Genomic DNA, 46871 nt, shown 5'->3' with positions numbered 1-46871 from the left:
AAAGACTTCTATGACCGATATTGCTCATCAGCTGTCTATTTCAACTTCAACTGTCATTCGTAAGCTCAATGACTTCCACTTTAAGCATGATTTTTCTCGCCTTCCTGAGATTATATCCTGGGATGAGTATGCCTTCACTAAGAGAAAGATGAGTTTCATTGCACAAGATTTTGAAAAGATCGATATCATCACTGTTCTTGAGGGAAGAACACAAGCTATCATAAGAAATCATTTTCTGCGCTACAATCGAGCTGTTCGCTGTCAGGTGAAAATCATTACTATGGATATGTTTAGTCCCTACTATGACTCAGCTAAACAGCTTTTTCCGTGTGCTAAAATCGTTCTCGATCGCTTTCACATTGTTCAACACTTAAGCCGTGCTATGAGTCGTTTGCGTGTCCAAATCATGAATCAGTTTGAGCGAAAATCCCATGAATATAAAGCCATCAAACGTTACTGGAAGCTCATTCAACAGGATAGTCGTAAATTGAGTGATAAGCGATTTTATCGCCCTACTTTTCGTATGCACTTAACCAATAAAGAAATTTTAGATAAACTATTGAGCTATTCGCAAGACTTGAAACACCACTATAAGCTCTATCAGCTCTTACTTTTTCACTTTCAGAACAAGGACCCTGACAAATTGTTCGGACTCATTAAGGACAATCTAAAGCAGGTTCATCCTCTTTTTCAGACTGTCTTTAAAACATTCCTCAAGGATAAAGAAAAGATTGTCAACGCCCTTCAACTACCCTATTCCAATGCAAAATTGGAAGCAACTAATAATCTCATCAAACTTATCAAGCGCAATGCTTTTGGTTTTCGGAACTTTGAAAACTTCAAAAAACGGATTTTTATCGCTCTGAATATCAAAAAAGAAAGGACGAATTTTGTCCTTTCCCGAGCTTAGCTTTTCTTCAACCCACTACAGTTGACAAAGAGCCCTTTTTTCTTACTTATTTCTCTCTTTATGTCGCTCATAAGCCTTGAGCTGACGCTGCAGTTCCTTTCTGATAGCAGGTTCTGGAGCATATTTTTCGTCCCAGTCATCCGGTTTTAAGATTTTATGTGTAACTGGATCAAAATGGGCTTTGCCATCAGGAAAAACCTTCCCCATGTTTGCCTCATGCACAATATCAAAGATACGTTCTGGATCCACTCCCATCAGGGCAAAACTGCCGTAAGTAAAATACAGTGTATCGATTAAGGCATCAACCTGCCCGATTAGATCTTTTTGGGCGGGCGTTTTTTGCCTCACCTTTTCGGCCGCCTTATCGAGTGCCGCGTGCATGCTTGCAAGCGACTGCTGGAATTCTTCCTCCGAAGAACTTGCTGCGCGGACAAACTCTACTAATTCTTCAATTTTAAAGTCTGCACGGTGGGTTGCCCCCTCAATATCCCAGGCCCGAGGCTCTTCTTGGGTTCGCTCATCCATCATATGGTGGAAGGTCTTGACCTTATTAAAATGATAATCTCGACTGACAAACACTTTTTCTGAAGCCAAAACACCAAAATGTTCGAGCGCCTTGTGGATGCCATCTTGTTGGTTACTTGCTGTAATATGCTTAGCAACTTCTTTGACGCTACTGCTACCATTTCCCATAGCGACTGACATACCGACACCTGCCAACATTTCCAGGTCATTGTCTGAATCACCAAAGGCCATGACTTGGTTGAGATCAAAGCCATATTCTTTCCCGACTCGGCGAATGCCTTCTAGTTTGGAATTTCCTTGGTTGATGATATCTGCTGCAAAAGGATTGCTTCGAGTCAATTTCAAATCTTCAAAATCACTTGCAGCTTTCTCAGATTCTTCAGGAGTCATCAGCATTAACACTTGATAGATTGGCTCATTGATCAAACGAAGTAGGTCGTCTTCCTTTTGAGGGACTGCCTTGCTGACCATCCGATTAAAGGAACGGCTAACGGTTCTTGTTAAGCCAGTTGGAATAAAACGGCTAACCAACTGTGAAAAGGATCCGAGACCAAAGGACATAATTTTTGAACCAACAACAGCATGCTCGGTTCCAAGAGCAATTTCTTTACGCTCCTTTTTAGCATAGGCAATCAATTGACGCAAGCTTGACTTGGCAATCGGGCTAGCAAATAAGACTTTTTCTTTATTAAAGATATATTGTCCGTTATAAGTTATTGCAAAATCCAGGTCTAAATCTTCCATCAATGCCTTGACAAAAAAAGGTCCCCGTCCTGTCGCCACTCCAACAAGCACCCCTTGCTCTTTGACAATCTTAATCGCGTCCTTAGTGGATTTCAAAACACTCTTACGATCGTTGACTAGCGTTCCATCGATATCAAAAAAAACAGCTTTGACTTCCATCCTATCCCATTCTCCCCTTTTGTGTTACAATGATTATACCACATTTCAGAAAGAGTGAGTAAATCATGCCTAAGAAAATCCTTGTTTTACATACAGGTGGAACTATTTCTATGCAAGCAGATGCCACTGGTGCCGTTGTAACTAGTCAGGACAATCCCATGAACCATGTATCCAATCCACTTGAAGGGATTGAAGTTCATGCCCTAGACTTTTTTAACCTACCGAGCCCCCATATCAAACCCAAGCATATGCTTGCACTCTATCATAAGATTAAAGAGGAAGCAGACAACTACGATGGTGTTGTCATCACACATGGGACAGATACGCTAGAGGAAACTGCCTATTTCCTTGATACCATGGAAATCCCGCACATGCCCATCGTTCTAACAGGAGCTATGCGTAGTTCCAACGAACTCGGTAGTGATGGAGTTTATAACTATCTGAGTGCTTTACGAGTTGCCAGCGATGACAAGTCAGCCGACAAAGGGGTTCTGGTCGTCATGAATGATGAAATCCACGCAGCCAAGTATGTTACCAAAACCCATACCACCAACGTCGGTACCTTTCAAACTCCTACTCATGGGCCACTCGGACTCATCATGAAACAAGAAATCCTCTACTTCAAAACAGCCGAACCGCGAGTCCGCTTTGACCTTGAACGCGTACAAGGTCTGGTTCCCATCATCTCCGCTTATGCAGGTATGACCGATGAGCTGATTGATATGCTTGACCTAGATCACCTAGATGGTTTAGTCATTCAAGCTTTTGGAGCTGGTAACGTTCCCAAAGAAACAGCCCAAAAATTAGAAACTCTCCTCCAAAAAGGGATTCCAGTCGCCTTGGTTTCACGTTGCTTTAACGGAATTGCGGAGCCCGTTTATGCCTACCAAGGGGGAGGAGTTCAATTGCAAGAGTCTGGCGTTCTCTTTGTCAAAGAACTCAATGCTCAAAAAGCTCGCCTCAAATTATTGATCGCCATCAACGCGGGACTAAAAGGACAAGAACTTCGTTATTACATGGAAGGTTGAAATAGAAAATCAGGAAATCTTCTCGATTCCCTGATTTTTTCTATTTACGTTTTCGTGTTGAACGACGTTCTGTCAAACCGTGAGGTAGAAGAACTTCACGTTCTTCCAACTCTTCCTTATGCATAATCTTGGTCAACATACGCATACTGATAGCACCAAGGTCGTATAGAGGTTGAGCAATTGTCGTTAAGTTTGGACGAGTGAATCGTGCAATTTGAGAATCATCTGTCGTAATGATTTCAAACTCTTCCGGTACAGAAATACCGTGATCTGCCAAGCCATTTAACACACCCGCAGCCAATTCATCACCTGTCACAACTGCAGCTGTAGCCTGTGAAGAAACCAAGCGCTCTGCCAAGGCATAGCCATCATTATAGCTGTATTTAGATTCAAATACCAAGCCCTCGCTATAAGGGATTCCTGCCTTTTTCAATGCTTCCTTGTAACCAATCAATCGAATTTTGCCGTTGATATCATCAACAAGTGGTCCACTGATAAAGGCAATCTTTTCATTTTCCTGAAGCAAATGAGTTACTGCATCAATCGTTGCTTGTTTGTAGTCAATATTAACACTTGGCAACTGGTGTTCGATATCCACTGTCCCTGCAAGGACAACTGGTGTCCGAGAACGGGAAAATTCTGAACGAATCTTTTCAGTCAAGTGATAGCCCATAAAAATAATTCCGTCAACCTGTTTTGAAAAGAGAGTATTAACTACTGAAACTTCTTTTTCATCGTCTTCATCACTGTTGGCAAGGACGATATTGTACTTATACATCTCTGCAATATCATCAATCCCCTTGGCTAGGGTTGAAAAATAGCCATTGGTGATATTTGGAATCACAACACCAACTGTAGTGGTTTTCTTGCTGGCCAATCCACGCGCTACCGCATTTGGACGGTAGTCAAGACGATCAATCACCTCTAGAACTTTTTTACGAGTATTCTCTTTGACATTCTTATTTCCGTTCACTACACGGCTAACAGTTGCCATGGAAACACCCGCTTCACGAGCAACGTCATAAATCGTTACTGTATCGTCTGTGTTCATTCCGTTTCCTTTCTGTATTGAAAATTTCGCTTTCACGCATCTATTTACTCCATTTTATCACTTATTGTAAACACTTTCAAGTATTTTTTAGAGAAACTTTAAAAAAATTTCATTTGATACTCACATTTTAAAAAAAGGAAGAAACTTTTCTTGATTTTTAAATCAGTTTGCTGTATGATAAGAAAAAAAAGGAGGGAGAGGCTATGGCTTTTACAAATACCCAGAGACGTTCGGCCAGTTTTGGCGTTGTGACCAGCTTGCCTGATGATGTCATTGACTCTTTATGGTTTATTATCGATTATTTTTTGAAAAACGTCTTTGAATTAGAAGAAGAACTCGAATTTCAACTGCTCAATAATGAGGGAACCATCACCTTCCATTTCTCTAGTCAGCATCTGCCGACTAGTATCGACTTTGATTTTAATCATCCCTTCGACCCTCTTTACCCTCCTCGGGTTCTTATTTTAGACATGGACGGGAAAGAAACCATCCTCCTTCCCGAAGAAAATGACCTATTTTAAAAACTCTAGCTTCTCGGCGCAAATAGCTGAGGAACTAGAGTTTTCTTTTTCTAATAAATGGAGCGACTAACAACCAGACCATTAGGTTTTGTATACTCTAAATCAAGGTAATCCTGGTAAGTCCCCGGTACAATGAAACCTTGGGGACTTAATATATCTGTCCCAGCTTTCCCCACGATAGAGTCTGCTAACAGAACACAATTGGTACTGAGAACAAAGTAGGTCTTAAACTCAGATGAGCTAAATTTATAGAGGGTCGCATCTGCTTCCTGTTTCAGTTGGTAGGAGTAGGTATGCTTGACCTCGCCCTCTCTTCTTTTCATCAACTGTGAGCTTGGCTCCCAAGGAATTAACAGGTCTTCTATCTCTGCCAAACGAGCTTGGATAGCTACTTTCTGTTGGTCTGTCAAACTCAAACCATAAGCAAACAAGGTCTTCTGACTTTCTCTCTTACAGAGCTCGATGTATTTTTCCCGATTGGCCTTAAACAAAACACCATCTCCGACCATGCCGAATAAACGCTCCGATTGGGGATCATACGAACCATAGGAAATAACCTTCCCTTGATAACAAATATCCACATGTCCCATAGCGAGGAAGAATGAGGTTTCTGAAGTATGGACAAAAATTTCCAAATCAACCACCTGATCATTTTTTCTTTCTGAACGAACTTCTCCTTCTTGGTTTTCATGATTTGACAACCACTCATTCAGTTTACGCAAGGTGCTGATAGGGATCAGAGCCGTCACAAAGATCGGTAAGGTCATTCGCATTCGCCGCTTCAGCTGGGGATTGCTTTCTATCCTCTCAAAAAAGAAACCATCCCGAAGACTACTGGCTCCTAGCATGAGCAAGTAAAATCCAAGCAAGAGCAATTCAAAATTCGCCGCATCGTGAAAAGGAGAGATGCTATAAAGACCAAATCCTATCATCCATACAGCATCAAAGAGATGATGAAGCCGAGGATGAATGGCATTTTTTCGATAGAGGGACCAGGTCACAAGACTAATGGCGCCCGTAAACAGCTGGTAACTCGCAATGATAAAGACTAGGAGATAGAGGGCAAGCTCTTGCAAAATGATAGAGTCAAATACGAGAGCCGCAACCATCAGCTTAGCCAAGGTTACAAGGATGTTTTCCCTACGTTTTTTATCCTGAAACCAGCGAGTCAACAAGTGCCAAACCGCTGACAAGGAAAAGTAGCCCATCAACAACTGGTACCCCATCCGTGGAACAACTTGTCCAAAACGAATCAAGAGAATCCCTAAAATAATAGCAAGCAGTCCCTCCCCAATACTCTTCCACTTGCTATAGGTCTCGGTAAGTTTAGGCATCGCCTTGCTCCAACTGATTAAGCAAGTGACGAATTGGTTGCTTTAAGATCGGATGGATAAAATGGGGAGCTATTTCTTGCAGAGACTCAAGGACAAAGAGGCGTTCTGCTATATAAGGATGAGGCAAGATGAGCTCGTCTGTATAAATGACCTGGTCCTCCACAAAGAGCAAGTCCAAATCAATCAAACGAGGCCCCCAATGTAGCTCTCGAACCCGTCCCATCTCTGACTCAATGGCTAACAAGGTCTCTAACAAGACTGAAGCTGGGAGCCAGGTTTCTACTTCAATCACCTGATTGGCAAAGCTATCTTGCTCCACACCACCCCAAGGCTCAGTCGTCAAAACACTGGATTCTTTGAGAATACGGATGCCACGAGTTCGTATTTTTTCACGAGCCTGCTTGAGATTAGCAGTCTTGTCGCCCATATTGCTTCCTAGAGCGATAAAGCCCCGTTGCTTGCGACGGTGGAGGGTTACTGAGCAGGTATCAAGTGGCAAGTGTACTGGTGCCCAAGGTTTTTTGAGTTCCAGTTCAATCTCCTGAACGAGAGGATAGGTCTCAAAGGTACGCTCTACTAGTTTGTAGGCTACTGTTTCAATCAAATCCTCAGTGCTTTCCTGAAACCAAGTCGTCCACTGTTGGCAAAGTTCTCCATAGTGGACAGAAGAAGCCAAATCTAACTCAGTCGCTGCCTTGGTCATATCATAGGATAAGTTTGCGGAAATAACAAACTTCTGCCCCAATTCTTTCTCACTTGGAAAGAGGCCGTGATAAGCAAATATTTCCAAATCTTTGATCTTTAGCTGATCCATAACTAATCCTTTCTAGAAAAATCCGCTCATAGCGGATTCTTTTTTACAGTCCCATTAAACGATAAGCCTGATCTCGGAGATCCTTATCCGTCTCAAATACACCACGAGCTACTGTCGTCAAAGTTGCTGTGCCTGGTTTTCTGACGCCACGCATGCTCATACACATATGTTCCGCCTCAATAACAACAAAGGATCCTTTGGCCCCTAGATACTCCATCAAGGCATCAGCCACTTCAATATTCAAACGTTCTTGAATCTGTGGTTTTTTAGAATAGACTTCAACTGTACGCGCTAGCTTGGACAAGCCTGCCACACGACCATCTGGAATGTAGGCAATGTGCGCTCTCCCATAGAAGGGCAAGAAGTGGTGTTCACACATGGTGTGGAAAAAGATATCCTTTTCCACTACCATATTGTCATCAATAATCTCAAAGGATTTTGACAAATGTTCCTCAGCAGTTTGACCAAGACCTGAAAAAATTTCTTGGTACATGCGGGCTACACGAGCAGGTGTTTCCTGCAAACCTTCACGGTTAACATCTTCGCCAACAGCTTCGATAATCATTTTTACAGCTGCTTCAATCTTTTGTGTATCCATTCTCTAGTTATTCCTCTCCATTAGGTAGGCTCTCACCTGGCTCAAGAAATACAAGGAACCCGTGACAATCCTAACTGTTTTTTTCTCTTCATCTTCTTTCAATTTTTGTTCTAAAAATTCTTGCCAATTTTGGTAGTTGAAATTCCTAGACTTGGCAGTCTCTTTCAGCACGTTCTCATCCGTCGCCCGACTATCGTCAAAACAAGTCAGAGTCAGTTGACTATTTGGCACCGTCTCTAGCAAATCCAACATGTCGTCCAAAGCCTTGGTTTTGATACAAGTAAAGAGGATTTCCTTATGATAATCCGCAAAGCGTTCTTGCAAGGTTGCTACCAAAGCCTTGATAGCATGGGGATTATGAGCCCCATCCAAAATCATCATAGGTTCGCTAGACAGAACCTCCAAACGCCCTGGCCATCTGGTTTCTTCCAAGGCTTTAGCAACCAAGGTATTAGCTGGTAAGGCTCGACCATCTTCTTGACAAAAAGTATCAAGTAAAGCTATGGCCATCCCAGCATTCTCAATCTGATGCAAACCAAGCAGACCCGGCTGGAAGCGACCTTGTCTGACAGGGCTTGTATAGTCAAAGACCTCGCCTGTCACCACACTTTCTTGATGACGAACCTGGTAATCTCTCCCATATCGTATTCTCTGCACATCTTTCCCTTCTGCAATGCAGTCAATAACAGCCAAGGCTTCTGGAACAATGTGACCTGTTACCAAGGGAATAACTTGTTTGATAATACCAGCCTTCTGCTCTGCTATGGCCTCTATGGTATCACCAAGTAGCGCTACATGATCCAAGCCAATGGTCGTGATGCCTGTTAAAATTGGCTGACAGACATTGGTACTATCCAGAAGTCCACCCATGCCAACTTCCATGATGGCCACATCAACTTTTTCAGCGGCAAAATAATCATAGGCTAGGGCTGTGATAATCTCAAACTCGGTCGTTCCTTGTAAAACAGCGCCCTTCTCCCCCTCAAGCAAAGACTCATAGTCTGCCATTAGGGCTTCTAGCCTAGCTTCTGGGATGGATTCCCCGTTGATGCTAATCTGGTCTGTGTAATGAATGAGATAAGGCGAGCTAAAGACTCCAACTTTCAACCCCATCTTTTCCAGCATGTTTTTTAGAAAAGTAATGGTAGAACCCTTGCCGTTGGTTCCACCGATGTGGATGACCTTTAGTTTGAGATGAGGATTGCCTCTTAGTGCCAAGAGTTCCACCATTCGCTCCAAACCAAAATGCGGTTGGTCCGTCCGGTAGTTAGCAATCCACTGATTGTTTTGAATTTCGTTCATCTTATTTATATTGTTTTAAATCTAGATTTTCCGCATCATCTGCCAGACGAATGGCTGACGCAATTTCAACTGCCATCCTGTGACTGGCAACATCATGCACTCGAACCACTTCTATACCTTGTCTTGCAGCGATACTAGTTACATGAGCCGAAGCGGTGTCCCGATTGCGGAAACCGACTTCAATCTCAGGATTAACTTCGAAGCCATTTTCTTCTAGGATATTGATGACAAATCGCTTACGCGAAACACCAAGAAAGATTGGATAGCCTTCCTGATGTAGTTTATCCAGGTCACGTAAAAGGAGTAGATTTTCCTTCTTGGTCAGACCAAAGCCAATTCCCGGATCCAACATGACCTTATCTTTTGCAATCCCAGCTTGATTCGCTCTCGCTAGGGCTCTGTCAAAGAAAGCTATCATCAAATCTTCTACTGGTAGTTGTTCAAAGTCAGCTAACTCTTTCTCTGTAAATGCTTGACCAAATCCAAAATGCGGGAATATGAGCGAGCTAGGGTGTTGAGGACGCGCCATGACTGGATTAAACATGATGACTACTTGCGCTCCCGCTTTGGCAACCACCTGAGCCATTTTTTCATCACCCATGAGGCCGGTGATATCATTGACCAGATTGGCACCAGCAGCCAAAGCCGCCTCTGCCACCTGACTCTTCCAAGTATCGACGGAAATAAGGACATCACTTTCCTTGCGAATAGCTTTGATAACTGGAACAACACGCTGGATTTCCTCTTCTATCTCTACATAGCTGCTTCCAGGGCGAGTCGATTCTCCACCGATATCTAGCATGCTTGCTCCTTCAGCTATCAATTTACGAGCTTGCTGGAGAGCCTGATCAACAGCAAAAAACTGCCCACCATCCGAAAAGGAATCTGGGGTTACATTGATAATTCCACAAATGGCTGTTTTTGCCTGACTAGCTTTATTGGACATACGGTCACTCCTCAAGGTTTTTCACCACATTATTTCTCTATTTTACCATAAAAAGAAAAAGATGGATACGCTAGCATTCATCTTTTCCAAGTAAGGAAATGGTTTAGAAAGGCAAGCCTAAATTTCGACTAATCAAAACCAGTAAAGCCAGCAAACAAAAGGCGATACCATTGACAATCATATGAAGCAAGATTGACATCTCTAAACGTTCTGTTTTGTAGGCTGTCCAAGTTAAAACTGTCGACATTCCTCCATAGATAAGGAGAGAAGGCAGATTGGTCGGTGTGTGGAGCAAGGCAAAGACGACTGCACCTACCAGATATCCCAGCTTCTCCTTCCCGCGGAAGATCTTTTTAGGGATAATTCCACGACACAATATTTCCTCACAAATGGGAGCAATCAGAACCAGTAAGAAAAAACTGGAAATCAGCGAACTATTCTGAACCAGATTATTAATAGTTGTTTGGTTGCTGGTCGTAGATTCATTCATCAGACGAAGCAAGGCAGATCCGAATAAATTACTTGTTAAAATAACCAAATAACTCAAAACCAAGCGAGCCAGATCTTTTGCCTTGAAAAAAGAAAGATTGAAGGTCGCAATCTCTGTTTTTCGCGCACTAAAGATAAAAACAGTTAGAATAGCAACCGACAGCAAAGCTACTAAGAGTCCTGACTGGAGGAGCGGGAATTGTCTAGCGGATAAAAGGGCAGATAAAATTAAGGGAAATTGGGATAATACCAGTCCTATTAAAAAAATCAACACCCATATTCCTCTATCCAGAATTTCTTGCCAGATACTTTTTTTCTTCATGATAAACCTCCTTATAATAAAAAGGGGAAGCCCCCTTTCTACATTATACCATTTATAGCGCCATGCTGATATAATTAAGGATAAACAAGGCATCCAAAATCCAAATCATCACGTGCACATCCTTGGCTTGACCTTTGACAACTTTTGTCAAGGTGTATGTCAAGAAACCAACTGCGATCCCTTGTGTGATAGAGTAGCTGAATCCCATAAAGATAGAGGTGAAGAAGGCAGGAACCGCTTCAGCCATATCATCCCAAGGAATATTTTTCAAGTTAGAAAGCATCATGATTCCGACAATAATTAAAATTGGTGCTGTTGCAGCTGTTGGAACAATCGCTAGAAGTGGGCTAAAGAAGCTAGATAGGGCAAAACAGATCGCAACAACTAGGGCTGTCAAACCAGTACGTCCACCAGCACCGATACCCGCCGCAGACTCAACATAGGTCGTAACGTTTGAAGTACCTGCAATGGCACCTACTGAAGTTGCCACCAAGTCAGAGTATAGAGCCTTGTCCAATTTAGCTGACTCATGGTTTTCCCCACTTGTCGCAACGATACCAACTTTTTCACCAGTACCGATAAGCGTACCTATTGTATCAAAAATATCAGTTAGTGAGAAGGCAAGAATAGCCATCAAGGTTTCTGGTAAACGTGAAGTGTTTGATATCAAAGATCCTAAACCTTCTGAACCCAGAGCAGCACCAAACAAAGTTCCTAAATCATTAACCGCTGATGAAAGGTTGTTGCTAGCAAAGTCAATCCCTGATAAATTCACAACACCAACAGCAATGGCAAGAACAGTCGTTGTAAGGATAGAAAGAATGATTCCACCTTTAATTCCTTTAACAACAAAGAAGATAGTAATAGCCAGACCTGCAAGAGCCACCAATACTGCTGGAGTATTGAAGTCTACCAAGCCTGGAACGGCTGCTGAGTTTGCAGTAATTGCAGCTTGAGCCTTATCTGCTCCTTCACCTGCTACAGTATAAGTACCTGGATCAATCGAGAATTTCAAGAGACCAGCATTCTTAATCCCTACATAGGCAAGGAAAACACCAATACCAGCTGAAATAGCTGAACGGAGCGTTGTAGGAATAGATTCGATGATCATTTTACGAACATTTGTCAAGGTAATGATCAGTGAGATAATTCCACAAATGAAGACCATACCAAGAGCTTCTTTCCAAGTATAGCCCATCCCAAATACAACTGTAAAGGTAAAGAAGGCGTTCAATCCCATACCTGGTGCTTGTGCATACGGCAAATTAGCATAGAAAGCCATCATCAAGGTACCGACTACAGAACCGATAATCGTTGCCAAGAACACACCTTGAACAGGCATACCCGTTTGGGAAAGCATTTGAGGGTTTACAAAGAGAATATAACTCATTGCAAAGAATGTTGTTAAACCAGCAAGCACCTCTGTACGGACATCTGTCCCGTGCTCTTTTAGTTTAAATAGTTTGTCCATTATAAATCTCCTTTTGTTTTTTACGAACAATATGAGTATTATATCATTTATTATTCACCTTTTCAATATGTTTGTTTGATTTATTTAACAAAATGAAATGTTTATTTTTTGTTTTGAGTCTGTTTTTCTTCTTTCTTTTTGATATAATAGTAGACATCTTATCTGGAATGTACTAGGAAGGTTTATATGACTAAAAAAATTATCGCAGTTGATTTGGACGGAACCCTGCTCAACTCAGAGAGTAAGATTTCAGATTTTACTCGAAACACAATTAAACGAATTGCTGAAAAAGGCCACCATGTCATCATCACTACTGGGCGCCCTTACCGTATGGCAAAAGAATTTTATCAGGAACTAGAGTTGCACACACCTATGATCAACTTCAACGGTTCCCTTACCCATCTACCAGGGAAGGCTTGGGCGCATGAAAAGTGCTTGACCTTAGACAAAAAATACCTCTTAGATATGGTCAAACGCAAAGAGGATATCCAAGCCGACTTTATTGCAGGAGAATACCGCAAGAAATTTTATATCACGGCTCCTAATGAAGAAATTGCCAATCCCAAACTATTTGGTGTAGAAAATTTCCAACCAGAAAATCAATTCAAATCCGAATTGGTAACCAAGGACCCTAACTGTATCCTCTTGCAAACAAGAGTTGAGGACAAATACGCTCTCGCAGACGAGATGAATCGTTTTTACCAACACCAACTAGCAATCAATACCTGGGGAGGCCCCCTCAACATTCTCGAATGTACTCCAAAAGGGGTCAACAAGGCCTTTGCTTTAGAGTATTTGCTCAATGTTATGAACCGAGACAGACAAGATTTGATTGCCTTTGGAGATGAACATAATGACACCGAAATGCTGGCTTTTGCAGGCAAGGGTTATGCTATGAAAAATGCCAATCCCGATTTGCTATCATATGCTGATGAGCAACTCTCTCTGACAAATGATGAAGATGGTGTTGCCCATGCCCTACAAGATTTGTTCCTATAATACTCAAAAAGTTAGCTTGTGCTAGCTTTTTTGATTTTCACAATTTTTCAATTAATCGGCCTGTTTTCATTTTTTTATATTAAATTACTCCCTTATCTTTTTATACATTCCTACAAAAGTATTTATATATTAACATTTTGTAAGCGAGTTTTCATCGAAAACCAATACATATTTATAAGAAATGGTTGCTTTTTGTTTGAAAACGGTTTATACTTAATGGTAGCCTTAAAGTTTTCTTAAAAACTAAGAGTCAAACATTTTAAAAGGAGGAATGACAATAATGAGTATCGGAATCATTATTGCAAGCCACGGCGAATTTGCTGCAGGTATTCATCAGTCCGGATCTATGATCTTTGGTGAACAAGAAAAGGTTCAAGTTGTAACCTTTATGCCAAATGAAGGTCCAGATGATCTTTACGCTAAATTCAACAACGCTGTGGCTGCATTTGACGCAGAAGATGAGGTTCTAGTATTGGCTGACCTTTGGAGTGGATCTCCATTCAACCAAGCTAGTCGCGTGATGGGAGAGAATCCAGAACGTAAATTTGCCATCATCACAGGACTGAACTTGCCGATGTTGATCCAAGCCTACACAGAGCGCCTGATGGACGCGAATGCAGGTGTGGATAAAGTCGCTGCGAACATCATTAAAGAAGCCAAAGATGGCATCAAGGCTCTTCCAGAAGAGCTTAACCCAGTTGAGGAAGTTGCAACTGCTGCAACTGCTCCAGTTGCCCAAGCCGCGATCCCAGAAGGAACAGTTATCGGAGACGGTAAATTGAAAATCAACCTTGCTCGTCTAGACACTCGTCTCCTTCACGGTCAGGTTGCAACCGCTTGGACTCCAGATTCAAAAGCAGACCGTATCATCGTTGCTTCAGACAATGTTGCAAATGATGAGTTGCGTAAAGAATTGATCAAACAAGCAGCTCCTAACGGAGTAAAAGCCAACGTTGTACCAATCCAAAAATTGATCGACGTTGCAAAAGACCCACGTTTCGGTGACACTCATGCCCTTATCTTGTTTGAAACTCCACAAGATGCACTTCGTGCAATCGAAGGTGGCGTGCCAATCAAGACTCTTAACGTTGGTTCTATGGCTCACTCAACAGGTAAAACAATGATTAACAACGTTTTGTCTATGGACAAAGATGATGTTGCAACATTTGAAAAAATGCGCGACCTCGGTGTTGAATTTGACGTACGTAAAGTACCAAACGACACGAAAAAAGACTTGTTTGACTTGATTAACAAAGCGAACGTTCAATAATTAGAATCTTCTTCTCTCGAACTCTTGGAAGAAAGATTTTACACTTTATTATAATTAAATAGAAAAGGAATAAAACCATGTCAGATATTTCAATCATTTCTGCTATCTTGGTTGTAGTTGTTGCCTTCCTTGCAGGTCTTGAAGGTATCCTCGACCAATTCCAATTCCATCAACCAATCGTCGCATGTACCCTTATCGGACTTGCAACTGGTAACCTCGAAGCAGGTGTTATGCTTGGTGGATCTCTTCAAATGATCGCCCTTGGTTGGGCAAACATCGGAGCTGCCGTAGCTCCTGACGCTGCTCTTGCATCTGTTGCCGCAGCAATCATCTTGATCAAAGGTGGTAACTTTACTACTGAAGGTATCGCCGTTGCAACAGCAACAGCTATCCCTCTTGCCGTAGCTGGACTTTTCTTGACTATGATTGTTCGTACAATCTCAGTTGGTTTGGTTCACACTGCAGATGCTGCCGCTAAAGACGGAAACATTGCAGCTGTTGAACGTGCTCACTTTATCGCACTTCTTCTTCAAGGTCTTCGTATTGCAATCCCTGCAGCCTTCCTTATCGCTATCCCAGCTTCTGCCGTTCAAGATGCTCTTAAATTGATGCCAGAATGGTTGAATGGTGGTATGGCTGTTGGTGGTGCTATGGTCGTTGCCGTTGGTTACGCTATGGTTATCAACATGATGGCAACTCGTGAAGTATGGCCATTCTTCGCTATCGGTTTCGCTCTTGCAGCAATTTCTCAATTGACTTTGATTGCCCTTGGTGTCATCGGTGTTGCTCTTGCCTTCATCTACCTTAACCTTTCAAAACAAGGTGGAAACGGTGGCGGCGGAGCTGCGACTTCTAACGACCCAATCGGTGATATCCTAGAAGACTACTAGAAAGGGGAACAATCATGGCTGAAAAAATTCAATTATCAAAATCAGATCGTCAAAAAGTTTGGTGGCGTTCACAATTCCTTCAAGGTTCTTGGAACTATGAACGTATGCAAAACTTGGGTTGGGCTTACTCACTAATCCCAGCTATCAAAAAATTGTACACTAAAAAAGAAGACCAAGCGGCTGCTCTTGAGCGTCACCTTGAGTTCTTCAACACTCACCCATACGTCGCTGCTCCAATCATGGGAGTTACTCTTGCACTTGAAGAAGAACGCGCTAACGGTGTTGAAATCGACGACGCGGCTATCCAAGGGGTTAAGATCGGTATGATGGGACCTCTTGCTGGTATCGGTGACCCAGTATTCTGGTTTACAGTTCGTCCTATCCTTGGAGCCCTTGGTGCATCACTCGCTGCATCTGGTAACATTGTTGGTCCCCTTCTCTTCTTCTTTGGCTGGAATGCTATCCGTATGGCCTTCCTATGGTATACACAAGAGTTCGGTTACAAAGCTGGATCTGAAATCACTAAAGACATGTCTGGTGGTATCTTGAAAGACATCACTAAAGGAGCGTCTATCCTTGGTATGTTCATCCTTGCCGTTCTTGTACAACGTTGGGTGTCTATTAACTTTACTGTTAACCTTCCAGGTAAACAATTGGCTGAAGGTGCCTACATCAACTTCCCAGAAGGACCTGTATCAGGTGCTGAATTGAAAGGTATCCTTGGTCAAGCACTTGGTGGATTGAGCTTAGACAAGATTCAACCTCAAACTCTTCAAGGCCAGTTGAACTCATTGATTCCAGGATTGATGGGACTTCTCCTTACTTTCCTCTGCATGTGGTTGCTTAAGAAAAAAGTATCACCAATCACAATCATCCTTGCCCTCTTTGCAGTAGGTATCGCAGCTCGTTACTTCGGTATCATGTAATCCAAGCCATCGAGAATATAAATAAAAAAGAATCAGGATTAAATCCTGATTCTTTTTATGTATCAACTTTTTCTTCTAGTCAAATAATGCAAGCCCCCAATCACCACTGCTAGGATGGCTACATAGACGACTTGAGTAGCTTCTAAAGGCACAAAAGCTCCTCGAATGATAAAGGTATTGGCAAGCACTCCTACAAGGCCTGCAAAGCTCAAAAACGCGAGCAAGACTAGCTTGTATCGATTAAAAGGCAGGCTGACCTTGGTAACTAGACACAGACCATTGACCAAAGCAAGGAGGAAGCAAATAAATTTGACCTGACCTGGGACAGTGATAAAGAAATTGGTCAAAAGAACACTAGCAACCAGAATACCCCCACCAATCGCAGCGTTGGTTAGGATATCTCTCATAAAATGTGTGCTGACCTTTTCTTTATTGGACTCAAAAGTTAGGAAGAAGGATGGAATCCCAATTGTAATGGCTGAAATGATTGTAAACTGAATGGGGATAAAGGCAAACTCCAAACCAAAGATCACACTTAGAATCGCAAATACAATGGAGAAGAAAGTCTTTGTTAGAAAGAGGGAGGCTACTTTTTGGATGTTATTGATAACCCGGCGGCCTTCCATCAAGATATCATAAAATACTGCAAAATCATCAGTGAGAAAGACGATGTTGGAGACACTTTTGGCTGCGCTAGTAGCACCATTCATGGCAAAACTAATATCTGCTTTCTTGAGAGCCAGAACATCATTGACCCCATCACCACTCATAGCCACTGTTTTACCCGCATTTTGCAAAACGGTCACCATCTTTTCTTTCTGTTCAGGTGTTACCCGACCAAAGATGTCGTGTTCCAAGACCACTCTTTCAAAGTCATCATCGCTCACCTTGGTCATATCAATCGCTCGCGCTGATTCTTTAAATCCTGCCTTACGAGCCACCCCATATACAGCCACATGATTATCCCCACTGATAATCTTTACTTCAACACCTTGAGATTCGAAATAGTCAAAGGTTTCCTTGGTATTATCCTTGATCTCATCCGACAAAACGACATGCCCTAGTAATTCCATATCGGCTGGGCTTGTAATCTGGTCCTTGCTATGAGCAAGCGATAAGATTCGAAAACCTTGCTGTTTTAGATGTTCATAGTAAGGATCCATCGCTTGGGTAAAGCCTAGAAACTCATAGGCTCCGAAAAAGTATGTCCCACCGTCTTTTACTTGGACAAAGGAATATTTGTTTTTACTTGAAAAGGCACCCACCTCTTGAACGTCCCACTTTTTCTCACAGGTTAAGTAAGTCTTCAGAGCTCGCGACGTCGCATTTTCATCCTCAAAATAAGCCAGATAAGAAGACAGTTTCTCTGCTAAATTAGCATCTATTTCTTGGACCTTCATATTACCAGTCGTGATGGTTCCTGTCTTATCAAAACAAAGAACATCTACACGCGCCAAGGTCTCCACACAGTATAGCTCCTGCACCAGAACCTTCTTTTTAGCCAGCTTCATGGTTGCTACCGCCAGAGACACACTGACCAGGAGAATCAATCCCTCTGGAATCATGCCGACCAAGGCACCAGAACTTCCCAAGACAATCTCAACATAAGTCCGCCCTAGACTAAAACCTCTGACATAGAGCAGAATGGCAACTGGCACCAGCAAGATAGAGACGATTTTTAAAATCTTATCCATGTAATCGCGCAGTTGAGAAGGGTATTTTTTGAATTCCTTGCTGGATTTTGCAAGTTTATTGATATAGCTGTCAGGACCCACAGCCGTAGCATGGACTAGACAAGTACCGCTGACGACATTGCTTCCGCTCATCAGCTTGTCACCAACTGTTTTAAGGACAGAATCACTCTCACCCGTCAGCAAGGACTCATCCACCTCAACATTCCCTTCAAGTACTTCTGCATCTACGGGGACCTGGTCACCCAGATTGAGATGCAGATACTCGCCTATAACAATGTCCTCTGGATCAATCTCTACCGTTTGACCATCTCGATTGACCCTATACTCACTCTTACCAAGTAAACTTAGCTTTTCCAGAGCATTTTTTGAGCGCACTTCTTGGAAGATCCCGATGGCTGTATTGATAGCAATCACACCTAAAAAGAGCATATTTTCAAATCGCAAGGTTGTGGCTACCAAGACTGCCAGAGCCAAGTTCATGGCATTAAAGAAGGTAAAGATATTTGAAATGACGATTTCCTTGGTTGTTTTATAAGGTTTAATGTCACTGATGTTTCGTTGACGACCCTTGATGTCTTGACTACTTAAATACTTCATTTCTACTCCGATATCCTTTTGTACTACTATAGTAACACATATCCTTTTCTCTGTCACTTAAAGACTCAAAATAAGAAGAACTCCCTTGGGAGGCATCATCTATCGCCACTTTAAGAAGAACTTAAAAAGAGGCTAGGATTTCCCTAACCTCTTTTCTTTATACTTTATTCTGCCAAGGCACCCATTGGATCCCATGGTACTAACACGATTGGTTCTGCTTCATAGGCCGCTTGTTCTTCTGTTGTCAGCAATTCTTTGCGAACAACGATTTGGTAGGTGTATTCGTCCATCCAAGCATCTGAGGCAACAAAGTAACCATCTGCGCCGACCTTGTCTCCCCAAGAGTTCTCAACCTTCCACTTGGTTGACTTGCCATTTTCGTCCAAGTCTACACCTGTCAAGACCATGGCGTGGGTCATCAAGCTTTCGCTGTAGTCCAAGCGTCCAGCCTTGTCTTGAGTGAGTTGAATATCCATGCTTGATTTAAAGTCATAAACATCTGTCGCAAGGATTCCAGCTTTACGGTTGCTGAGCTGGCCGACATCTGAACCAAACCAAACAGTCTCTCCTGTTTGCATTTGGACAATCGCCAATTCTTTCAAGCGTTCCATAGGAACGTTGATATAACGAACTGCACGGCTACCAGCGACATTCCCCAACATCTCAACTGTGTAAGATTTACCGTAAGGCTTGTCTGCAGTTGGGGCGTTGATAACAGAAACATAATCTTCTAAAGGCAGATTGACATATTTCTTGTAAAACTCTTGTGGTGTGATACCTTTTTCGCTTTGGTAGTTATCATCCTTATCACGATAAGCAAAGTCAAACTTACGTGGTGGAAGACCCAAAGACATAGCAAGAAAATTAAAGATTTCTTGCAAGAGGTCTTCTTTCTTAGCTTGAACAGTTGCTTGGTCTGCACCAGAAGCTAATAGGTCGCGCAAGATTTGAGCATCTTGACGAAGCAATTTGTTCAGAATGGCATTGAGCTCACGGCTATTGCTAGATGAAACAGACTCTGGATAAACAGACTTAGGAACGACACCGTATTTCTCAAAGAGAGCTACTACCATATCCCACTGACCCCCATCTTGTTGTGGTGTTTGGAGTAGGAAGCTAACCTTGCGGCTCGTCAATTCTTGATCTGCAGTCGCAATAACTTGCTCCAAGAACCAGTTGGATTTTTCATACTTGTCCCAGAAGAAGGTGTGGGCTTGTGATAATTCAAAGTTTTCGAGCTTGTATTGAGAGATGAGTTTGTGACGGAAGGTGTTGAGAGCTGCAAACATCCAGCAACGACCAGACGCTTTCTGGTTGGTCACCTTGTCCTTGGTCAAATCCAATGAGAAAACAGGTGTATTGTCTACATGGCTTTGACGACGCTCTAAGGCTGCAAAAATTCCGTTGTGACTGGCAGCATTTTCAATCGCTTGGTATTTTACATTTGCTTCATAGTTGGCAAATAGTTTATCAGTAAATGATTCTTGAATCGCGTTCATAGATTCCTCCTTTTATTCTACAGTCTATTATAACTCTTTTCACAAAGGAAGCAACTGAAAAATGAAAAAGCAAGCCAAATAGACTCGCCTTTTTCATGTCATGGACACTATTTCACACTAGCAAAAAGCAATTCGAGCTCTTCTTGACTGACGCGACGCCACTCACCCCGTTTCAAATTCTCATCCAAAACTAGAGTCCCCATAGTCAAACGTTGCAGGTCCACCACTTCCTTACCACAGTAGGCCACCATGCGTTTGACCTGATGAAATTTCCCTTCCGCAATGGTCACCCGAACCTTACTCTCATCCTTACCTGAATCCACTGACAGAATCTCCAGTTTGGCCGGCTGGCAGGTAAAGTCCTTAAGCGGAATGCCCTTAGAAAATGTTTCCACATCTTCTTGGGTCATGATTCCCTTGACCTGAGCTAGATAAGTTTTATCCACATGACGCTTGGGCGAAAGAAGAGCATGGGCAAGCTGACCATCATTAGTCAAGAGCAGAAGACCATGCGTATCAATATCCAAGCGCCCTACTGGGAAAACTTCCTTGGTCCGAGCAATATCATCCAACAAGTCCAACACCGTTCTGTGTATAGAATCCTCAGTCGCTGAAATGACTCCTTGGGGCTTGTTCATCATGTAGTAGACAAACTCCTCGTACTCTAGCACTTGACCATCAAAGTGAATCTCATCTCTTTCCTCATTGATCTGGAGTTTAGCTGATTTTTCTTTTTTACCATTTACCGTCACCCGCCCAGCCTTGAGCAAGTTTTTGACCTCTGTTCGACTCCCTACAGCGCAGGCAACTAAAAATTTATCTAATCTCATAGAACTATTATATCATACTCAAAAGGAGGCTGGCTCAATGACCAACCTCCTTTTCTTTTCAGATTTAAGGAACTAACTTCCTCGTCTCCAGAAAATAGCTAAGACAACCATAGCACCCAAAACAGCTGGAACAATAGCTATCCCCGATAGGTTTGGTCCCCAAGTTCCAAAAAGTAGGTGACCCAAAGAAGCACCAATCCAGCCAAGGAACATCTTCCCAAAGCATCCCATGCTCTCTCCACGATTGGTCAAAGCACCTGCCAAGAGTCCCACTAGGAGACCAACAAACATACTTCCAAGCATAGCTTCTCCTTAAATAGCCCAATCTCCATTGCGGAAGAGAGGTACGCGCGTTCCATCCTCACGGATACCATCGATATCCATTTGATTCGAACCAATCATAAAGTCCACGTGAACATCTGAACGGTTCAGTCCCGCAGCTTCAAGCTCTTCTTCGCTCATCTCTGCCCCACCAACAACGCTGGTCGCATAGGCTGCACCGATAGCCAAGTGATTTGAAGCATTTTCATCAAAAAGGGTGTTGAAGAAGGTAATGCCTGATTGAGAAATTGGACTCGGATCTGGTACCAAGGCACATTCACCCAAGGCACGCGCGCCCGCATTTTCAAAGACAAGGTCTTTCATGACCTGATCACCCTTCTCAGCTGAAATATCCACGATTTGACCATCCTTGAAGGTTACTTTAATCCCTTCGATGATATTGCCATTGTAGCTAAGTGGTTTTGTAGAGGTTACATAGCCATCTGCACGACGGAAGTCAGGAGCCGTAAAGACTTCTTCTGTCGGCATATTTGGCAAGAATCCTTCTCCCTGTGCATTGATAGCACCAGCTGATTCCCAAACGTGATTCTTAGGCAAACCAAGTGTCAAATCTGTTCCTGGCGCCATATAGTGAAGGGCTGAAAATTGTTCTCTATTGAGCATTTCTGCCTTGCTCTTAAGGATAGCAGCATGCTCTTCCCAAGCCTTAACTGGGTCTTCTTCGTAGACACGGCAAGTCTTGAAGATTTGGTCCCAAAGGAGGTCGACTGCTTCTTCGTCGCTCGCAGCATTTGGGAAGACTTTCTTAGCCCACTCAAGTCCAGCAGCGGCTGCCACCGTCCAGCTAACCTTGTTGGATTGAGTTGCGATACGCATTGGCTTCATGGCAAGTCCCATAGCTTTGGCAGAAGCTGAAAGTTTGTCAGCATCAACTCCGTTCAAGGCACCTGGATCAGAGGAACGAACTCCAAGACGGCTAGCCTTGTTCTCCAAAAGATAGTTCATCTCCGCAATCTTGTATTCTGGCACATTGTCCAAACGCTCCATCGGCGCGTGAAGGAATTTCTCGCGATTGATAACATCATCTGTCCACTGAACGATGACTTCATCTGCTCCAAGTGCATAGGCTTCTTTGACGATTAAGTGAGCCAACTCGCGTTGCTCCACATCGATAGAAAGGGCCAAAGTGTGACCAGCTTGCACATTAATTCCGTTCGCAACCAATAATTTCGCATATTTTTCTAGATTTTCTTTAAAATTTGGTAAAACCATTCTTTTCTTCCTTTTCTATTTTTCTTTCAAAGCAGAAAGTAATCCTGCTAAAGCAATGGCGCCCGACAAGAGCGCTGTTGATAGGATAATTGTTTCATCTGCCAGCTCTAACTGATAGTCAAAGACCTTTTCAGCAGGTTTGTCTTCCGCAAAAATTCTGAGTTTCATTTTACTTTTCCTCATCTCCTTTAAAACAACTCATCAAACAAACTCAACTGGTTATCCTCTGGCATATTGCCGAGAATCCCCATTTCATCCATCTTTTCAACCAAGGTTGAGGAAAGTCCGCCACGTTTTCGGAGTTCCGTTTTAGAGAGGAATTCTCCCTCTTGGCGCGCTCGAACTAACTGCTTGGCAACGTTCTCTCCCAGACCATCCATAGCCACAAATGGTGGGATAAGGGTGTCGCCATCGATGAGGAATTCGGTCGCATCACTACGGTAGAGATCGAGTTTGCCAAACTTGAAGCCACGTTCCCACATCTCATTGACGATTTCAAGAGTTGTATAGAGATCAATTTCCACATTAGATGCCTCATTGTTCTTCCGTTTTTCAGCAATTTCTGCCATTCTGCGCTTGATAACATCCAAGCCCGCACCCATGGTCTTGATATCAAAGGCCTTGGCGCGGATTGAGAAGTAAGCACAGTAGTAATAAATCGGATGGTGAACCTTGAAGTAGGCTACGCGAAGTGCCATCATAACGTAGGCTGCCGCATGGGCTTTAGGGAACATGTACTTGATTTTTCCACAGGACTCGATATACCACTCAGGCACCTTATTGGCCTTCATGGCTTCAATGTAACCGTTGCGTTCCTCTTCGGAAATCTTAAGCCACAAGCCCTTACGTACCCGTTCCATGATGGTAAAGGCCATCTTTGGTTCGAGACCCGCGTGCATGAGGTAAACCATGATGTCGTCCCGACAACCGATAACGGTTGATAGGTCCGCAATCCCTTGCTTAATCAAATCCTGGGCATTTCCCAACCAGACATCAGTACCGTGGGACAGACCTGAGAGCTGAAGCAATTCCGCAAAAGTTGTCGGATGGGTTTCATCGACCATCCCACGTACGAAGTTAGTTCCAAACTCTGGAATTCCCAGCATACCTGTCGCCGTTCCGATTTGCTCAGGTGTCACTCCTAGCACATCCGTACCAGAAAAGAGGGCCATCACGCCTTCATCATCCATAGGGATTTCATTGGGGTCAATACCAGACAAGTCCTGAAGTTTCCGAATCATAGTCGGATCATCATGCCCCAGTACATCAAGTTTGAGGACGTTCTCATCGATATCGTGGAAGTTAAAGTGAGTGGTCTGCCATTCAGCCGTCACGTCATCTGCTGGATACTGGACAGGCGTAAAATCATAGACATCCATGTAGTTCGGAATAACAACGATTCCCCCCGGGTGTTGTCCTGTTGTCCGTTTGACACCAGCAGCACCTTGAGCGAGGCGTTCCACCTCTGCATCACGATAAAACTTGCCATAGTCACGCTCGTAACCCTTGACAAAGCCATAGGCCGTCTTAGCAGCCACCGTACCAACCGTTCCTGCACGGAAGGCATATTCCTCACCAAAGATATCACGGACATCCAAGTGGGCGCTAGGTTGGTCTTCTCCCGAGAAGTTCAAGTCAATATCGGGAACCTTGTCTCCATCAAAACCAAGGAAGGTCTCGAAAGGAATATCCTGACCATTTTTGCTGAGTTTGTGACCGCAATTTGGACAGTCTTTATTTGGCATATCAAAACCTGAACCGTAAGATCCATCGGTGATAAACTCACTGTACTGACACTGACCACAGACATAGTGAGGAGAGAGCGGATTGACCTCTGTAATCCCGATCATGGTCGCAACAAAACTGGAGCCAACAGATCCACGAGAACCAACCAAGTAACCCCGTTCATTGGAACGTTGTACCAGCATCTGGGAAGCCAGGTAAATCACGGCAAATCCATTCCCCAGAATGGAAGTTAATTCTTTTTCAATCCGCAAATCAACAATATCTGGCAGCGGATTTCCATAAATCTCAAAGGCCTTCTTATAGGTCAACTCAGCGACCGTTTCTTCAGCCTTATCGATAAAAGGCGTGTACAAGTCACCCTTAACGACCTCAACAGGTTCAAAGATATCTGCCAAGGCATTGGTGTTTTCAATGACTAGTTTGCGTGCTAAATCTTCACCCAAGAAGGCAAATTCATCCAACATCTCATTAGTCGTTCGAAAATGAGCCTTTGGAAGTGGTGCTGGTTGGGCATGTTCACCGTGACCGATGGTTCGGTTAATCATAGCTCCTTGCCCCAAACTACGGACGATAATTTCACGGTAAATCTCTTCTTCCGGTTCGATATAGTGGACATTTCCCGTAGCCAGAACAGGCTTGCCAAGACGGTTTCCGACCTCTATCAAACTCTTGATAATGGTCTGGAGTTCTTCCATATCCTTGACCTGCTCCTTGGCAATCAAGGGAGCATAGATGGCAGGTGGCATGACCTCAATAAAGTCATAATACTTAGCCACCTCAACCGCCGCATCCACACCTTGGGAAACGACCGCATCAAAAACTTCACCCTCTGAACAGGCTGATCCTAAGATCAAGCCCTCCCGATGAGCATCTAGAACCGTTCTCGGGATCCGTGGCACCCCTTCAAAGTACTTGGTATTAGACAAAGAAACCAGCTTAAAGATATTTTTTAGACCAACTTGATTCTTGACATAGATGGTAGCATGCTTGATCCGAGCTTTTTTATAAGAATCTGGACTGATCAGATCAATATTTAACCTAGCCAGATCAGTCACACCATGTTTTTCTGCTACCTCTTTGATAAAGATAAAGAGCAGACGACCAGTAGCTTCCGCATCGTAGTTGGCCATGTGGTGATGTTCCAAAGCCACACCAAAACGCTTGGTTAAAGGCCCCAAACCATGACGCTTATACTCCGGGTAGAGGTTTCTGGCAAACTCTAGCGTATCGATAACTGGCTGGCTAATCTTAGGCAGACCGTGACGCTCATAGTTGGCATTCATAAAGCCAACGTCAAAGGTGGCATTGTGGGCGACTAGGACCGTATCCTTGCAGAATTCTTGGAATTCGATCAGAACTTGTTCCAGTGGTTTGGCATTTTTGACATGGTCATCTGTAATTCCAGTCAACTCAGTAGTAAAAGCTGACAAGGGATGCCCAGGATTGATAAACTCATCAAATTCAGCAATGACATTCCCCTTGTACATCTTAGATGCCGCAACCTGAATCAGGTCATTATAGATAGCTGAAAGCCCCGTCGTTTCCACGTCAAAGACCACGTAGGTCGCTTCAGATAGATCCATCTCAACTTCGTTATAAACAATAGGAACACGATCTTCAACGATATTAGCCTCCATTCCATAGATCAACTGGATTCCCGCTTTTTTGGCTGCCTTATAGCCATGTGGGAAGGACTGGACATTTCCATGGTCCGTGATGGCTACCGCCTTATGTCCCCACTTAGCAGCTGTCGCAACGATCTCTTCGACCTCGGGTAGTGCATCCATGGTCGACATATTAGTATGAGCATGAAACTCAACCCGACGCTCACCTTCTGGCATGAGATCCTTTCTTTCATGATGCACCACTTCCTGCACATCCTGAACGTTCATGGTCAAATCGCGTGTAAAGTTATTCATCTCTACATTCCCACGAACACGGAGCCAAGAATTTTTTTTGATGAGGTCAAATTTCTGAGCCTCTTCTTCATTCTTAACCCATTTTTGCATTGAGAAGCTCGAACTATAGTCCGTCATCTTAAAGTTAATCAAGACACGGCCTGTTCTGGTCACTTTATGCTCGACATCAAAGACCACCCCTTCAAAGACCAAACGATTTTCCTCAGTCGTCACGTCAATCATCTGGGTCACTTCTGCCTTATCTAGTTTTGGTTTGGCCGCAGCCTTTTTAGCCTGAAAATCAAAGGCTGGTTTCTCTTCTACTGGAGGAGGGGCCATTTGTTCCAGTTGCTCCATAGCCCGCAAGGCTTCTTCGTTGGCAGCCTGAACGATCTGCTCATTCTCCGTATGAAAGGCTTCCTCCTGTTCTTGTGTAAGGGCATCGTTCTTTTCAATTTGGCATACAAAAGCTGGGAAACCAAACTTTTCAAGTTGCTTTGCTAGATTCGGAAGATGATTCTTCTTAAAGTGTTCCTTATCAATCGCCTCTGAACCTTCAATAAAGAGCTGATTTCCCTCCGCACGAACTTGTAAATTCTGAAAAAGAGATTTAAATCCTTGGCTCGCACATGGACCTTCAGAAAAAGCCTCCTTGTAGTAGGCCTGTAAGAGTTGATTAGAAAATTCTTGAGAGAGCGCCTTGATTTCAAAAACAGCTTGATTCCCTGTCTTAGAAAATTCTTCACTCAGCCCCTTCTTTAACTCTAGAAAGATTTCAATAGGCAAAATTTTAGAAAATACAAAATGAAATTCCCAAACCTTACTAATTTTATGAACCACGACACGCTCAATGCTTGCATCAATAAGAGCAGGATCCTGTTTCAGTTGTTCAGAGATTCCTAGTTGATTCATTAAAATTTCAAACTTACTTGACATTCATTTCCCTCACATTATTCTCTTACTATTTTACCATAATTAAAGAAAATATATAGCTAGTACCATTTCCCTTGCGATTTAGATGGAAAGGTTTTATCATACCTGTAGTAGATAAAACTATACTGATCCGTAGTCACATATTAAAAAGTGAGATGACATCTCACTTGGCATCTCACTCTTTTTATTCTTAAAATCCATTATTATCGCTGAGTTCTTTGAACCAGTGGCCTGATTTCTTCAGGCGGCGTTCTTGCGTTTCCAAGTCTAATTCGACCAGACCATAGCGGTTTTTATAGCTGTTGAGCCATGACCAGCAGTCGATAAAGGTCCAGATTAAGTAACCTTTACAGTTAGCGCCGTCTGCAATAGCACGATGGAGTTCACGCAGATGCCCTTTGACAAAGTCAATCCGGTAATCATCTTGAATCATGCCATTCTCACGGAATTTATCTTCACCTTCAACCCCCATGCCATTCTCTGTCAGCAGCCACTCGATATTGCCATAGTTTTCCTTGATATTTTGTGCGATGTGGTAAATCCCTTGCTCGTAGATTTCCCAACCACGGTGCGGGTTAATCTTACGACCTGGCATGACGTAAGGCTCATAGAAATGCTCAGGCAAGAGCGGACTGTCTGGATGTTTAGCAAAACGTGGCGCCATGACGCGCAAAGGCTGGTAATAGTTGACTCCAAGGAAGTCAACCGTATGTTGGCGAATGACTTCCAACTCTTCTGCTGTATATTCTGGCAGTAAATCATGCTCTGCTAAAATTTCCACTAACTCTTCTGGATAAGCTCCCAAGACAGATGGATCTAGGAAAGATTGAGCTTGGAAGAGGTCCGCAATGCGCGCCGCTTTGACATCAGCAGGATGTTGGCTACGTGGGTAGGCTGGTGTCAAGTTGAGGACAATCCCAATCTTGGAATCAGGCAAAACCTCATGACAAGCCTTAACCGCAAGACTACTAGCCAGTTGCGTATTATAAGCCACCTGAACCGCCGCTTTGGCATCTACCTTATGAGGATAATGGGCATCATAGAAATACCCGAACTCTACTGGTACGATAGGCTCGTTAAAGGTAATCCACTGATCCACTAAGTCTCCGTAAGTCTCAAAACAGAAACGCGCATAGTCTTCGTAGGCCTTGATAGTTCCCTTATTTTCCCAACCATCGCCATCTTCTTGAAGGGCAAAAGGCAGATCAAAGTGGTAGAGATTGACTAAAAGACGGATCCCCTTAGCCTTAATCGCTTCAAATACCTGACGGTAGAAAGCCACACCTTGAGGATTGACTTCTCCACGACCTTGCGGGAAAAGTCGAGACCACTGAATAGAAGTGCGAAAGGCTGTATGACCTGTTTCTACCAGTAGTTCAATATCCTTTTCCCAGTTTTCGTAAAAAGTCGATGTTTTGTCAGGTCCAATTCCATTGTAGTAGCGATTGGGCTCTACCTGAAACCAATAATCCCATAGATTATCTCCCTTGCCGTCACCAGGAACACGACCTTCTGTCTGTGGTCCAGAAGTCGAGGAACCCCAGACAAAATCCTTTGGAAATTTTAGCATTGTTATACCTCTTAACTTGATGATGTATTTATTCATTCCCATTATATAGAAAAAACAAGGCAAAAACTAGTTACATTTTTGCCTTGTTTTTCTTCTGATTATAGTTTTTATTTCTTGCTGAGGATTTCAAGGGTTTCGAGCAAGTTGTCTGCGTGAACTTCAATTGTGTCACCAGTCGCCTTGATCTTAACTTCTACGATACCATCAGCCGCTTTCTTCCCTACAGTGATACGGATTGGAAGACCAATCAAGTCGCTATCGCTGAATTTAACACCGACACGTTCGTTACGGTCATCCGTCAAGACTTCGTAACCAGCGTCCATCAAGTTGGCTTCCAATTTTTCAGTCAAGGCTTGACCTGCCTCATCTTTGACATTGACAGTAATCAAGTGCACATCAAATGGTGCCAATTCTTTAGGGAAGTTGATTCCCCAAGCGTATCGGTATTCACCTTTTGGCGTTTTGTTAACAAAGAGGCGAGCGTGTTGCTCCATAACCGCTGAAAGGAGACGGCTAACACCGATACCGTAACAACCCATGATGATTGGGATTGCACGTCCATTTTCGTCCAAGACATCCGCACCCATGCTTGCTGAGTAGCGAGTACCGAGTTTGAAGATGTGACCAATCTCGATACCACGCGCAAAGTTAAGAACCCCTTGTCCGTCTGGAGAGATTTCACCTTCACGAACTTCACGGATATCCACATATTCTGCAGTAAAGTCGCGGCCAGGGTTCACACCCGTCAAGTGGTAGCCATCTTCGTTAGCCCCCACAACCGCATTACGAACATCTTGCACCTTACGGTCAGCAATGATTTTCACATTTTCTGGTAAACCAACTGGACCAAGTGAACCAAAACCTGCCTGAACAACACTTGCCACTTCTTCTTCACTAGCAACGTCAAAGAAATCTGCACCCAAGTGATTTTTCAACTTGACTTCATTGAGTTGGTCATTCCCAACTAGAAGGGCTGCAACAAGCTCACCATCTGCCATATAGAAGAGGATTTTGATGGTTTGTTCTTCTGGAACGTTAAGGAAGGCTGCGACTTCATCGATGGATTTAACACCTGGTGTTTCCACGCGAGTCACTTCATCTTCAGCAACAACACGGTTGCTTGGTTTGTACTCGTTTGTTGCCATTTCCAAGTTAGCCGCATAGCTAGACTCACTTGAGTAAGCAATGGTATCTTCACCAGAAACCATCCATTTGAGCAATTCTGCCTTGATTTCTTCTTGCACTTCTGCAGGAATTTCATCAAATGAGGCAACTGACTTATCCAAGACAACCCAGCGGTCAAGGTCTGTACGAGCAGGTGTGATGGCCATAAATTCTTGGCTGTCCTTACCGCCCATAGCTCCACCGTCACCGATGATGGCCTTGAAGTCTAAGCCACTGCGAGTGAAGATGCGTTCATAGGCTGCCTTGTATTCATCATAGGTCACATCCAAACTATCGTAGTTGGCATGGAAGCTATAGCCATCTTTCATGATAAATTCACGCGTACGAAGAAGACCGTTACGTGGACGTTTTTCATCACGGTACTTAGGTTGGATTTGGTAAAGGTTAAGTGGCAATTGTTTATAAGACTTGACAGAGTCACGAACAATGGCTGTAAAAGTCTCTTCGTGTGTCGGACCTAGGATAAAGTCAGACTTTTCACGATTTTTCAGTTTATAAAGGTCTTCACCATAGGTTTCATAACGACCTGATTCACGCCAAAGATCAGCACTAAGAAGGGCAGGCGCCAACATTTCCACCGCACCAATTTTATCAAACTCTTGACGCATGATGTTCTTAGCCTTTTCAATCACACGGTTAGCAAGTGGGAGATAAGAATAAACTCCTGCAGAAACTTGACGAACATAACCAGCACGCAACATAAGGGCGTGGCTGATTACCTGAGCATCGCTTGGCATTTCGCGAAGCGTAGGGATTAGCATTTTACTTTGTTTCATAATATTCCTCGATTATCTAAAAGAAGAGTCGCATAATGTCATTCCAGGTCACAGCTAGCATCAAGACAACCATGATAACTACACCAGCCATGGTGACATAGGTTTCAATTTCTTGTTTAAGGGGTTTACGGCGGACAGCCTCTAGGATATTGAGCACAATCTTTCCACCATCCAAAGCCGGGATAGGAATCAAGTTAAAAATCCCAATATTGATGGAAATCATGGCTAAGAAGTAGAGGACATTCTCAATTCCATTTTTAGCAGCATCGCTACTTGCCTTAAAAATGGCAACAGGACCGCCGAGTTTGTTCAAATCTGGATGGAAAATCAAGTTTTTCAGAGCTGAAAGGATACGGAGCCCCGAGTCAGCAGCTGTCGTAAATCCACCAACAAACATAGATAGAAAGTCTGACTTGATCCCCGGTTGAACTCCGAGAATATAACGTCCTTGATTTTCTTCTGGAGTAACAGTGACTTGTTTCTCGCTACCATTTTCAGAAATAGTCACATCTAAGGTCGGGGCAGTCTTATCCTTGGTATCAGCTTCCACAGCTTGGGTCAAGTCTTGCCAATTCTTAACTTCATGCGAGCCGACCTTAGTGATTTGAGCTGTCTCAGCTACGCCCACCTTAGCCAAAGCTCCCTCTGGCATGACATGAAAGAGATTGGTCTGAGTGTCTCTAACACCACCCTGCAAAAAGATCAGGATCCAAAAAACAACAACACCTAAGATAAAGTTATTCATAGGACCTGCAAAGTTGGTGATGAGCTTACCCCAGATAGAAGCATTTTGGTACTGTACATCCAGAGGGGCAATGCGCACTTCGGTTCCATCTGCCTCAACAACTGTTGCATCGTGATCCACTGCAAAGGTCTTTTCTTCTTCCAAGACCAAGCCTTTAATGAAGAGCTTGTCTTCAAAGTCAAACTGTGTTACCTGCATAGGGAGAGCTGTTTGATCCAGTTTCTTCCCTGATAGATTGATCCGTTTGACCTTACCATCCTCTGCAAGTGTTAAACTGACCGGGGTTCCTGTCTTGATCTCCGTCGCATCATCACCCCAACCAGCCATACGAACATACCCTCCTAAAGGAAGGATCCGAATGGTATAAGCAGTGCCGTCCTTACCAATATGGGCAAAAATCTTGGGGCCCATACCAATAGCAAACTCACGGACTAAAATGCCTGATTTCTTGGCAAAATAAAAATGTCCAAACTCATGCACCACCACGATAATCCCAAAAACTAGGATAAAGGTTAGCAATCCAATCATTCAATATTCCTTTCTTTAGAAGAGGCCAAACAAGTGCATGATAGGAAAGACAACTAGCATACTGTCAAAACGATCCAACACTCCACCATGCCCCGGGATAAATTTCCCAGAATCCTTGACACCGAAATGGCGTTTCATAGCACTCTCAATCAAGTCACCAAACTGACCTGCCACACTGAAGAAGACGGCAAAGAGACTCATTCTATAAATCCCATAAGGGAGAGCAACTGTGCTGTCTACCAGCATGAAGATTGCTGTTACTAGTACCGCACCTAGAATACCACCGATAAAGCCCTCAATACTCTTATTGGGAGAAACTCTTGGTGCCAATTTATGCTTGCCAAAATTCATCCCTATCAGGTAAGCTGCGCTATCTGTCGCCCAGACGATAAAGAGGGCCAGAAGCACCTTGTCAAAACCCGCCACCCGAGCATCCAGTAAGGCGTTAAAGCCAAAACCAACATAAAAGCTCATCGCAATCGGGAAAACTGCATCTTCAATCGTATAGTTTTTACTGAAAACGGTGGTCCCTAGCATAATCGTAATTAAAACGCTGTAGGCAACCACATTCCCATCAACTGGCAAAAAAGTTAGGTAATTTTCTAAGGGGATTGTGAGAGCAAAGGTCGCAAAGAGAGTCAAGGTGCCCTCGATAGTCATGGTCTTTAGCCCCTTCATATGCAAGAGTTCATGGACAGCCAGCATCGCTAACAAACCAATCCCTATCTGCAACAAGAGTCCTCCCACAAATAAGACTGGAAGAAAAATGGCCAGGGCCAATACTGCAAACAATGCTCTCTTTTGTAAATCCTTGGTCATATCTTCTCCTAAACTCCTCCAAATCGGCGATTGCGATGATTAAAGGCAGCAATAGCTTCCTGCAAGGCAGCTTCATCAAAATCAGGCCACAAGGTATCCGTAAAATAAAGCTCGCTATAGGCTGCTTGCCATGGCAAGAAATTACTCAAACGCAACTCACCACTCGTGCGGATAATCAAATCTGGGTCTCGCAAATCCTTTGGTAGGCGTTGCGTGAAAAGGTAATCCCCAATCATATCTTCTGTGATATCGCCAGGATTGATTTTGGCATCTAGAACTTCCTGAGTCAAGCTCTTAAGAGCCTGCGTGATTTCAGCACGACCACCATAATTAAGAGCAAAATTGAGAATCAAGCCTGTATTGTTCTTGGTCAACTCCTCTGCTTTTTTCAAAGCTTCAAACGTCGGCTTAGGCAGACGGTCTGTCTCCCCAATCATCTGAATCTTGACATTATTTGCATGTAATTCAGGAACGTAGTTATCATAAAACTCAACTGGCAAGTTCATGATAAACTTGACCTCTTGATCTGGGCGCGTCCAGTTTTCAGTTGAAAATGCATAAACTGTGATGACCTTGACGCCTAGTTTATTAGCTGCCTTGGTCACCTTTTGGAGGGCTTCCATCCCCGCCTTATGACCAAAAACTCGTGGTTGCATCCGTTTTTTAGCCCAGCGGCCATTCCCGTCCATAATGATGCCAATGTGAGCAGGAACCTGTACAGGAATCTCCACTTCCACAGCTTTATCTTTCTTAAAAAATCTAAACATGATCTTATTCCTATTCAAAAATCTATCGTTTCATTATACCATATTTCCCTCTATTCTTCTATTGCTAAGTTACTGCCCTTGCTTACAGATAGACAAAAAATAAGCCGCCTGATTGGGCGACTTTATTTTATAGGGAGATTATTATGAAAAAGTTTTAGGAGTTTAAGTTAAGTTCTTCTTAACTTATGAGCTTAGTATACACCTCCTAGCTTAAATTTTTCTTAATTTTTTTGAGAAATGAAAAGTATAAAATAATATTGTCCACTTGGGTGTACGAAAAAGCACCTCAAATCATCTTAAGAAGCCAATCTGAGTCTAAAACCTAGCTTTTTCTGAAGGTCATTTCAAGCTGACACCTTTTTTCCATAGTTTATAGATTGGAACTTTGCTTCATAAATTACTTTCATAATGCACTTAACTATCAAATCATGTATTCTACACTATAGCTAGCGTCTGATAAGATACGAGCCAGGAACTGCTTGGTTCGTTCTTCCTGTGGACGACTAAAGAAATCGTGTGGGTTGTTCTCCTCTACGATACGGCCTCCATCCATAAAAATAACGTGGTTGGCGACATCTCTAGCAAATCCCATCTCATGCGTGACGACTACCATGGTCACACCTTCTCCCGCCAACTGTTTCAGAACATCCAAAACATCTCCAACCAACTCAGGATCTAGTGCAGATGTTGGTTCATCTAGCAAAATGACCTCGGGCTTGACGGCGATGGCACGCGCAATCCCTATTCGTTGTTGTTGCCCTCCAGATAGCTGGGAAGGGTAGTAGTCTTTATAGGCTAGTAAACCAACTTTTTCCAAGGCAGATTCTGCACGTTTGACCGCTTCTTCCTTGGAAACTTTTCGAGCTACGATTAGGCCTTCTAGAATATTTTCCAGAGCAGTTTTATTTGCAAAGAGATTGTAGTGTTGGAAAACAAAGGCTGTTTTTTGGCGAATTTCTAGAATATCTTTCTTGCTTAATTTGGCTAAGTCATAAGTCTTTCCTGCCAAAGTCAGACGGCCACTGTCAGCTTTTTCTAAGTGGTTGAGGCAACGGAGAAAGGTCGTTTTCCCCGAACCTGATGGTCCTAAAATAACGACGACATCCCCTTGGTTGACCTGGAGATTGACATCCTCCAGTACCTGCCTCTCACCAAATGTTTTTGCGATATGTTCTACTTGTAACATCCTGTCCTCCTATACAAAATGCGCGCTAGATGCTTTCGCGTTCTTTTCTTTTTTCACATAGCCTTTCTCCAGTAGGGAGAAGCCCCACTGAATCAAACCACAGATCAAAATATACTGCAAAAAGATCACAAAATAAGACTCAAAATACTGGTAACCGTAGGACGCTTCTACACGGGCAATAGCAGTAATATCCTTGATAGTCATGACAAAGACCAGGGAAGTCCCTTTGACGATATTGATCACTAGATTGGCCAAGTTAGGTAAGGCTGAGCGCAGGGCTTGAGGAAAAACGATCCTTAGATAGGCTTGTGTCGTGGTCAAGCCAATCGCATGCGCCGCCTCTAATTGTCCCTTGTCCACCGTCAAGATAGCTGAACGCAAAATCTCCGACAAACTCCCGACCGTCATCAGACTATAAATGATAAAGGCATAGTAGAGAGGATCAAGCTTGAAAATATCAAAGTCACTTCCTATACTTTTGAAAAATTGATTCAGCAGACTTGGAAACAAACTATAAAAGAAGAGAATCAATAAAATCGGAGGGGTCGCTCGGATAAAAGCCAGATAGACTAGAGAAAAACTTCTCACCCCTCGAACCTTGTAAATCTGCCCCAATGCTAAAAATAGAGCAGGTAAAAAGCTTAAGACCATAGCCACAATCATGATGACCAAGGTGATTGGCACACCTTTCAAGGTCTCCAGAAAGGTCTTTACAATATAGTCTATGTCCATTTCTTACCTCCCTTTTGTTTCCAAAGACTTCTCAAGTAAACGACTCAAACTAGAAATAACCAAAGCAATCCCCCAGTAAAGAAGCGCAACTGCCGTATAGGTTTCCAGCGAGTAGTTCCCCAAATTGCGACTGATCAAGAGATTGCCTGCACCCATGACATCAACAAAACCAATCGTATAGGCCAAGGCAGCATCCCGCATAAGATTGAGAATAGCGGTCGTTATATTAGGAAGAGCAACCTGAAAAGCTTGGGGAAAAATGATCCTCCAGAAGGTCTGACTTGGAGTCAAACCAATACTAAGCCCGGCCTCTGTCTGCCCCTTTGGAATAGCTTGATAGGCCGCCTTGAAAACCTCAGCAACAATAGCTGCAAACAAGAGAATCATCGTCAGGAGAACAAAAATAGTTTTAGACCAGTTGTTGATATCCAAACCCAGCCACCATTTCAGAAATTCTGGCAAACCATAAAAAACTAGAAAAAGCAAGACAATCGGCGGTGTACAACGAAGGGTAAAGATATAACCTTTAGAAATTGCTGCAAAACTCTTGTCTTCTCCTACTTGCGCCCAGGCCAAGAGACCTCCAAAAAGGGAACCAAGAAGAGTGGTAAAAAAGAGAATGGACAAGGTCATAGGAAGTGCCTGCAATAAGGTCGGCAAAAACTGAAAGACCTTGGAAAAATCATAAGAAACCATGCAAAACCCTTTCTAGTCTTGGAATTTCTGGTCTAGTCTTTGTCTACGTAACTAAAGACATCTTCTTTGAAATATTGCTGAGATAGCTTAGCAAGCGTGCCATCTTCTTTCAACTCTTTGATTGCTTTTTCATATTCTTTAGCAAATTTCTCACCCTTTTCATCACGGTGAATCAAGGGATAAGTTGGAATGCCTTTATATGGAAACCAGCTGAGTTTATCCGCATATTGGTGGTAAGGGCCATCTTCTGCGGTAACTGCTTTTTCAAAAGACAGTTTGATATCAAAGAAGGCATCATAACGTCCTTCTAAGACCCAGGCATAGGCATCTGACACCTTAAAGGATTCCGCTGCAGTTAGCTCAATCGGTGCATCCTGATGTTTTTCATTGTAGCTGGTGATGACATTCCATTGAGCATTCTGGGGAGAGATGGGAACCAATTTCCCTTTATTCTTGGCAAAGTCATCAATGGTTTTGTATTTCTGTTCATCTTCTTTTCTGACAGTAAATCCGATGATGCTCGCTCCGACTGGTTCAGATGGAATGACAAACTTTTTAGCTCGTTCTTCTGTGTACCAAGCTCCCTTGGTTCCGATGTCGTACTTGCCTGATTCCAGACCAATCAAGAGGTCGTCATCACTGGTACCCGTATATTCAAATTTATAGTTTGCCAACTTCTCATCAACAGCCTTCAAAACAGCTACTTCATAACCATCTGATTCCCCTTTTTCATTGACAAAGTCATAAGGTACGTAGTTTTGTGTATGGGCAACCTTCAAGGTTATGACTTCAGCAGATGAAGCCGTTTCTCCCTCCTTGGCCGGAGCGCCAGCTAAACTTCTCCCGATAATCGTTGCCCCAATTACTGCAACAACTGCTACACCACCGATAATCCATGCTTTTTTACTCATCTTTTTCTCCTTTAGTTTTCAAGCGCTTCTCTCACCCACTGGATACGTTCAACTGCAATATCACTTGGAATGGTACAATCCGCCCCAAGTACCAAGCCCTGTTCCCCAGCTTCTGCAACTAGTTTCTTTGCCTCAGCCTGAATGGCATCCTTGCCACCAGTATACAGCAAGCCTGTCTTGCCATTTTCGAATCCTCCAAGAACCGTACGTCCCTTGAAAATCTCACGACCTTCCTTGAGAGTGATTCCCTCTGGTCCTACAGCCCAGTTAAAGACTTGGGCTGGATAATCTGCAAAAAGATGAATATCATTTCGCGCTCCCTCGTAGCCACAGATATGAAGAACAGTGACACCTCCAACAGCACTAGCCGCTTCCAGAACAGTTATCTCGCTAGGTGCAATGACAGCTTGATAATCTGTTGCCGACACTCGTTGATCTTGGATACTTTGCACGCTGAGGTAGATCCCATCAGCACCAGCCTCTTCGATGACGGCTTGGCTGAGACTCGCAATATCCTCTGCAATCACATCCAACACCTTCTTGAGGGCTTCAGGGTCTTCCACCAAAAAATCAGCAATGAGGTCATCCCCACCAGACACTTCCCCCAGTAGCCACTTGAGATAGGTCACAGGAGCAAAAATATTGTAAATCGCAACGATATCTTCTGTAAATTCTTGCTGGATTTTCTTAACCAAGTCAACCTGCTCTTTTATCCAAGCGTGCTCTGGTCCGAGTGGTTGAATGGTTGCCAATTCTTGAAGTGATTTGCCTTTGGCAATCGCTGGATTTGGATATGCAAAGTAGCCATCACTCATTAACTTGATAAAGTCTGGCTGAACTTCTCGGATAAAGCGCTTATGGCCTTGAATATTCTTTTCGATAATGGCTGGATTTGAGAAACCGTGTAGCCATTCGTCTTCTGATGTAAAATGGTGCCAAAAACCTACTGGCACACGATCAACCTTCTCACCTCTAAATGCTTTTAAAACCCATTCTCTTTTTTCTGACATTCTTATTCTCCATTTCTTACTTTTTCAACTAATAAACTGCTTGCGATATTATTCGAGCGTAGAAAGGGGAGACTGGACTTGGAAAAATCCTGAACTCCACGACATCTCTCTCCATTTTTGCAGTGCTCATTTTTTACGACGCTTATGGCGACCAAGGCCAGCAAACCAACAACGACAATGAAGATGCCCCATCTTTTACTTTTCATAGCTCCTCCTTTTTAGAGAACCGCTGCCTGCCGAATCCAGTCCAACCTCTCTAAGTCAAAGTCATCTGGAACAGTACAGTCAGCTCCCAGAAGAACTCCTTTACTACCAGCTTCAGCCAGTAACCGCCTTGTTTCATTTTGCAATTCCGCTTTAGAACCTCGATAAAGCAAGCTTTTCTTACCATTTTCAAATCCACCTAAAACAGCCTTGCCTTGAAACAACTCCTGACCCCGTGTCAAACTAACATCCTCATGATGAGTCGCCCAATTGACAACTTGAGCTGGATAATCCTTAAATATCGTCACATCATTACTCGCACCTTCAAAACCACAGATATGAAGGATATTAGTCCCACCAACTTGATTAGCCGCCTTTAAAACAGCTATATTGCTCGGTTCGATATAGGTTTGATAGAGTCCTGGTGTGATACGCTCATCTTGAATTTCCTGGGTGCTGAGATAAATACCGTCAACACCACCTTCCTGGATGATTTTCTGAGTTAAGAAAGCAATGTCTTTTGCAATCACATCTAAAACAGCTCTGAATCGCTCAGGATTTTCAAGCAATAGATCAGCCACTTCCTTATCTCCCCGTGAAGTTTCTGTACGGAACCAGCGCTTGAGGTAGGAGATAGGTGAAAAGATATTGTAGAAAGAAGCGATCTCTTCAGTAAAGGTCTCTCGAATCGCTTGTACCACTTCTACCTGTTGCTGAATCCACGGGTGTCCCTCACCAATCGACTCAATAGAAGCCAGCTCCTGAATGCTTGTAACCTTAGAACTGTAGACATTACTTGGATAAAGGAAAAAACCGTCGCTCATGACTTTGACAAAATCAGGGTGAATCCTTTCCACATAGTTGCGATGTCCATCAACACTTTTTTGAAAGATACGTGGATTATTTAATCCCTGTCCCTTTTCTTCCAGTGTTACAAAATGAAACCAAAATCCCACAGGAACTCTTTCCACTTCATCGCCTCGAATCGCTCTAAAGACTAGATCTCTTTTACTTGCCATACCTTTCTCCTTCCATTTGGATTGAAACCATCTTACCACTCCTTTTTCCCTTTTCCCAATATATATTGACTATCAACCCGATTGGAAATTTTTATATCTATAAAGAAAAAATCTCTGAAAAGCTTGATTTTACTAGCCTTTCAGAGATTCTTTTCTGTTTATTACTTTTTTAAAATAGTTGTTATATAGATTTTTTATCAGCTTGATTAGGATTTTTTATTAAGCCTCTTTCATGGCAAAATATGCTCGGACTTTGGGTGCCACTTGTGTGCCGAAGAGTTCAATAGCTCTCAGAACCTGGTTATGTGGCATAGAACCAAGCGATAGATGCAACATAAAACGCTCCAAATCTTTGCTAAGCTTGGATCAGTTTCTTGAAATAACGCGGATTCTCACCCAGTAGACAAGGTAGCACTAAACAGTTTTATTTGCAATACATTCGCTCATTAGAAAAGTATCTGAGACAAAAAGATTTTGATTTTAGGAATTCTTTATTATAAATTTTTAAAATCGATAGATTAGAAAAAAGCGAACAAGACAGAATTCTGAGTGTCAGATAACTCGTTTTGTTCGCTTTTTATATTTAAGGTTAGACTGTTGTCCTAGACTCATTAGAAAAAGCCTAGATCAACTAGACTTTTTTAGTTTATTCTACCTGTAGTTTATTATCTTTCAAAGTCAATTTCGAGTTTTCTGTTAATTCTGTTTGTTCAAAAGTGTAAATCGTCTCGCCCTTTGTATCAATCATGTACCAAGCTTGGTCTTTACGGACAACTAGGGCAAGCTCCGTGCTATTTTCGTCCTCGTTTTTGATCGACAATGGAAAGGCCTTGTCCACACCTTCCAGATCTACTTTCTCACCTGTTTTTAATTCTACTAGGTAGTACACGCCATCCTTTGTACCAAAACTGTAGTCCCCATTAATCGGTGTGTGGCTATCATAGTTTTTCATTAGAATGGAAGTTTTATCTACACTATCAAATGCCTTTTTAAATTGTTCTCTCTGCTCTTCAGCTTTCTTTTGATCTTGAGACTGAACCGTCTCTTGCACAGCAGCAATCCGTTCCATGTTTTGCTTTTTCGCTTGTCTCGCCTGATGGATCAAGACCGTTCGTATCAAGAAAGAACCAGATAAGACGATACCAATCAGCATAGCAATAATATTTTTTTCTTTTTCATTTTCTTCTCCTTAGAGTATACAATATAAGGGTGAGAAAATGCTATTTTATCTGTTTTTTTAAAATAATATAACTTGTAATCAAAATCACAAATAGAACTAATATAAAATTCAAAGTGTGAAATATTCCTATAGGATATGGCGCAACCCACCCCTGTTTGAAAATCAAAAATGAAATAAAACCGGTAGCCATAGAAGTAGGCATAAAAGCAATTCCAATTATATTAAGCCAATTCACATAAAACGGTGCTTTTTCTTCCGATAATATTCTTGCGATAAAATATCCAACAATTCCTACCACTTGAATAATTATTGCCCCCAAAATAGCTTCCATTGTTTGTTTTTCATACCATTCAGCAAATGCACAAAACAATCCAATAGCAATAAAGGCTGTTGATGAGATATAAAGTACCTTGCTCGCAAATTCTCTATTTTTTTGTTCTTTATCTACTACGGGTTCAATTCCTTTTAAAATATAATCTGTAGTAACACCAAAATAATCACTCATTATAATTACTTTTTCTAACTCAGGTGTACTTTGTTCACTTTCCCATTTTGAAACAGCTTGTCTTGAAACACCTACCTTATCAGCAAGTTCTTCTTGTGATATTCCTTTAGTTTTTCTTAAATATTGTATTCTGTCTGCCATGTTCATTTGACAACACTCCTTTCTTTTATGATACAATCATAACAATTTCGTTGGTTGCATAGCCACCATTAAAATATGGAAATATGTCAACTTGCAGTTGCAAATGTGTTTTTCAATACAAATCCCTATAAATTCCGATTTGTTATATATTTACATTATACCCTACTTATGGCAAACTAGACTTTTTTTGCTTATTCTACTGTTACTGACTTGGCAAGGTTACGTGGTTTGTCCACATCGAGGCCACGGTGTAGGGTTGCAAAGTAAGCGACCAGTTGAGTTGGTACGACCATTGAGATTGGTGAGAGGTAAGGATGTACGGTCGTAAGGACGATGTCGTCTGTCTCTTTGGCAACATTTTCTTCTGCGATAGTGAGGACTTTGGCACCACGAGCTGCGACCTCTTGGATATTTCCACGAGTATGGTTGGCAAGGACTGGATCTGACAAGAGGGCCAAAACAGGCGTTCCTTCTTCAATCAAGGCAATGGTTCCGTGCTTGAGTTCTCCTGCCGCAAAACCTTCACACTGAATGTAAGAAATCTCTTTGAGTTTGAGACTGGCCTCCATGGCTACATAGTAGTCTTGACCACGTCCAATGTAAAAGGCATTACGTGTTGTTTCAAGAAGGTCACGAACTTTAGCATCGATTGTTTCTTTTTCTGAAAGGGTTGATTCGATAGACTGAGCCACGATAGACAACTCACGAATCAGATCAAAGGCTTGTGCTTTAGCATTGCCATTTGCTTCTCCGACTGCTTTTGCAAGAAAGGCAAGGGCTGCGATTTGTGCTGTATAGGCCTTGGTTGATGCCACGGCAATTTCAGGACCCGCGTGAAGAAGCATGGTATGGTTGGCTTCACGTGAAAGGGTTGAACCTGGAACGTTTGTCACTGTCAAGCTTGGGATTCCCATTTCGTTAGCCTTAACTAAAACCTGACGGCTATCTGCTGTTTCACCAGACTGACTGATAAAGATGAAAAGTGGCTTTTTGCTAAGAAGTGGCATACCGTAGCCCCACTCAGATGAGATTCCAAGTTCAACTGGCGTATCTGTCAATTCTTCCAGCATTTTCTTAGAAGCAAATCCTGCGTGGTAAGATGTCCCAGCTGCAAGGATGTAGATGCGGTCTGCCTCTTGAACAGCCTTGATGATAGCTGGATCTACCACTACTTGACCAGCCTCATCTGTGTAGGCTTGGATGAGTTTACGCATGACCGTTGGTTGCTCGTCAATTTCCTTGAGCATGTAGTAAGGGTAAGTTCCCTTACCGATATCAGACAAGTCAAGTTCCGCAGTATAGCTAGTACGTTCACGGCGATTGCCATCATAGTCTTGCACTTCGACACTATCTGCCGTCACAATCACCAACTCTTGATCATGAATTTCCATGTATTGGTTGGTCTCACGAATCATAGCCATAGCATCCGAGCAGACCATGTTGTAACCATCTCCAAGACCAATCAAAAGCGGTGATTTGTTCTTAGCGACATAGATGACATCTGGATTTTCAGAGTCAATCAAGGCAAAAGCATAAGAACCACGGATGATGTGAAGAGCTTTTTTGAAGGCTTCAAGAACTGAGAGACCTTCTTCTTCCGCAAATTTTCCAATCAAGTGCACTGCGATTTCCGTATCTGTTTGCCCCTTGAAGTGGTGACCTGCAAGGTATTCTTCCTTGATTTCAAGGTAGTTTTCAATCACCCCATTGTGAACCAAGACAAAACGTCCAGTCTCAGAGCGATGTGGGTGAGCATTGTCCTCAGTTGGTTTACCATGAGTCGCCCAACGCGTATGTCCGATACCAGTTGTTCCGTCTACTCCAGTAGTTTTAGCAGACAATTCTGCGATACGGCCTACAGCCTTAACTAAGTGATTTTCAGCACCACCTAGGACAAAAATCCCCGCAGAATCATAACCACGGTATTCAAGCTTTTCAAGCCCTTGAATCAAAATATCAGTTGCATTTGTGTTTCCAACAACACCGACAATTCCACACATAGTATATACGACACAGACCAGCTGTGCTTTCCCCTTAAATTGGTATAGTCTGATTTTCCTTTTACAGAACCAGCAAAGACAGTATATACTTGTTTTTCTTTCTTGTCAAGCATAAAAATTGGTATAGTTTTTTAAAATACCATTAGAGCACGATTTCACTTGAGAACTGACAAGTAGGATTCGATTGCTTATAATAGAGAAAGGAGGTAGTTACCATGTGGTTTTTCTTCGCACTTTTATCTGCTGTCTTTGCAGCCTTAACTTCTATTTTAGCCAAAATTGGGATTGAGGGAGTTCCGTCCAATCTAGCAACAGCTATTCGTACGGTCGTCGTCATCCTTATGGCTTGGGCTATGGTTTTCCTGACCAATAGTCAGACTGAAATTGTCAACATCAGCAGAAAAAGTTGGCTCTTTCTCATCCTATCTGGTTTGGCAACAGGTGCCTCCTGGCTCTGCTACTACAAGGCCTTGCAGATGGGTAATGCGACTGAGGTATCTGCTGTTGATAAATTCAGTCTCGTCATTACCCTCGTTTTAGCCTTTTTCTTTCTACAGGATGTCCTGACGTTTAAAACAATCATTGGCTGTATCCTGATTACGATTGGGACCTTGGTGATGATTTTGTAATCCTCTCCCCCTCCATATATGACCTCCCCCAAAAAGGTTAGATGGTTTTTGGGGTATTTTGTTACGTCTAAATTTATAAGTACAGGGAATCAGCTTCAAGCGTCTAGCAAAAAGGAGAGAACCAAATTGGTTCCCTCCAAGATGAGTTTTTTTCATCAACCCATTACAGTTAATATAAAAACTAATTATCTCAGCTGGCTAACTTCGACTTGAAATTTTGCCTTTCTAAATCTGAATGTGGTAAACCGATGACTTACTTTTGACTAATCTAAGAGCATCATGGAATCAATAAACAATTTCTTTGTGAAATAACCATTTTTTATTAAGTAAGCTGTATATTTTGCTCTTGTAACCATTTGATCATACTCTTCTGCCGTACATTCCTGAACAACGCGGCTAGCTTCTTCCAAACTAGACACGACAAAGCCCAAACCTTTCTCACGGATATAGTCCGCATTAGAAAGATAGTCTGGCACAACCACCGGAATACCCGCGGCCAGATAAGTTGTCAACTTATAAGAAACATTTTCTTTGTAGTAGTCACGCTCTTCCGCAGGATTTTCGGAATTTCCCCATACTAGGCCAAAGCCTCCTCCTTTAGACAACTCCAACAATAATTCCTGCTGAGTTCGCCAACCTTCAAGGTGGACTTTGGAATAATCTACTCCCTCTGCTCTCGTAGCATAAACATGAAGGGGGGTACTGTGTTTCCAGTCAACAATATGTGGAAAACGAGATGGGTCTCCTGAGAAGATTAATTTTTTATCAAATTTTGGAGTATAGAGTTCCAAACCATGGGGAAGATCCCAAAGTTTTTGAACAACGTAGTTCTTGACGGTTAATCCCTCTGAAACGAGTTTCTGGTACATTTGTTCTGATGGTACTACCACCACATCACACTTGTTGTACATGTCAATGTGGGCCTTCATAAGATAATAATTGCTCTCAAACATTAGTGGCTGAACATCATGGATAAACATCACCATTTTTACATGAGAAAGCTTTAACTTTTCTATCAAGTGATTGTCCCATTCAACACTATTCCATGAAGGAGATTGGAAAAAAACGACATCTCCATAAGATACCCCCGCGACAATCCCATCCATCCGCGAGTTCAGTTCTTCCCACGGTTCATGGCTTGCATCATAAAAATAGATCCCCAGCTCATTAACTCCAAACTCTCGAACAATTTTCATGACATTGTTCTGCGCCATTAAGGCCACACTCGTTGATGCTTGCCCAAATAAATTTGTGAAATGTACTTTCATTGTTTTCTAAATCCTCGTCTCAGTAATTTCTCTAAATATTGTATCATAATTTACGACTTTTCAAAAGCGTTTACATACCAATTTTCAAGCTCAAGTTAGTTACTTGGGATAATTTCCCCAGGAGTCTTATCTTCCAAGAACAATAAGGATAGCCTTAATAGATGTTTTTCTCACTCAATCTCACAAATTCGATATCTTTGTTAGCTATGATAGATTGAATGAATTTTTCCTATTGAGTATATAATTTTTTGTACCTTTAGATTTCTCTGTTTATCTTGTGATGATTATAAACTCACATATAGAATTCTTATGTGATCAAGTCACTAACTTCTTTTCAAAGATTGGAGAAAGTGAGGTTTTTCCATTTTTCTTGCCAATTTTTTTTGGACAAGCGTTCTTGATAGAGCTTCATTCGGTCTTCATTTTCTAGGAAATGAGGAGTCGGGGAAATCTGAAAGTTCAAAATATCCTCTAAACCATAGGGCGCAAAGAGCTCTAAAGTGGAATCTTCATTCAAGCGAAGGCCTACCGCCGTGCAACGTTCCGGATACTTACTCATAGCATCACGAGAACTTGTGTAGGGAGCAGTGTGGGGACTGTGCAGATGCATATAGACCTGATTTTTCAACTCCCACTGATACTGGGGGAAATCCTCTTTCAGCTTACTTTCTATAGCCAGCGTTTCTTCATAACTCACATCCGAATCAAAGAAAATCACATCCACATCTGTTTCACGGTCAAAAGGAGATTTATCTGACAAGAGATTCCAGATAAAATTTCGAACCGAACCTGCCGCCAACCAGGTATCTTTCAACTCTAGGTCACGGATGATAGTCAGAATAGCCATCATATCCGGATTTTTCCCAACACTGTCTAGGATTTCTTGTTTATTTTTCATTGTACTCATAGCCCAAATGCTCGTAGGCCTTAGCTGTCGCGACCCGCCCTGAACGAGTTCGCATGATAAAGCCTTTCTGGATGAGGTAGGGTTCGTACATATCTTCCACCGTCTCACGCTCCTCGGCAATATTAACAGAAAGAGTTCCTAAACCAACTGGACCACCACCGTACATCTCAATCATGGTACGAAGGATTTTCTGGTCCACATAGTCTAACCCTTCATGGTCTACATCCAGCATGGTCAAGGCCTTATCAGTAATGACATCATCGATTAAGCCATCCCCCATAATCTGGGCAAAATCGCGCACGCGCTTGAGGAGACGATTGGCGATACGGGGAGTTCCTCGACTGCGTAAGGCCAGCTCAGCAGCTGCCTCATGGGTAATTTCCATCTCAAAAATATCTGCCGTCCGCTCAACAATCTCTGTCAAATCAGCGTGGGCGTAGTATTCCATATGACCTGTAATCCCAAAACGGGCCCGTAGCGGATTTGAGAGCATTCCTGCCCGTGTCGTCGCACCAATTAAGGTAAAAGGCGGCAAGTTCAGATGGACACTGCGACTGCCTTCCCCAGCCCCAATCATAATATCAATGTAGAAGTCCTCCATGGCACTGTAAAGCACCTCTTCCACCGACATGGGCAAGCGATGAATCTCGTCAATAAAGAGGACATCTCCAGGCTCCAAATCATTCAAAATCGCTACCAGATCACCCGCTTTTTCGATAACAGGACCAGACGTTTGCTTGAGATTGACTCCCAGTTCATTGGCAATGACAAAAGCCATGGTTGTTTTCCCAAGTCCTGGAGGGCCAAACAAAAGAACATGGTCCAGCGCCTCATCCCGCATTTTGGTAGCCTCGATAAATATTTGCAACTGATCCTTGACCTTGTCCTGACCGATATATTCACGTAAATATTGGGGACGGAGGGTACGTTCTACCAACTCCTCATCACCCATGATTTCATTATCTAAAATTCTACTCATGTTCCTATTATAGCAAAAATCCAGCCTACAAACAAAAAAGCCACCTGATTGGGTGGCTTCTTTA

Annotated in this window: 42 protein-coding genes and 1 pseudogene; 8 read left to right on the top strand and 35 right to left on the bottom strand. The window is 42.8% G+C overall.

Annotated features, from left to right (window positions below):
* On the top strand, window positions 1-910 hold a 910-nt coding region (locus tag HMPREF9184_RS09555; protein WP_009444391.1), incomplete at its 5' end, for an ISL3 family transposase.
* 42 nt (window positions 911-952) lie between these two features.
* Here HMPREF9184_RS09555 and HMPREF9184_RS08415 read toward each other — a convergent pair.
* Window positions 953-2338, bottom strand: a complete 1386-nt coding sequence (locus HMPREF9184_RS08415) for a Cof-type HAD-IIB family hydrolase (protein ID WP_000452104.1) — start codon at window positions 2336-2338, stop codon at window positions 953-955.
* Window positions 2339-2403: 65 nt separating this feature from the next.
* On the opposite strand from HMPREF9184_RS08415, the gene HMPREF9184_RS08410 reads away from it, so the two are divergent.
* Window positions 2404-3366 carry an asparaginase gene (locus HMPREF9184_RS08410; protein ID WP_001124796.1) on the top strand — a complete coding sequence of 321 codons (963 nt, stop codon included), beginning with the start codon at window positions 2404-2406 and terminating at the stop codon, window positions 3364-3366.
* Window positions 3367-3406: 40 nt separating this feature from the next.
* Here the strand turns inward: HMPREF9184_RS08410 and ccpA are convergent, their stop codons facing one another.
* Window positions 3407-4417 carry a catabolite control protein A gene (gene ccpA, locus HMPREF9184_RS08405; RefSeq protein WP_001090631.1) on the bottom strand — a complete coding sequence of 337 codons (1011 nt, stop codon included), beginning with the start codon at window positions 4415-4417 and terminating at the stop codon, window positions 3407-3409.
* 203 nt (window positions 4418-4620) lie between these two features.
* Here ccpA and HMPREF9184_RS08400 point away from each other — a divergent pair, with 203 nt between their 5' ends.
* The gene (locus HMPREF9184_RS08400) at window positions 4621-4938 is read left to right on the top strand and encodes a DUF960 domain-containing protein (protein WP_000886040.1); all 318 of its coding nucleotides are present in this window, start codon (window positions 4621-4623) and stop codon (window positions 4936-4938) included.
* 50 nt (window positions 4939-4988) lie between these two features.
* On the opposite strand, the gene HMPREF9184_RS08395 is transcribed toward HMPREF9184_RS08400, so the two are convergent.
* The 7 genes from HMPREF9184_RS08395 to HMPREF9184_RS08365 all read right to left on the bottom strand — a co-directional run bounded on the left by HMPREF9184_RS08395 (window position 4989) and on the right by HMPREF9184_RS08365 (window position 12214).
* Window positions 4989-6272 (bottom strand): hypothetical protein, encoded by a 1284-nt coding sequence (locus tag HMPREF9184_RS08395; protein ID WP_001125367.1) that lies wholly within the window; start codon window positions 6270-6272, stop codon window positions 4989-4991.
* Window positions 6265-7086, bottom strand: a complete 822-nt coding sequence (folK, locus tag HMPREF9184_RS08390; RefSeq protein ID WP_000372475.1) for a 2-amino-4-hydroxy-6-hydroxymethyldihydropteridine diphosphokinase — start codon at window positions 7084-7086, stop codon at window positions 6265-6267. The genes HMPREF9184_RS08395 and folK overlap by 8 nt, the downstream gene beginning before the upstream one ends.
* A 43-nt stretch (window positions 7087-7129) precedes the next feature.
* Window positions 7130-7684 carry a GTP cyclohydrolase I FolE gene (gene folE, locus HMPREF9184_RS08385; protein ID WP_000380922.1) on the bottom strand — a complete coding sequence of 185 codons (555 nt, stop codon included), beginning with the start codon at window positions 7682-7684 and terminating at the stop codon, window positions 7130-7132.
* Between the two features lie 3 nt (window positions 7685-7687).
* A complete protein-coding gene (locus HMPREF9184_RS08380; RefSeq protein WP_009444388.1) occupies window positions 7688-8986 on the bottom strand; it encodes a bifunctional folylpolyglutamate synthase/dihydrofolate synthase in 1299 nt (432 codons plus the stop codon).
* A 1-nt stretch (window position 8987) separates the two neighbouring features.
* On the bottom strand, window positions 8988-9932 hold the full coding sequence (gene folP / locus HMPREF9184_RS08375; protein WP_000066042.1) for a dihydropteroate synthase: 945 nt from the start codon (window positions 9930-9932) through the stop codon (window positions 8988-8990).
* A gap of 103 nt (window positions 9933-10035) precedes the next feature.
* The gene (locus HMPREF9184_RS08370; protein WP_000730338.1) at window positions 10036-10743 is read right to left on the bottom strand and encodes a CPBP family intramembrane glutamic endopeptidase; all 708 of its coding nucleotides are present in this window, start codon (window positions 10741-10743) and stop codon (window positions 10036-10038) included.
* Window positions 10744-10795: 52 nt separating this feature from the next.
* Window positions 10796-12214 (bottom strand): NCS2 family permease, encoded by a 1419-nt coding sequence (locus tag HMPREF9184_RS08365; RefSeq protein ID WP_000359240.1) that lies wholly within the window; start codon window positions 12212-12214, stop codon window positions 10796-10798.
* A gap of 186 nt (window positions 12215-12400) precedes the next feature.
* On the opposite strand from HMPREF9184_RS08365, the gene HMPREF9184_RS08360 reads away from it, so the two are divergent.
* The 4 genes from HMPREF9184_RS08360 to HMPREF9184_RS08345 all read left to right on the top strand — a co-directional run bounded on the left by HMPREF9184_RS08360 (window position 12401) and on the right by HMPREF9184_RS08345 (window position 16299).
* Entirely contained in the window at window positions 12401-13213 is an 813-nt protein-coding gene (locus HMPREF9184_RS08360) for a Cof-type HAD-IIB family hydrolase (RefSeq protein WP_000162366.1), read from the top strand.
* Between the two features lie 280 nt (window positions 13214-13493).
* Complete coding sequence (locus HMPREF9184_RS08355; protein ID WP_000021986.1) at window positions 13494-14483, top strand: PTS sugar transporter subunit IIB; 990 nt, start codon at window positions 13494-13496, stop codon at window positions 14481-14483.
* Window positions 14484-14560: 77 nt separating this feature from the next.
* Window positions 14561-15373 carry a PTS mannose/fructose/sorbose transporter subunit IIC gene (locus HMPREF9184_RS08350; RefSeq protein ID WP_001280322.1) on the top strand — a complete coding sequence of 271 codons (813 nt, stop codon included), beginning with the start codon at window positions 14561-14563 and terminating at the stop codon, window positions 15371-15373.
* A gap of 14 nt (window positions 15374-15387) precedes the next feature.
* Window positions 15388-16299: a PTS system mannose/fructose/sorbose family transporter subunit IID gene (locus HMPREF9184_RS08345; RefSeq protein ID WP_000818318.1), complete on the top strand. Its 912-nt coding sequence runs from the start codon at window positions 15388-15390 to the stop codon at window positions 16297-16299.
* 62 nt (window positions 16300-16361) lie between these two features.
* On the opposite strand, the gene HMPREF9184_RS08340 is transcribed toward HMPREF9184_RS08345, so the two are convergent.
* The 23 genes and pseudogenes from HMPREF9184_RS08340 to glmS all read right to left on the bottom strand — a co-directional run bounded on the left by HMPREF9184_RS08340 (window position 16362) and on the right by glmS (window position 43024).
* Window positions 16362-18590 (bottom strand): HAD-IC family P-type ATPase, encoded by a 2229-nt coding sequence (locus HMPREF9184_RS08340; protein ID WP_000876393.1) that lies wholly within the window; start codon window positions 18588-18590, stop codon window positions 16362-16364.
* A 164-nt stretch (window positions 18591-18754) separates the two neighbouring features.
* Entirely contained in the window at window positions 18755-20089 is a 1335-nt protein-coding gene (gene pepC / locus HMPREF9184_RS08335; RefSeq protein WP_000991660.1) for an aminopeptidase C, read from the bottom strand.
* Window positions 20090-20196: 107 nt separating this feature from the next.
* Window positions 20197-20919 (bottom strand): pseudouridine synthase, encoded by a 723-nt coding sequence (locus HMPREF9184_RS08325; RefSeq protein WP_001234907.1) that lies wholly within the window; start codon window positions 20917-20919, stop codon window positions 20197-20199.
* A 72-nt stretch (window positions 20920-20991) separates the two neighbouring features.
* The gene (locus tag HMPREF9184_RS08320) at window positions 20992-21222 is read right to left on the bottom strand and encodes a GlsB/YeaQ/YmgE family stress response membrane protein (protein ID WP_000901579.1); all 231 of its coding nucleotides are present in this window, start codon (window positions 21220-21222) and stop codon (window positions 20992-20994) included.
* Window positions 21223-21231: 9 nt separating this feature from the next.
* Window positions 21232-22473, bottom strand: coding sequence for an aminopeptidase (locus HMPREF9184_RS08315; RefSeq protein WP_000243902.1), 1242 nt, complete (start codon window positions 22471-22473; stop codon window positions 21232-21234).
* A 15-nt stretch (window positions 22474-22488) separates the two neighbouring features.
* Window positions 22489-22641 (bottom strand): hypothetical protein, encoded by a 153-nt coding sequence (locus tag HMPREF9184_RS09690; RefSeq protein WP_000776619.1) that lies wholly within the window; start codon window positions 22639-22641, stop codon window positions 22489-22491.
* Window positions 22642-22661: 20 nt separating this feature from the next.
* Window positions 22662-27053, bottom strand: coding sequence for a PolC-type DNA polymerase III (locus HMPREF9184_RS08305; protein WP_000095441.1), 4392 nt, complete (start codon window positions 27051-27053; stop codon window positions 22662-22664).
* Window positions 27054-27240: 187 nt separating this feature from the next.
* Entirely contained in the window at window positions 27241-28620 is a 1380-nt protein-coding gene (locus HMPREF9184_RS08300) for a glycoside hydrolase family 1 protein (RefSeq protein ID WP_000911352.1), read from the bottom strand.
* A gap of 107 nt (window positions 28621-28727) precedes the next feature.
* Window positions 28728-30581, bottom strand: a complete 1854-nt coding sequence (locus HMPREF9184_RS08295) for a proline--tRNA ligase (protein ID WP_000814018.1) — start codon at window positions 30579-30581, stop codon at window positions 28728-28730.
* 16 nt (window positions 30582-30597) lie between these two features.
* Window positions 30598-31854 carry an RIP metalloprotease RseP gene (gene rseP, locus HMPREF9184_RS08290; protein WP_000579731.1) on the bottom strand — a complete coding sequence of 419 codons (1257 nt, stop codon included), beginning with the start codon at window positions 31852-31854 and terminating at the stop codon, window positions 30598-30600.
* Window positions 31855-31869: 15 nt separating this feature from the next.
* The gene (locus HMPREF9184_RS08285) at window positions 31870-32673 is read right to left on the bottom strand and encodes a phosphatidate cytidylyltransferase (RefSeq protein ID WP_000159112.1); all 804 of its coding nucleotides are present in this window, start codon (window positions 32671-32673) and stop codon (window positions 31870-31872) included.
* A gap of 8 nt (window positions 32674-32681) precedes the next feature.
* Entirely contained in the window at window positions 32682-33440 is a 759-nt protein-coding gene (locus HMPREF9184_RS08280; protein ID WP_000488185.1) for an isoprenyl transferase, read from the bottom strand.
* A gap of 421 nt (window positions 33441-33861) precedes the next feature.
* A complete protein-coding gene (locus HMPREF9184_RS08275) occupies window positions 33862-34626 on the bottom strand; it encodes an amino acid ABC transporter ATP-binding protein (RefSeq protein WP_000942253.1) in 765 nt (254 codons plus the stop codon).
* 9 nt (window positions 34627-34635) lie between these two features.
* Window positions 34636-35358 (bottom strand): amino acid ABC transporter permease, encoded by a 723-nt coding sequence (locus HMPREF9184_RS08270; RefSeq protein ID WP_000350572.1) that lies wholly within the window; start codon window positions 35356-35358, stop codon window positions 34636-34638.
* Window positions 35359-35361: 3 nt separating this feature from the next.
* Window positions 35362-36054 (bottom strand): amino acid ABC transporter permease, encoded by a 693-nt coding sequence (locus HMPREF9184_RS08265; protein WP_000255452.1) that lies wholly within the window; start codon window positions 36052-36054, stop codon window positions 35362-35364.
* A 32-nt stretch (window positions 36055-36086) separates the two neighbouring features.
* The gene (locus HMPREF9184_RS08260) at window positions 36087-36965 is read right to left on the bottom strand and encodes a transporter substrate-binding domain-containing protein (protein ID WP_000037001.1); all 879 of its coding nucleotides are present in this window, start codon (window positions 36963-36965) and stop codon (window positions 36087-36089) included.
* 11 nt (window positions 36966-36976) lie between these two features.
* Window positions 36977-37975, bottom strand: a complete 999-nt coding sequence (locus HMPREF9184_RS08255; protein WP_001291554.1) for a uroporphyrinogen decarboxylase family protein — start codon at window positions 37973-37975, stop codon at window positions 36977-36979.
* Between the two features lie 2 nt (window positions 37976-37977).
* Complete coding sequence (locus HMPREF9184_RS08250) at window positions 37978-38181, bottom strand: hypothetical protein (protein ID WP_000837744.1); 204 nt, start codon at window positions 38179-38181, stop codon at window positions 37978-37980.
* A 12-nt stretch (window positions 38182-38193) separates the two neighbouring features.
* Window positions 38194-39198, bottom strand: coding sequence for a uroporphyrinogen decarboxylase family protein (locus tag HMPREF9184_RS08245; RefSeq protein WP_000157302.1), 1005 nt, complete (start codon window positions 39196-39198; stop codon window positions 38194-38196).
* 219 nt (window positions 39199-39417) lie between these two features.
* Window positions 39418-39546: pseudogene (locus tag HMPREF9184_RS09550) on the bottom strand (LLM class flavin-dependent oxidoreductase); the annotation flags it as partial.
* 298 nt (window positions 39547-39844) lie between these two features.
* On the bottom strand, window positions 39845-40351 hold the full coding sequence (locus HMPREF9184_RS08240; RefSeq protein WP_000904725.1) for a hypothetical protein: 507 nt from the start codon (window positions 40349-40351) through the stop codon (window positions 39845-39847).
* Window positions 40352-40418: 67 nt separating this feature from the next.
* Window positions 40419-41030 carry a helix-turn-helix domain-containing protein gene (locus HMPREF9184_RS08235; protein ID WP_001055474.1) on the bottom strand — a complete coding sequence of 204 codons (612 nt, stop codon included), beginning with the start codon at window positions 41028-41030 and terminating at the stop codon, window positions 40419-40421.
* Window positions 41031-41215: 185 nt separating this feature from the next.
* Window positions 41216-43024, bottom strand: coding sequence for a glutamine--fructose-6-phosphate transaminase (isomerizing) (glmS, locus tag HMPREF9184_RS08230; RefSeq protein ID WP_000334307.1), 1809 nt, complete (start codon window positions 43022-43024; stop codon window positions 41216-41218).
* Between the two features lie 215 nt (window positions 43025-43239).
* On the opposite strand from glmS, the gene HMPREF9184_RS08225 reads away from it, so the two are divergent.
* Window positions 43240-43653, top strand: a complete 414-nt coding sequence (locus HMPREF9184_RS08225; RefSeq protein ID WP_000264215.1) for an EamA family transporter — start codon at window positions 43240-43242, stop codon at window positions 43651-43653.
* A 263-nt stretch (window positions 43654-43916) separates the two neighbouring features.
* On the opposite strand, the gene HMPREF9184_RS08220 is transcribed toward HMPREF9184_RS08225, so the two are convergent.
* The 3 genes from HMPREF9184_RS08220 to ruvB form a co-directional block, all read right to left on the bottom strand.
* Window positions 43917-44921 carry a sugar transferase gene (locus HMPREF9184_RS08220; RefSeq protein WP_009444382.1) on the bottom strand — a complete coding sequence of 335 codons (1005 nt, stop codon included), beginning with the start codon at window positions 44919-44921 and terminating at the stop codon, window positions 43917-43919.
* A gap of 334 nt (window positions 44922-45255) precedes the next feature.
* Window positions 45256-45828 (bottom strand): nucleotidyltransferase family protein, encoded by a 573-nt coding sequence (locus HMPREF9184_RS08215; RefSeq protein ID WP_033586033.1) that lies wholly within the window; start codon window positions 45826-45828, stop codon window positions 45256-45258.
* Window positions 45809-46807: a Holliday junction branch migration DNA helicase RuvB gene (gene ruvB, locus HMPREF9184_RS08210; protein WP_000086808.1), complete on the bottom strand. Its 999-nt coding sequence runs from the start codon at window positions 46805-46807 to the stop codon at window positions 45809-45811. Before ruvB ends, HMPREF9184_RS08215 begins: the two co-directional genes overlap by 20 nt.
* Window positions 46808-46871 lie beyond the last annotated feature (64 nt).

Origin of the sequence: Streptococcus sp. oral taxon 058 str. F0407 (assembly GCF_000235485.1) — a bacterium.
Taxonomy (GTDB): domain Bacteria; phylum Bacillota; class Bacilli; order Lactobacillales; family Streptococcaceae; genus Streptococcus.
This window is presented reverse-complemented; position numbering and strand designations above follow the sequence as displayed.

Coding starts and splice junctions, on each gene's coding strand:
- HMPREF9184_RS08415 (WP_000452104.1), bottom strand. CDS start 2,338: ATGGAAGTCAAAGCTGTTTTTTTTGATATCGATGGAACGCTAGTCAAC.
- HMPREF9184_RS08410 (WP_001124796.1), top strand. CDS start 2,404: ATGCCTAAGAAAATCCTTGTTTTACATACAGGTGGAACTATTTCTATG.
- ccpA (WP_001090631.1), bottom strand. CDS start 4,417: ATGAACACAGACGATACAGTAACGATTTATGACGTTGCTCGTGAAGCG.
- HMPREF9184_RS08400 (WP_000886040.1), top strand. CDS start 4,621: ATGGCTTTTACAAATACCCAGAGACGTTCGGCCAGTTTTGGCGTTGTG.
- HMPREF9184_RS08395 (WP_001125367.1), bottom strand. CDS start 6,272: ATGCCTAAACTTACCGAGACCTATAGCAAGTGGAAGAGTATTGGGGAG.
- folK (WP_000372475.1), bottom strand. CDS start 7,086: ATGGATCAGCTAAAGATCAAAGATTTGGAAATATTTGCTTATCACGGC.
- folE (WP_000380922.1), bottom strand. CDS start 7,684: ATGGATACACAAAAGATTGAAGCAGCTGTAAAAATGATTATCGAAGCT.
- HMPREF9184_RS08380 (WP_009444388.1), bottom strand. CDS start 8,986: ATGAACGAAATTCAAAACAATCAGTGGATTGCTAACTACCGGACGGAC.
- folP (WP_000066042.1), bottom strand. CDS start 9,932: ATGTCCAATAAAGCTAGTCAGGCAAAAACAGCCATTTGTGGAATTATC.
- HMPREF9184_RS08370 (WP_000730338.1), bottom strand. CDS start 10,743: ATGAAGAAAAAAAGTATCTGGCAAGAAATTCTGGATAGAGGAATATGG.
- HMPREF9184_RS08365 (WP_000359240.1), bottom strand. CDS start 12,214: ATGGACAAACTATTTAAACTAAAAGAGCACGGGACAGATGTCCGTACA.
- HMPREF9184_RS08360 (WP_000162366.1), top strand. CDS start 12,401: ATGACTAAAAAAATTATCGCAGTTGATTTGGACGGAACCCTGCTCAAC.
- HMPREF9184_RS08355 (WP_000021986.1), top strand. CDS start 13,494: ATGAGTATCGGAATCATTATTGCAAGCCACGGCGAATTTGCTGCAGGT.
- HMPREF9184_RS08350 (WP_001280322.1), top strand. CDS start 14,561: ATGTCAGATATTTCAATCATTTCTGCTATCTTGGTTGTAGTTGTTGCC.
- HMPREF9184_RS08345 (WP_000818318.1), top strand. CDS start 15,388: ATGGCTGAAAAAATTCAATTATCAAAATCAGATCGTCAAAAAGTTTGG.
- HMPREF9184_RS08340 (WP_000876393.1), bottom strand. CDS start 18,590: ATGAAGTATTTAAGTAGTCAAGACATCAAGGGTCGTCAACGAAACATC.
- pepC (WP_000991660.1), bottom strand. CDS start 20,089: ATGAACGCGATTCAAGAATCATTTACTGATAAACTATTTGCCAACTAT.
- HMPREF9184_RS08325 (WP_001234907.1), bottom strand. CDS start 20,919: ATGAGATTAGATAAATTTTTAGTTGCCTGCGCTGTAGGGAGTCGAACA.
- HMPREF9184_RS08320 (WP_000901579.1), bottom strand. CDS start 21,222: ATGCTTGGAAGTATGTTTGTTGGTCTCCTAGTGGGACTCTTGGCAGGT.
- HMPREF9184_RS08315 (WP_000243902.1), bottom strand. CDS start 22,473: ATGGTTTTACCAAATTTTAAAGAAAATCTAGAAAAATATGCGAAATTA.
- HMPREF9184_RS09690 (WP_000776619.1), bottom strand. CDS start 22,641: ATGAAACTCAGAATTTTTGCGGAAGACAAACCTGCTGAAAAGGTCTTT.
- HMPREF9184_RS08305 (WP_000095441.1), bottom strand. CDS start 27,053: ATGTCAAGTAAGTTTGAAATTTTAATGAATCAACTAGGAATCTCTGAA.
- HMPREF9184_RS08300 (WP_000911352.1), bottom strand. CDS start 28,620: ATGCTAAAATTTCCAAAGGATTTTGTCTGGGGTTCCTCGACTTCTGGA.
- HMPREF9184_RS08295 (WP_000814018.1), bottom strand. CDS start 30,581: ATGAAACAAAGTAAAATGCTAATCCCTACGCTTCGCGAAATGCCAAGC.
- rseP (WP_000579731.1), bottom strand. CDS start 31,854: ATGATTGGATTGCTAACCTTTATCCTAGTTTTTGGGATTATCGTGGTG.
- HMPREF9184_RS08285 (WP_000159112.1), bottom strand. CDS start 32,673: ATGACCAAGGATTTACAAAAGAGAGCATTGTTTGCAGTATTGGCCCTG.
- HMPREF9184_RS08280 (WP_000488185.1), bottom strand. CDS start 33,440: ATGTTTAGATTTTTTAAGAAAGATAAAGCTGTGGAAGTGGAGATTCCT.
- HMPREF9184_RS08275 (WP_000942253.1), bottom strand. CDS start 34,626: ATGTTACAAGTAGAACATATCGCAAAAACATTTGGTGAGAGGCAGGTA.
- HMPREF9184_RS08270 (WP_000350572.1), bottom strand. CDS start 35,358: ATGGACATAGACTATATTGTAAAGACCTTTCTGGAGACCTTGAAAGGT.
- HMPREF9184_RS08265 (WP_000255452.1), bottom strand. CDS start 36,054: ATGGTTTCTTATGATTTTTCCAAGGTCTTTCAGTTTTTGCCGACCTTA.
- HMPREF9184_RS08260 (WP_000037001.1), bottom strand. CDS start 36,965: ATGAGTAAAAAAGCATGGATTATCGGTGGTGTAGCAGTTGTTGCAGTA.
- HMPREF9184_RS08255 (WP_001291554.1), bottom strand. CDS start 37,975: ATGTCAGAAAAAAGAGAATGGGTTTTAAAAGCATTTAGAGGTGAGAAG.
- HMPREF9184_RS08250 (WP_000837744.1), bottom strand. CDS start 38,181: ATGAAAAGTAAAAGATGGGGCATCTTCATTGTCGTTGTTGGTTTGCTG.
- HMPREF9184_RS08245 (WP_000157302.1), bottom strand. CDS start 39,198: ATGGCAAGTAAAAGAGATCTAGTCTTTAGAGCGATTCGAGGCGATGAA.
- HMPREF9184_RS08240 (WP_000904725.1), bottom strand. CDS start 40,351: ATGCTGATTGGTATCGTCTTATCTGGTTCTTTCTTGATACGAACGGTC.
- HMPREF9184_RS08235 (WP_001055474.1), bottom strand. CDS start 41,030: ATGAACATGGCAGACAGAATACAATATTTAAGAAAAACTAAAGGAATA.
- glmS (WP_000334307.1), bottom strand. CDS start 43,024: ATGTGTGGAATTGTCGGTGTTGTTGGAAACACAAATGCAACTGATATT.
- HMPREF9184_RS08225 (WP_000264215.1), top strand. CDS start 43,240: ATGTGGTTTTTCTTCGCACTTTTATCTGCTGTCTTTGCAGCCTTAACT.
- HMPREF9184_RS08220 (WP_009444382.1), bottom strand. CDS start 44,921: ATGAAAGTACATTTCACAAATTTATTTGGGCAAGCATCAACGAGTGTG.
- HMPREF9184_RS08215 (WP_033586033.1), bottom strand. CDS start 45,828: ATGAGTACAATGAAAAATAAACAAGAAATCCTAGACAGTGTTGGGAAA.
- ruvB (WP_000086808.1), bottom strand. CDS start 46,807: ATGAGTAGAATTTTAGATAATGAAATCATGGGTGATGAGGAGTTGGTA.